At 38.9% G+C, this 57,671-nt stretch carries 54 protein-coding genes (1 of these 54 only partly in view); 43 read left to right on the plus strand and 11 right to left on the minus strand.

Annotation, left to right across the window (positions count from 1 at the left end):
- The first annotated feature begins 97 nt into the window (after nt 1-97).
- Both H4J69_RS03925 and fliD read left to right on the plus strand, forming a co-directional pair.
- Nucleotides 98-517: a flagellar protein FlaG gene (locus tag H4J69_RS03925; RefSeq protein ID WP_182221075.1), complete on the plus strand. Its 420-nt coding sequence runs from the start codon at nt 98-100 to the stop codon at nt 515-517.
- Between the two features lie 128 nt (nt 518-645).
- Nucleotides 646-2,085 (plus strand): flagellar filament capping protein FliD, encoded by a 1,440-nt coding sequence (fliD, locus tag H4J69_RS03930; protein WP_182244594.1) that lies wholly within the window; start codon nt 646-648, stop codon nt 2,083-2,085.
- A 346-nt stretch (nt 2,086-2,431) separates the two neighbouring features.
- Here the strand turns inward: fliD and H4J69_RS03935 are convergent, their stop codons facing one another.
- The 4 genes from H4J69_RS03935 to H4J69_RS03950 form a co-directional block, all read right to left on the minus strand.
- Nucleotides 2,432-2,590 carry a hypothetical protein gene (locus tag H4J69_RS03935; protein ID WP_182244593.1) on the minus strand — a complete coding sequence of 53 codons (159 nt, stop codon included), beginning with the start codon at nt 2,588-2,590 and terminating at the stop codon, nt 2,432-2,434.
- Nucleotides 2,591-2,786: 196 nt separating this feature from the next.
- Nucleotides 2,787-3,176 carry a flagellar protein FliT gene (locus tag H4J69_RS03940; RefSeq protein ID WP_182221073.1) on the minus strand — a complete coding sequence of 130 codons (390 nt, stop codon included), beginning with the start codon at nt 3,174-3,176 and terminating at the stop codon, nt 2,787-2,789.
- The gene (gene fliS, locus H4J69_RS03945) at nt 3,176-3,574 is read right to left on the minus strand and encodes a flagellar export chaperone FliS (RefSeq protein WP_182221072.1); all 399 of its coding nucleotides are present in this window, start codon (nt 3,572-3,574) and stop codon (nt 3,176-3,178) included. The genes H4J69_RS03940 and fliS overlap by 1 nt, the downstream gene beginning before the upstream one ends.
- A gap of 91 nt (nt 3,575-3,665) precedes the next feature.
- Nucleotides 3,666-3,950, minus strand: a complete 285-nt coding sequence (locus H4J69_RS03950; RefSeq protein WP_182221071.1) for a hypothetical protein — start codon at nt 3,948-3,950, stop codon at nt 3,666-3,668.
- A gap of 568 nt (nt 3,951-4,518) precedes the next feature.
- Here H4J69_RS03950 and H4J69_RS03955 point away from each other — a divergent pair.
- From H4J69_RS03955 to H4J69_RS04115, 33 genes are all read left to right on the plus strand, one after another.
- Nucleotides 4,519-5,988, plus strand: a complete 1,470-nt coding sequence (locus H4J69_RS03955) for a sigma-54 dependent transcriptional regulator (protein WP_182213512.1) — start codon at nt 4,519-4,521, stop codon at nt 5,986-5,988.
- 246 nt (nt 5,989-6,234) lie between these two features.
- The gene (locus H4J69_RS03960; RefSeq protein WP_182244592.1) at nt 6,235-7,422 is read left to right on the plus strand and encodes a PAS domain-containing sensor histidine kinase; all 1,188 of its coding nucleotides are present in this window, start codon (nt 6,235-6,237) and stop codon (nt 7,420-7,422) included.
- On the plus strand, nt 7,409-8,749 hold the full coding sequence (locus tag H4J69_RS03965) for a sigma-54 dependent transcriptional regulator (protein ID WP_182221069.1): 1,341 nt from the start codon (nt 7,409-7,411) through the stop codon (nt 8,747-8,749). The genes H4J69_RS03960 and H4J69_RS03965 overlap by 14 nt, the downstream gene beginning before the upstream one ends.
- Before the next feature lie 217 nt (nt 8,750-8,966).
- Complete coding sequence (gene fliE, locus H4J69_RS03970; RefSeq protein WP_070374634.1) at nt 8,967-9,332, plus strand: flagellar hook-basal body complex protein FliE; 366 nt, start codon at nt 8,967-8,969, stop codon at nt 9,330-9,332.
- 63 nt (nt 9,333-9,395) lie between these two features.
- Nucleotides 9,396-11,117, plus strand: a complete 1,722-nt coding sequence (gene fliF / locus H4J69_RS03975; RefSeq protein WP_070374633.1) for a flagellar basal-body MS-ring/collar protein FliF — start codon at nt 9,396-9,398, stop codon at nt 11,115-11,117.
- Nucleotides 11,110-12,159, plus strand: a complete 1,050-nt coding sequence (fliG, locus tag H4J69_RS03980; RefSeq protein ID WP_070374632.1) for a flagellar motor switch protein FliG — start codon at nt 11,110-11,112, stop codon at nt 12,157-12,159. The genes fliF and fliG overlap by 8 nt, the downstream gene beginning before the upstream one ends.
- A gap of 45 nt (nt 12,160-12,204) precedes the next feature.
- Complete coding sequence (gene fliH / locus H4J69_RS03985; protein ID WP_182221067.1) at nt 12,205-12,999, plus strand: flagellar assembly protein FliH; 795 nt, start codon at nt 12,205-12,207, stop codon at nt 12,997-12,999.
- 30 nt (nt 13,000-13,029) lie between these two features.
- Nucleotides 13,030-14,400 (plus strand): flagellar protein export ATPase FliI, encoded by a 1,371-nt coding sequence (fliI, locus tag H4J69_RS03990; RefSeq protein ID WP_070374630.1) that lies wholly within the window; start codon nt 13,030-13,032, stop codon nt 14,398-14,400.
- A 66-nt stretch (nt 14,401-14,466) separates the two neighbouring features.
- Entirely contained in the window at nt 14,467-14,913 is a 447-nt protein-coding gene (gene fliJ / locus H4J69_RS03995; protein ID WP_070374629.1) for a flagellar export protein FliJ, read from the plus strand.
- Between the two features lie 133 nt (nt 14,914-15,046).
- Entirely contained in the window at nt 15,047-17,164 is a 2,118-nt protein-coding gene (locus H4J69_RS04000) for a flagellar hook-length control protein FliK (RefSeq protein ID WP_182221066.1), read from the plus strand.
- Nucleotides 17,165-17,253: 89 nt separating this feature from the next.
- Complete coding sequence (gene fliL, locus H4J69_RS04005) at nt 17,254-17,802, plus strand: flagellar basal body-associated protein FliL (RefSeq protein ID WP_182213519.1); 549 nt, start codon at nt 17,254-17,256, stop codon at nt 17,800-17,802.
- Nucleotides 17,803-17,845: 43 nt separating this feature from the next.
- Complete coding sequence (gene fliM, locus H4J69_RS04010; protein WP_146799119.1) at nt 17,846-18,916, plus strand: flagellar motor switch protein FliM; 1,071 nt, start codon at nt 17,846-17,848, stop codon at nt 18,914-18,916.
- Nucleotides 18,917-18,967: 51 nt separating this feature from the next.
- Nucleotides 18,968-19,357 carry a flagellar motor switch protein FliN gene (gene fliN, locus H4J69_RS04015; protein ID WP_070374625.1) on the plus strand — a complete coding sequence of 130 codons (390 nt, stop codon included), beginning with the start codon at nt 18,968-18,970 and terminating at the stop codon, nt 19,355-19,357.
- A 5-nt stretch (nt 19,358-19,362) separates the two neighbouring features.
- Nucleotides 19,363-19,857 carry a flagellar biosynthetic protein FliO gene (gene fliO, locus H4J69_RS04020; protein WP_070374624.1) on the plus strand — a complete coding sequence of 165 codons (495 nt, stop codon included), beginning with the start codon at nt 19,363-19,365 and terminating at the stop codon, nt 19,855-19,857.
- A gap of 53 nt (nt 19,858-19,910) precedes the next feature.
- Nucleotides 19,911-20,720, plus strand: a complete 810-nt coding sequence (gene fliP, locus H4J69_RS04025) for a flagellar type III secretion system pore protein FliP (protein ID WP_182221239.1) — start codon at nt 19,911-19,913, stop codon at nt 20,718-20,720.
- Nucleotides 20,720-20,989, plus strand: a complete 270-nt coding sequence (fliQ, locus tag H4J69_RS04030; protein ID WP_070374623.1) for a flagellar biosynthesis protein FliQ — start codon at nt 20,720-20,722, stop codon at nt 20,987-20,989. The genes fliP and fliQ overlap by 1 nt, the downstream gene beginning before the upstream one ends.
- Entirely contained in the window at nt 20,989-21,771 is a 783-nt protein-coding gene (fliR, locus tag H4J69_RS04035; RefSeq protein ID WP_182213520.1) for a flagellar biosynthetic protein FliR, read from the plus strand. Before fliQ ends, fliR begins: the two co-directional genes overlap by 1 nt.
- Nucleotides 21,771-22,901: a flagellar biosynthesis protein FlhB gene (gene flhB / locus H4J69_RS04040; protein WP_182213522.1), complete on the plus strand. Its 1,131-nt coding sequence runs from the start codon at nt 21,771-21,773 to the stop codon at nt 22,899-22,901. The genes fliR and flhB overlap by 1 nt, the downstream gene beginning before the upstream one ends.
- Before the next feature lie 128 nt (nt 22,902-23,029).
- Nucleotides 23,030-25,132: a flagellar biosynthesis protein FlhA gene (flhA, locus tag H4J69_RS04045; protein WP_182213523.1), complete on the plus strand. Its 2,103-nt coding sequence runs from the start codon at nt 23,030-23,032 to the stop codon at nt 25,130-25,132.
- Between the two features lie 87 nt (nt 25,133-25,219).
- Nucleotides 25,220-26,794 carry a flagellar biosynthesis protein FlhF gene (gene flhF, locus H4J69_RS04050; RefSeq protein ID WP_182244604.1) on the plus strand — a complete coding sequence of 525 codons (1,575 nt, stop codon included), beginning with the start codon at nt 25,220-25,222 and terminating at the stop codon, nt 26,792-26,794.
- Between the two features lie 113 nt (nt 26,795-26,907).
- Nucleotides 26,908-27,750, plus strand: coding sequence for a MinD/ParA family protein (locus H4J69_RS04055; RefSeq protein ID WP_182213525.1), 843 nt, complete (start codon nt 26,908-26,910; stop codon nt 27,748-27,750).
- Between the two features lie 74 nt (nt 27,751-27,824).
- On the plus strand, nt 27,825-28,544 hold the full coding sequence (locus tag H4J69_RS04060; protein WP_070374618.1) for an RNA polymerase sigma factor FliA: 720 nt from the start codon (nt 27,825-27,827) through the stop codon (nt 28,542-28,544).
- Nucleotides 28,545-28,595: 51 nt separating this feature from the next.
- Nucleotides 28,596-28,979 carry a chemotaxis response regulator CheY gene (cheY, locus tag H4J69_RS04065; RefSeq protein WP_182176128.1) on the plus strand — a complete coding sequence of 128 codons (384 nt, stop codon included), beginning with the start codon at nt 28,596-28,598 and terminating at the stop codon, nt 28,977-28,979.
- 48 nt (nt 28,980-29,027) lie between these two features.
- On the plus strand, nt 29,028-29,771 hold the full coding sequence (locus tag H4J69_RS04070) for a protein phosphatase CheZ (RefSeq protein WP_182213526.1): 744 nt from the start codon (nt 29,028-29,030) through the stop codon (nt 29,769-29,771).
- Between the two features lie 13 nt (nt 29,772-29,784).
- Nucleotides 29,785-31,890, plus strand: coding sequence for a chemotaxis protein CheA (locus H4J69_RS04075; protein ID WP_182244591.1), 2,106 nt, complete (start codon nt 29,785-29,787; stop codon nt 31,888-31,890).
- Nucleotides 31,891-31,956: 66 nt separating this feature from the next.
- Nucleotides 31,957-33,129, plus strand: coding sequence for a chemotaxis response regulator protein-glutamate methylesterase (locus tag H4J69_RS04080; RefSeq protein WP_182213529.1), 1,173 nt, complete (start codon nt 31,957-31,959; stop codon nt 33,127-33,129).
- Nucleotides 33,122-33,868 carry a flagellar motor protein gene (locus H4J69_RS04085; RefSeq protein ID WP_182213531.1) on the plus strand — a complete coding sequence of 249 codons (747 nt, stop codon included), beginning with the start codon at nt 33,122-33,124 and terminating at the stop codon, nt 33,866-33,868. Before H4J69_RS04080 ends, H4J69_RS04085 begins: the two co-directional genes overlap by 8 nt.
- Nucleotides 33,865-34,842 (plus strand): flagellar motor protein MotB, encoded by a 978-nt coding sequence (locus H4J69_RS04090; protein ID WP_182213533.1) that lies wholly within the window; start codon nt 33,865-33,867, stop codon nt 34,840-34,842. The genes H4J69_RS04085 and H4J69_RS04090 overlap by 4 nt, the downstream gene beginning before the upstream one ends.
- 26 nt (nt 34,843-34,868) lie before the next feature.
- Nucleotides 34,869-35,642, plus strand: coding sequence for a ParA family protein (locus tag H4J69_RS04095; protein WP_182176122.1), 774 nt, complete (start codon nt 34,869-34,871; stop codon nt 35,640-35,642).
- 7 nt (nt 35,643-35,649) lie between these two features.
- A complete protein-coding gene (locus H4J69_RS04100) occupies nt 35,650-36,444 on the plus strand; it encodes a chemotaxis protein CheW (RefSeq protein ID WP_220465978.1) in 795 nt (264 codons plus the stop codon).
- Nucleotides 36,445-36,535: 91 nt separating this feature from the next.
- Nucleotides 36,536-37,027 carry a chemotaxis protein CheW gene (locus H4J69_RS04105; RefSeq protein WP_146799106.1) on the plus strand — a complete coding sequence of 164 codons (492 nt, stop codon included), beginning with the start codon at nt 36,536-36,538 and terminating at the stop codon, nt 37,025-37,027.
- Between the two features lie 75 nt (nt 37,028-37,102).
- Nucleotides 37,103-37,573: a DUF2802 domain-containing protein gene (locus H4J69_RS04110; RefSeq protein WP_182230041.1), complete on the plus strand. Its 471-nt coding sequence runs from the start codon at nt 37,103-37,105 to the stop codon at nt 37,571-37,573.
- 114 nt (nt 37,574-37,687) lie between these two features.
- Complete coding sequence (locus tag H4J69_RS04115; RefSeq protein ID WP_310733495.1) at nt 37,688-38,500, plus strand: VacJ family lipoprotein; 813 nt, start codon at nt 37,688-37,690, stop codon at nt 38,498-38,500.
- Nucleotides 38,501-38,623: 123 nt separating this feature from the next.
- Here H4J69_RS04115 and H4J69_RS04120 read toward each other — a convergent pair whose 3' ends face one another.
- Nucleotides 38,624-38,929 (minus strand): DUF6170 family protein, encoded by a 306-nt coding sequence (locus tag H4J69_RS04120; protein WP_182213536.1) that lies wholly within the window; start codon nt 38,927-38,929, stop codon nt 38,624-38,626.
- A gap of 127 nt (nt 38,930-39,056) precedes the next feature.
- Here H4J69_RS04120 and ribE point away from each other — a divergent pair, with 127 nt between their 5' ends.
- The 7 genes from ribE to H4J69_RS04155 all read left to right on the plus strand — a co-directional run bounded on the left by ribE (nt 39,057) and on the right by H4J69_RS04155 (nt 48,456).
- Nucleotides 39,057-39,521, plus strand: coding sequence for a 6,7-dimethyl-8-ribityllumazine synthase (gene ribE / locus H4J69_RS04125; RefSeq protein WP_070374607.1), 465 nt, complete (start codon nt 39,057-39,059; stop codon nt 39,519-39,521).
- 12 nt (nt 39,522-39,533) lie between these two features.
- Nucleotides 39,534-39,950, plus strand: coding sequence for a transcription antitermination factor NusB (gene nusB / locus H4J69_RS04130; protein WP_070374606.1), 417 nt, complete (start codon nt 39,534-39,536; stop codon nt 39,948-39,950).
- A gap of 44 nt (nt 39,951-39,994) precedes the next feature.
- A complete protein-coding gene (gene thiL, locus H4J69_RS04135; RefSeq protein ID WP_182213538.1) occupies nt 39,995-40,972 on the plus strand; it encodes a thiamine-phosphate kinase in 978 nt (325 codons plus the stop codon).
- A gap of 15 nt (nt 40,973-40,987) precedes the next feature.
- The gene (locus H4J69_RS04140; RefSeq protein ID WP_182213539.1) at nt 40,988-41,455 is read left to right on the plus strand and encodes a phosphatidylglycerophosphatase A; all 468 of its coding nucleotides are present in this window, start codon (nt 40,988-40,990) and stop codon (nt 41,453-41,455) included.
- A 146-nt stretch (nt 41,456-41,601) separates the two neighbouring features.
- Nucleotides 41,602-43,446: a nitric oxide reductase activation protein NorD gene (locus H4J69_RS04145; protein ID WP_182213541.1), complete on the plus strand. Its 1,845-nt coding sequence runs from the start codon at nt 41,602-41,604 to the stop codon at nt 43,444-43,446.
- Between the two features lie 427 nt (nt 43,447-43,873).
- On the plus strand, nt 43,874-45,187 hold the full coding sequence (fahA, locus tag H4J69_RS04150) for a fumarylacetoacetase (protein ID WP_182221235.1): 1,314 nt from the start codon (nt 43,874-43,876) through the stop codon (nt 45,185-45,187).
- Nucleotides 45,188-45,861: 674 nt separating this feature from the next.
- Nucleotides 45,862-48,456 (plus strand): TonB-dependent siderophore receptor, encoded by a 2,595-nt coding sequence (locus H4J69_RS04155; RefSeq protein ID WP_182213543.1) that lies wholly within the window; start codon nt 45,862-45,864, stop codon nt 48,454-48,456.
- Nucleotides 48,457-48,685: 229 nt separating this feature from the next.
- Here the strand turns inward: H4J69_RS04155 and H4J69_RS04160 are convergent, their stop codons facing one another.
- A complete protein-coding gene (locus tag H4J69_RS04160; RefSeq protein WP_182251920.1) occupies nt 48,686-49,966 on the minus strand; it encodes a multifunctional CCA addition/repair protein in 1,281 nt (426 codons plus the stop codon).
- A 147-nt stretch (nt 49,967-50,113) separates the two neighbouring features.
- On the opposite strand from H4J69_RS04160, the gene H4J69_RS04165 reads away from it, so the two are divergent.
- The gene (locus H4J69_RS04165; protein WP_182244805.1) at nt 50,114-51,742 is read left to right on the plus strand and encodes an AAA family ATPase; all 1,629 of its coding nucleotides are present in this window, start codon (nt 50,114-50,116) and stop codon (nt 51,740-51,742) included.
- A gap of 50 nt (nt 51,743-51,792) precedes the next feature.
- Here H4J69_RS04165 and H4J69_RS04170 read toward each other — a convergent pair whose 3' ends face one another.
- From H4J69_RS04170 to leuA, 5 genes are all read right to left on the minus strand, one after another.
- Complete coding sequence (locus tag H4J69_RS04170; RefSeq protein ID WP_182244806.1) at nt 51,793-53,025, minus strand: HD-GYP domain-containing protein; 1,233 nt, start codon at nt 53,023-53,025, stop codon at nt 51,793-51,795.
- Nucleotides 53,026-53,205: 180 nt separating this feature from the next.
- Nucleotides 53,206-53,802: a 3-isopropylmalate dehydratase small subunit gene (leuD, locus tag H4J69_RS04175; RefSeq protein WP_182213549.1), complete on the minus strand. Its 597-nt coding sequence runs from the start codon at nt 53,800-53,802 to the stop codon at nt 53,206-53,208.
- 2 nt (nt 53,803-53,804) lie between these two features.
- Entirely contained in the window at nt 53,805-55,238 is a 1,434-nt protein-coding gene (leuC, locus tag H4J69_RS04180; protein WP_070374598.1) for a 3-isopropylmalate dehydratase large subunit, read from the minus strand.
- A gap of 3 nt (nt 55,239-55,241) precedes the next feature.
- On the minus strand, nt 55,242-56,375 hold the full coding sequence (gene leuB / locus H4J69_RS04185; protein ID WP_182213551.1) for a 3-isopropylmalate dehydrogenase: 1,134 nt from the start codon (nt 56,373-56,375) through the stop codon (nt 55,242-55,244).
- Nucleotides 56,376-56,415: 40 nt separating this feature from the next.
- Nucleotides 56,416-57,671, minus strand: partial view of a 2-isopropylmalate synthase gene (leuA, locus tag H4J69_RS04190; protein WP_182213553.1) — the 3' portion only. The gene runs 310 nt beyond the window's last position; only the last 1,256 of its 1,566 coding nucleotides appear in the window; the start codon falls outside the window, past its right edge; the stop codon is at nt 56,416-56,418.

Consider the following 57,671-nt stretch of genomic DNA (forward strand, 5'->3'; position numbering starts at 1 on the left):
CTAATTAGGAAAACATGAGGAAGGCCTATTAGTTAATAGTTCCTTCCTTTTTCTGTATTTACTTGTGATATTTTAGTTTCATGTTTAGGAGTTAGTGATGAGTGCAATAAACACTTCAACGGTTAATAGTATTAATGTTAACTCAAGCAGAGCTGATAATGTTGAAAATGACTTTCAAGCCCACGATAGTTCCGTAGCAAAAAGTCCGATGTCTGATATTGTCACAGGTAACAAAACTATTGAATTAGTGGCTAAGGCGGATAGTTCAGAACAGCAAGGTAAAGTGCTAATATCTTCAGAGCAGCTAGAGAAGGTGGCGCAAAATTTGCAGGATTTTGTTGGTGAAATGAACAAAGGCTTAGAGTTTTCTGTAGATAAAGACTCAGGCCGAGACGTAATTAAAGTAACAGATAAAAAAAGTGGTGATTTAATAAAACAATACCCCACAGAAGAAGTATTAGATTTAGTAGCGAAGCTTTCTGAGGCAACAGGTAATTTTATTAATACTGATGTATAGTTATAAAAGTACCGCAATAGATAAATGGTGTTTATAACATTTAGTCAATATTATTAATAATAGGTTGCTGTAAGTAGATAATATAGCTTGTTAATATAGCTATTATAATAGATGAAACGTGGTGGTTTATGCCTAATATTACATTTAATGGTTTAGGATCTGGCTTACAAGTAGCCGACATTGTCAACGCTATCGTTGGCGCTGAAAAAGTGCCCTTTGAAACGAGACTTAATCGTAAAGAAGCGGCAATGACAACAGATATCTCTGCTGTTGGTGCACTTAAATCAGCACTACAAAAAGTGCAAGATTCTATGTCTAATTTAGCTGATGCTGATCGATATCAATTGCGTGAAGCAAAAGGTAATGATGATTTTATCTCTATGGCGTCAAATAAAGATGCAGAAGTGGGTAACTATTCGGTAAAAGTAGATACTCTTGCTGAAAAACATAAATTGCTTTCTGCAGGTATCGATAGTGAAGAAGTGGTTGGTGAAGGCACGCTCACTATAAATTCAGGTGATAATAGCTTTGAGGTTGTGGCTTCAGATACGGCGACATTAGCGGATATTCGTGATGCCATAAACGATAGTGACGATAATGATTCAGTCATCGCTACGATTATAACTGATGATGATGGTCAGCATTTAGTGCTATCGAGCAAAGAAACAGGGCTAGCAAATGCAATTACTATCGTTGTAGATGATGTCGGTGATGTCGGCGTAGATGGCTTTAATAACACCGATGCGGATGGTCTTTCACGTTTAGCCTATGAACCTAATTCTGAATCACCTAATTATTCCTTAAGCATGGATGAAGCAATACCTGCTGTTGACGCACAGATAACCATTGATGGTTCTTTGGTCGTTACTAATAGTACCAATACGTTTACCAACGTGATTGATGGTGTAGATATTACAGCGAAGAAAAAACACAGTGTGGATGATGACTTAAGTAGCGTAACATTAAGTGAGAATAACGCGAATATTGAAGCAGGGGTTAATGACTTTGTTAAAAACTACAATAGTCTTTTATCGCTAAGTAAAACGTTAGGGCAAGCAGGAGAAGGCAGTACTGGCCCGCTGGTAGGCGACTCTCTATTACGAGGCGTTATGAGTAAACTACGTCAACAAGTCAGCACTCCTTTTGAGACCAGTGGTGGTGAAAGCATATCGTTATCGCAGTTAGGTGTTCGAAGTGATCGTTATGGTGTATTGACGTTAGATAAAAGTGACCTAAATGAATTTGTTGCAAAAAATGTAGATGGTATTCAAAACTTTTTTGTGGGCTCTGAAGATGCCCCTGGCTTCGCCGCATCAGTTGATACATTGATGAAGTTTTATACAGATTCTGATGGGGTGATTCAAAGTCGAATTGATAGTAAGAAAAACCAATTAGAAAATTTAGATGATGATCGTCTTTCTTTTAGTCGAAGAATGGATGATTTGGAAGCACGACTGTATAGCCAATATAATGCAATGGATTTGTTGGTAGCCAATCTAAATGCTACAGGTAGCTATATTACCGCGCAGTTAGATAATATGCCAGGTGTGGTTAAACAAAATAAGTAAATCCTGAATCTTTAAGTGGAAATGCTTATATTTCAAAATCTTATTTCGAAAGCTTTAGTGTTTTTTTTAATTAGTGTCTGTTTACCCCATTGCTTATTAACTTAATAATAAATGCTACTTTGATTCGCAATCCTCTTTTTTGTTAAGTTGTATATATGACTTTCTATAACTAATATAAGTAATAGAAATTAACTTACAATAAACTAGCAATTTTACTATAGAGACTAGTTGCTTGGCTGTTAGTTAAGTTCCAATTGTTCGCGCCCTACTTATTTGTACTAACGCTGATGACGTAATTGGCAATATCTTCTATGTCTCTTGATGCATCTATTTGAGTTTCCTTTTGTTATTGTTGTTCAAGACCAAGTTGTAAAATTTCAACGATGTCCTTTGTAAAAACTCCTAAACCAGGCTTTAACGGCTTTTCTTTCATCGCAGGACTTGCGTTAGACATAATGCTAAGTGAGATATTACTACTTGCAGTTAATGGGTTAGCAACAGACATATTGCACTCCAGTTTTATTGAACTAGATAATGACGGTTGCCAATTATTACCTAGCGCATAGTAAAGTATAGTTGTGTTTATTTGAAAATTAAACGTTTTCGTAATGTAGGAGGATATACTTAGCAGTGAACACCAATAAATAAGGTGTTAACTTGCCCGTGTGACTTTGTAAGTGATTGATATTTATTTGATTTACTTATGGTTGATTAGTGTTTTTGATAAGGTTTTGATAAGATTTTGATACTTTTTTACTCTTTTTTAAGTTTAATACTTGCTCAGCTATTTCTTGTTTACAGCTTGCAGAATTGGTTGTTAACTCACTATCAAGGGTAAGCATCTCTTGTAGAAGAGACATGTGTGAACTTATATCTTCACTAGTGTTCTGTTCAAATAAGTTAGTGATTAATATTTGTCTAGCGGTCACTAGGTCAGTTAACTCTTCATTTGAGGGCTGTTCTTCAGTACTTTCTAAAGAGGATTCATTTTGAGTGGGCTGTAGACTTGTCTGTACTGATAGTATACGCGACAAGAGTTGTCGCGATATATCATTTATTTGTTCAATAAAACGTTTAGTGTTATTTGGCACTAAAAACTAACCTTACCCTGGCTTTCTACAGGAATGGAGTCCCAGCCAGACTTAATAGGCAATAATATTTGGATAACCTCCTCTAGCTTATCGGGGTCATTGTTAGTGCTAGCAACTAATAACTGTTCTGAACAATATTTATAAAGTGAAGCTAAGTTTTCTGAAACTTCACCACCTTGTTTAAAATCAAGAGAGCCCTCTAAAACACCAATAATAGCGATAGCGTTTGATAGTTCAGTGCCTTTTTTTTCAAAATTATTTTGTGAAATTGCGCCTTTAGCGGTAGCGATATTACCTAATAATTTTTGAAATAGCATAGCAACTAATTGATAAGGTGATGCCTGCTGAGCAGTACTTTTATTGGTTTGATGATACTTTTTAAGTGAAGCGTGTGTCATAGACACCTCCTCGTTAGCTATACCTTCAGTATAGAAAACTTGTAGAATTGAAACAATAGCTATAGTTGATAACTTTAAAAACTTAGCTAATTTAAACCAATGGCTGGTTATTTACGGTGACAGCAAAGCCTTCATTTTGTGCTTTTTGATAAGCCTTTAATAACACATCATGAGTTATATCTTCTTTATTATTTAAGACACCGTTGCTTATTACTTCAATATTATCCCAACCGCGAGTGACTAAATACTCTTCTATTTGCGTGATTTGTTGTTCAAAAGGCATTTCTTTTGAAAACATATTAAACTCGTGACGGGTTCCTTTAGTAAACTCTTTATTATCATGCATTAATTCAGCAGTGCCATTTATGATCAACATCTGATTTCCTATTTTTAAGATATGGTTATTGATAAATATGACCATGCTTTTATTATGCCAAACTTGTTGATTTATTAGTTTGTTACTGTTTTTAAAGTTAAGTCATTGAAGTTAAGTTAAAAATAAAAAATATTTTTTACTGCTCTTTCCGCATTAAAATTGAAAAGTGATTATTTATATTGATTACAACTTTTTGACACTAGTATTCGCTTAACAATTTTAAATATTAATTCTGTTGCATTATTTATTTTTTATCTGTAGTTGTTCTTACACAATAAGCTTGCCATATTTGTATTTATAGGAACCATAGCGCTCTGCTATTAACAAATTATCTTAGAGTATTTATCGGTAAATTTTTATTTATCTTTAGACATTTTATATTTATATGAAGATAGCGATATCTATCGTTAAGTTAGAATCTGCTATCTGACTTGATTTATCGAGTAAAAAAATATCTATACTATTCAAGTCAATTTTATGACGTTACAGTGTCAATTTATTGTTGCTTATTTACTATATCTCGCTAGAATAAAATTATAGATAACAAAAATATGGTTTTATTAGATATATGCAGGGTCAAAAACATGTACTTGTCGTTGATAACGACATTGCCAGACGCGATCAAATAGCGACCGTATTATCATTTGTCGGTGAACATTTTTATGTGTGTCCTGAAGATGATATTGAGCAGTATTTTAAAGAAACTGATAATATTCTTACGGTGGTTTTGTGTGGCAAGGTCAGTGACTTACTGGTCGATTTTGTTAAAAAACACCCTGAAACACCTTTTATCCTCCATGATGTACTCGACGCGACTTTATTAAGTGGTGCTGTTAATGTTTTAGGCAGTTTAGCTGTGCCTTTAAATTATGCTCAGCTTACCGAGCAAGTACACCACTGTCATCAATACCATAACCAATTACCCTCAAAGCGAAATCACAACGGTCCTAATTTGTTATTCCGCTCTTTGGTGGGCGCCAGTGAACCTATGTTACAAGTGCGCTTTTTAATTGAACAAGTGGCTAGTACGCAAGCGAGTGTCTTGGTTTTAGGTGAATCAGGTACGGGTAAAGAAGTTGTCGCACGTAATATTCATAATTTATCTGACCGCGCTAAGGGGCCTTTTGTTCCGGTTAACTGTGGCGCTATACCCGGTGAATTATTGGAAAGTGAATTATTTGGTCATGAAAAAGGTGCCTTTACGGGCGCTATTTCTACCCGTAAAGGGCGTTTTGAAATGGCTGAGGGTGGCACGTTATTTCTTGATGAAATAGGTGATATGCCTCAACCCATGCAAGTGAAGCTACTTCGTGTTCTGCAAGAACGTACTTTTGAGCGTGTCGGTGGCGCCAAGAGTATTAAAACCAATGTGCGTATTATTGCTGCAACCCATCAGCACTTAGAAGATATGATCACCGCGGGCACATTCCGCGAAGATTTATTCTATCGTCTTAATGTTTTTCCTATTGAAACACCGGCATTACGTGATAGAAAAGAAGATATTCCATTACTGATTAAAGAACTTATTTCTCGTTTTGAAGCAGAGCAAGGACAAAGTGTTCGTTTTACTGAGCAAGCGATTGAATCTTTAAAATTACATGCTTGGGCAGGTAATGTTCGAGAATTATCTAACTTAATTGAACGTATGATCATTATGTTTGCTGAGCAAGTGGTTAATGTCAGTGAATTACCAGCAAAGTATCGTCATATTGATGTTGAAGAGTATCAACCTGAATACCCTGATGAGTTGCAAGAACGTGATGCGATAAATGAGCTATTTTCTGGCTTTGATTATGATGACGAAGAAGATACCAGCAGTTTTGCTGACCAACCAGAAGAAGCATCTGTGGTTGATGTTTTACCAAACGATGGCTTGAATTTAAAAGAATACTTAGCAGATCTTGAAGTGTCGATGATAAACCAAGCACTTGAGAAAAATGACTGGGTTGTTGCACGCTCGGCAGAATTATTAGGGATGCGTCGAACCACATTAGTTGAAAAAATGCGTAAGTATAACTTACAAAAAAACACTAACTAATATCCTACGTTAACCAAATGTATTGATTGTTATATCCGTTATTACACCAGCCGTTGTACTGGAAAGTATCGCGAGGGTTAGCGCCTTTATCTTTGGTTGAACTGAATATTCTTAGACAGTAAAGCCAAATTTTTGACGGCAAGAATTGTTCTAAAAATAGCTTCTAACATCATGTAAATTAATATAAAACCTCTTTGGCATAGTTAATGCTTTATTCAGTTGGTATTTTTAAATTGAGTAAAGTATATGGCCGTTGCAATTTCACATTCATCAGCATCTTCTAAATTGTCTACACCCATTCATTGTGTGGAAGATAATCTGTTTCATAAAGCTAAGTTTGCTTTTACTCCGCAGTCATTTGCCCATAGCGATACGTTAGAAAGTGAAGCATACCGTGGCGAGCTATCGTTACTTCGTCAAAAGTCTAATCAACTTGAGCAAATTATTGATGTTATGCCGACCGGGATGATAATGCTTGATGGTAACGGTATTGTTATTAAAACCAATAAAATTGCTAGTTTGTTACTCGATGAACCGATTCTTGGTCAAGCTTGGTTTGATGTTATTAAACGCTCCTTTAAACCTCGTGCCGACGATTGGCATGAAGTGTCATTGAAAGACGGCCGCCGAGTTAAATTAGAAATCACTGCTTTAGGTGATCAACCTGGCCAGTTAATTATGATCACCGATTTGACCGAAACGCGTTTATTACAAGATAAACTTAGCCATATGCAGCGTTTATCGTCATTAGGTCATTTGGTTTCAAAGCTTGCTCATCAAATTCGCACACCACTTTCTGCCGCTATGTTATATGGCGCAAATTTAAAAAATAAAAAGCTTTCTTCAGACGATCGAAGTAGCTTTCAAGATAAATTAATGGCGCGCTTGCACGACTTAGAACAACAAGTAAACGATATGTTGTTGTTTTCAAAAAGTGGCAAGCAAAAAGTTGTTGAACCACTTTCAATTAATAAATTGATTACCCATTCAGTTAACGCCGTAGAAGCATTAATTGTTCAGGCCAAAGCGAAAGTAAACATTAAGCTTTGTGATGATGATTGCCAAATCTTAGGTAATAAACGTGCGTTAAGCGGTGCTATTGAAAACTTAATTCACAACAGTTTACAAGTTATTAAGCAGGGTGCGGAGATATCCATTACCACCTACTGCCAAAATGAATACGCTTACATTAGTGTACAAGATAATGGTCAAGGTATTAGTGAAGAGCTTGCCAATAAAATTTTTGAACCTTTTTATACATCAAGGGCACAGGGAACCGGCTTAGGTTTAGCGGTGGTAAAGTCAGTTGCTAAGGCTCATCAAGGCGATGTTCGCTTAGTGAGTAAGCCAGGAGAGGGCGCGCACTTTTGTATTCACTTACCTATTTTAGACACAAACAATGTTAACGGGGAGAACACTAATGAATCAAAGTAAAATATTAGTTGTTGAAGATGATGCAGGATTACGTGAAGCCCTGATGGATACTTTAAAGTTATCAGGTTATCAATGTATTGAAGCTCAATCAGGTGAAGATGCTTTACTCACGCTTAAAGAACAAAGTGTTGATCTCGTCGTTAGTGACGTGCAAATGGATGGTATGTCGGGCTTAACACTACTCAATAGTATTAAAAGAAATTGGCCAAATTTACCTGTGCTGATAATGACGGCATACGGTACGATTCATGATGCTGTTCAAGCGATGCGTGATGGCGCCTGTAATTATATGGCAAAACCTTTCGCGCCAGAAGTGCTACTTAATATGGTTAACCAATATGTGCCATTGAATGTGACTAGTCGGCATGAACCTGTGGTTGCTGACGCACAAAGTATTGAACTATTAGCGTTAGCAAAGAAAGTCGCGACCACAGATGCTTCTGTTATGGTGCTCGGCCCCAGTGGCTCTGGTAAGGAAGTATTAGCACAATACGTTCATTATCATTCGAACCGAAGTGATAAGCCCTTTGTTGCCATAAACTGTGCTGCAATTCCAGAGAATATGCTGGAAGCGACTTTATTTGGTTATGAAAAAGGTGCCTTTACCGGAGCCATTCAAGCGTGCCCAGGTAAATTTGAACAAGCACAGGGCGGTACTATTTTATTAGACGAGATCACTGAAATGGATCTTGGCTTACAAGCAAAAATTTTACGGGTCTTACAAGAGCGAGAAGTTGAACGCTTAGGAGGTCGAAAAACAATTAAGCTTGATGTTCGTGTTATCGCAACCAGCAATCGTGATTTAAGAGTGGCTGTAAAAGATGGCATCTTCCGTGAAGATCTCTACTATCGTTTAAATGTCTTTCCATTAACTTGGTTAGCATTAAATAAACGCAGAGATGATATTGTGCCATTAGCCAAACATTTAATTACTCAAGCATCGTTAGCGAATAACATGGCTATTCCAGAACTAACAGCTTCGGCGAGAAATAAACTGACGAGTTACGATTGGCCAGGCAATGTTCGTGAATTAGATAATGTTATTCAACGAGCCATTATTTTGCATAGCGACCAGATTATTAATGCCGGTGACTTGTTAATTGAAAATTTCGACAGTGAAATTATTACTGACGTGGCGTTAGAAAATAATAGCGAAGACATGCTTGGTAATGAATTAAAAATACAAGAGCATCAAATTATTCTTGATACCCTCACCGCTTGCCAAGGTAGCCGTAAAGATGTTGCTGAACGATTAGGCATTAGCCCAAGAACGCTTCGCTATAAAATAGCAAGAATGCGTGATTCGGGCATTCAAATACCAGCCTAACAATCGCTAAAAGGGGTAATATTCCTATAAAGCCAATATTTTCATTTAAAATATTGGCTTTACTGCTATCTACAGTTTTCACTCATTAAACCTTCCATAACCTCGATAATTCTTTAATTCTCATACTGGCACCATGCTTGCAATATCATCGTTATATCGTTACTTAAACCGTTATTTATAGGCTTAGTAGCAAAAAATTGACACAAGTGAGTAGCTCATGAATATCGATACCAATTCTTTATACGCACAAATGCAAAGTATGTCGCTTGGAAACTCTTCGTTGCAGGGGGCTTCATTTGAAAAAATGGGCAATAACCTTGGCATGGGAGACAGCGCTATTCCAGCGCTGAATAAGTCGACCAGTAATTTTGGCGATATGCTTAAAGATGCGGTGAATAATGTTAACGATATTCAAAAAGAGTCTGGAGCAAAGAAAATAGCTTTTGAAATGGGCGACCGAAGCGTTACGCTCGCTGATACTATGGTTGCTTCCGCTAAAGCTGGTATTGCTTTTGATGCCACCGTACAAGTACGTAATAAGTTTGTTGAAGCATATAAAGAAATAATGAATATGCCAGTTTAACAATACCTTAGTATAAAATAGATAGTATTTCGTAATAAAATCAAGTGGTAGTGGAGAAATTAAGTGGCTGATACTGATAATAATTCAATGGTTGCTGCCGATGGCGGCACCGGGTTAATGGCAAGTGATGGTGCTGATAATATGGCTGATGAGCAAAAATCAGGCTTTGCTTCTGCTATGGGTAATGTCGATTTATTACGCCAAGTCACCTTAATTATGGCATTAGCAATTTGTTTAGCTATTGCTGTTTTTGTTATTATGTGGGCAAATCAAGCCGAATATAGATTTCTTGCCAAACAACCTACCGAACAATTAATCAAAACAATGGACTTTCTAGACGCTAACCAAGTGGATTACCGTCAAGCAAACAACACTATTTCAGTACAAAGTGATCAATATCAAGAAATTAAAATTTTACTTGCTCGTGAAGGTTTATCTGATGAACCAACAGAAGGTAGTGAAATTATTATGCAAGATATGGGTTTTGGTGTCAGCCAGCGCCTTGAAACAGAACGTCTTAAGTTTTCTCGTGAGCAGCAATTGGCTCGCACCATTGAAGAACTGCAAGCTATCTCTAGAGCAAAAGTTTTACTGGCGATACCCCGCGAAAATATTTTTGCTAAACGTACCCGCAGCGCATCTGGCACTGTGGTACTAACTATGCGTAAAGGGCGGATGTTATCTGAAGAAGAAGTTGACTCTGTTGTTGATATTATTGCTTCTGCCGTTCAGGGTATGGAACCTAACCGAGTTACAGTGACAGATCAAAATGGTCGTTTACTTAATTCCGGCTCACAAACCTCTGTTTCTTCTCGCTCACGCAAAGAGTTTGAAATGGAGAAAAAAAGAGAAAATGAATATTTAAACAAAATAGACAGCATACTCATCCCTGTCGTTGGTTTAGGGAACTACACCGCACAAGTTAATGTGACCATGGATTTCACCTCAAGTGAAGAAATGCAGCGTCGTTATAATTCAGATTTACCGGCACTGCGCAGTGAAATGAAAGTTGAAGACAACACGATTGGCGGTTTACTTGGTGGTATTCCTGGAGCGTTAAGCAATCAGCCACCACTTGATTCAAATATTCCAGAAAATGCGAATGGTGGTGCACAACAAAGATCAATGCCTGGTCGTAAACACCTTGAATCAACAAAAAATTATGAATTAGACGAAGCTATCAGCCATACCAAACAACAAGCAGGTGTCGTTCGTCGAGTAAGCGTTTCTGTTGCACTTGATTACTTGGCAACTGCTGATGCTGAAGGCGCGATTACCGATTCACCGAGATCTGTTGAAGAAATGTCAAATATTCGTCGCTTATTACAAGGGAGTATTGGTTTTAATTTACAACGTGGTGATGTATTAGAAGTCGTTACCTTGCCATTCTCTCGTCAAATTATTGAGGATGCTCCTAAAGTTCCTTTCTATGAGAATGCCGACATATTAAAGTTTTTCAAATTAGGCATGGGCGCATTAGTCATTATTGTATTGATACTTGCCGTTGTTAAACCTATGCTTAAACGTCTTATTAACCCTGATCAAACACCTGATGACTACGGTGATAAATCACTCGATAGCCACATTGATTTGGGTGATGAAACCATGGATATGCTAACATCAGACTTTGATGCGGCGGCAGTAGGTTTTGCACCTGATGGTAGTTTACAATTACCTGATTTACATCGCGATGAAGATATACTAAAAGCTGTTCGAGCGCTTGTTGCTAATGAGCCTGAACTTTCCTCTCAAGTGGTTAAAAGTTGGTTGAACGAAGATGAGTGATGAAATGCAAGAGTTAGCCCCTGCACCTAAGGGTTTTGACGTTGACAAACTTGATGGTGCAGAGAAAGCTGCGATATTATTGCTAAGCTTATCTGAAGAAGATGCCGCGCAAATATTAAAACACTTAGAGCCTAAGCAGGTTCAACAAGTGGGCATGGTTATGGCTGCCATGGAAGATTTCACCCAAGAAAAAATTACCGCTGTTCATAAGCTCTTTATCCATGAAATACAAAACTTCAGTACCATTGGCTTCCAAAGTGAAGAATTCGTTCGCAAGGCATTAACTGCAGCATTAGGTGAAGACAAAGCCGGCAATTTAATTGATCAAATTGTCATGGGAGGAGGTGCAAAAGGTTTAGATTCATTAAAATGGATGGACTCAAAACAAGTAGCCAATATTATTCGTAACGAGCATCCTCAAATTCAAACCATTGTACTTTCCTATTTAGACCCTGATCAATCGGCTGAAATTATGAGCCAGTTTGCCGAAAAAGTGCGTTTAGATTTAATGATGCGTATTGCCAACCTTGAAGAAGTTCAACCGGCAGCATTACAAGAACTTAATGAAATTATGGAAAAACAGTTTGCCGGTCAAGCAGGTGCACAAGCCGCTAAAATGGGTGGTTTAAAAGCAGCAGCTGACATTATGAACTATTTGGATACCAATGTTGAAGGTATGCTAATGGATTCAATTCGTGAACATGACGAAGAGATGAGTCAACAAATTCAAGACTTGATGTTTGTTTTCGAAAACCTTGCCGATGTAGACGACCGTGGTATTCAAGCGATATTACGTGAAGTACAACAAGATGCGTTGATGAAAGCAATTAAAGGCGCAGATGATGTGCTGAAAGAAAAAATTATGGCGAATATGTCCAAACGTGCCGCTGAAATGCTGGCAGATGACCTTGAAGCTATGGGACCTGTGCGTATTAGTGAAGTTGAAGCCGCACAAAAAGAAATATTATCTGTTGCTCGACGATTATCTGACGCTGGAGAAATTATGCTTGGTGGCGCTGGTGGCGGTGATGAGTTCTTATAAACCTTATATTTTTAGGTCAGTCAAAACTTACTGTTATAAAATATTATGAAATTATTAAATAAATCGAATGCTGAAGTTATTAAACATAATCCCGAACAAGAAACCGATGTTTGGTCATTGCCGACGGTTAAATCTGAAAATAAAATTAAAGATGAAACAACCAATGCTATGGGAAAGAAAGCCGCTTGGCGTTTCGAGCCCCCTGAAGATTTTGTTGAAGAAGAAATCGCGCCATTAACGGCAGAAGATATTGAAAACATTCGTCAAGCTGCATTTGATGAAGGCCTTAATCAGGGCAAGGAAGAAGGTTTTGCTAAAGGTTATGAAGAAGGTAAAGTCTCTGGCCATGAAGAAGGTATGGTACTTGGTCACCAAGAAGGTCTTGAAACTGGCTTAGCCGAAGCAAAAGAAAGTATCGATGAACAATCAGCTGCATGGGCGTCACTTACTGAACAGCTTCATAAGCCATTACTCGATGTCGAAAAAAATGTTGAACAACAATTACTTCATCTTGTCGTAGAACTCACCGAAGCGATTACCTTAGAAGAAGCTAAAACTAACCCTGATATTATTATTGCTGCGATTTCTGCGGGTATAAAAGCTTTACCCAGCCAAGAAGCGCAAACGCAAATTTTATTACACCCCAACGATATTAAACGTGTTGAAAAGCAATTTGGCGCTAAACATGTGCAAGAACAAGGTTGGCGTTTACTCGCTGCCCCGCAATTAGTTCCGGGTAGCTGTCAAATTGAAAATAGCACCTCTAATATCGACCTGAGTGTTAAATCTCGAATAAAAGAAGTATTGGACTCGTTTTTGCAAGATGCACTACATCAGTAATTTCTTGTACAAAAGAGTCAAAATACCGCTATGGTTGATATTTCTCGCCTTAATGAAAGACTAAAAAACTGCCAAGAGTTTGTGCACCCGCATAAAGTCTCTGTTGCTGGGCGTTTAGTCCGAGTAGTCGGATTAACGCTTGAAGCTGTTGGCGTAAAAGCGGCAGTTGGTAGCCAATGTTTAGTCGAAACGGCACAAGGCGATTTAATCGCTGAAATTGTTGGTTTTTCTAAAGACATAACTTTTCTAATGCCAGAGCAAAGCTTACAAGGTGTTTTACCGGGTGCGCGCGTTGTGCCACTGACAACTAAAGCTCGCTTACCCTTTTCAATGGATTTACTTGGCCGAGTCGTTGACGGTGTTGGTAAACCACTCGACGGCAAAGGGCCAATCAAGAACTCAGGCAACTATCAAATAAACAATAAGCCGATTAATCCGTTATCAAGGCGTGGTATCACTGAACCACTTGATGTTGGTGTGCGCGCTATTAATAGTTTTTTAACGGTTGGTATTGGTCAGCGTATGGGCTTATTTGCCGGTTCAGGTGTCGGTAAAAGTGTCTTGTTAGGCATGATGACACGCGGCACAACTGCTGATGTTATCGTTGTGGGGCTAATTGGCGAACGTGGTCGAGAAGTTAAAGAGTTTATCGAAGAAATTTTAGGCGAAGAAGGGCGAGCACGTTCAGTTGTTGTTGCGGCGCCTGCCGATAATTCGCCATTAATGCGTTTAAAAGGCTGTGAAACTGCCGTACAAATTGCTGAGTACTTTCGTGATCAAGGTCTGAATGTCTTGCTACTGGTTGACTCGCTAACGCGTTATGCCCAAGCGCAACGAGAAATAGCACTGGCTGTCGGCGAACCACCGGCAACCAAAGGTTATCCGCCTTCGGTCTTTTCAAAGTTACCCCAACTTGTTGAACGAGCCGGTAACGGTGGCGATGGTCAGGGATCAATTACCGCATTTTTCACCGTGTTAACCGAAGGTGATGATTTACAAGATCCGATTGCTGATGCGGCGCGTGCTATTTTAGATGGACATATTGTTTTATCTCGTGCCTTAGCCGATTCAGGGCATTACCCCGCTGTTGATATTGAAGGCTCGATTAGCCGTGTTATGCCGATGGTGACCAGTGATGAGCATCAACAACTTGCTCGGCAACTAAAGCAAGTCTACTCACTCTATCAGCAAAATAAAGATTTGATTGCTATTGGCGCTTATAGCCGTGGTAATGATCCTCGCATTGATCAATCCATTGATTTAATGCCGGTGATCAAGTTCTTCCTACAACAAAAAATGTTGGAAATTATTCCTTATGATCAAAGCTTAACGCAACTTCAAGAAATACTTTCTGCAGCGCAAGCACACGCGCAAGCAAAACAAGGCCAGCAAAATGCCTAAACATAATAACGTTAACGCTATTTTCGAAAAATTGATTAGCTGTTTAGTATTATCTAGGAGGACGTTATGCCATTAAAGCAACTAAATACCTTACATCGCTATGAACAGGATAAAGAAAAAAAAGCAGCGCAAGCACTGCAAACTGCTGAATTTGAATACCAACAAAATCTTGAACGTTTACAAAGTGTCAGTGACTATCGTCTTGAATATATGAAACGTTTGAATGCTCGCTCTATGGTGGGTATTGATAGCGCGACGTTTAGTCATTTTCATGCCTTTATTGCCAAGCTCGATTATGCTGCTGGGCAAGTTGATATTGCGATTATGCAGAGTAAGGCGATGGTGGAAAAGAGCAAACAGCTCTGGCTAGCGCAGCGACAAAAAATTCAAGCGGTAGAATTACTGCTTGATAAAAAAACACAAGCGCTCACTCTTATCGCTAACAAGCAAGAACAAAAAATGTTTGATGAAATTGCTACTCAACAATTTGTCCGTCGTAAAATGCGGGGGTAAAGTGAATTAAATAGTAATTTCTAAGTGGAACAATACTTGCTTATTTAACTAATATAAAAAGTATTCGCAATAAACGACGTTGTCATCATTGTAAATATAGCTCAAATTTACCATTGAAATAAAAAGGTTTACTATGCCGCAAGTTACTCCATTAGCCATAGATATCTCGCCAAGTAAGGACTTTAGCCCTGTTCAGTCAGGAGCGATTAGCACATCCAAAAATTCAACTAAAGATTTTGCACAAATGGTTGACCAGCATTATCAAAGTCAACAAAGCGGCAAAAAGCAACAGGCAAGTGGCAATAACATGAAACTTGCTAGCGAAATTAATGCTGAAAAGAAAGTACCCCAAGAAAAATCTTCCACAACGGATGTGCAACCAAAAGAAAAGGAAATGGGTGGAGTTTCTGATGAGAAGGTTAATACAGAAATTAACCAAAGCGAAGCTTCAGAAAGATTGCCTTACGATGATACAGCGACTAGTGAAAAAAATGTTCGAGTAGAAAATAGCCAAGAAGAAACACCGGAACACAAAGCTAGCGGATTAATTAATCTTGATACAAATTCCACCGCACCTGAAAATACAGATAAAAGTACCGAGCAATTAATGTCGTTGTTATCTGCGTCACAACAACTATTAAATGATACGGTGAAAAATGACGGTACGATACCATCACAACTTAATGAAAAACCATCAATAGTTGTGGCTGGTAGTCATCAACAAGAAAAAACACAGTTAGCAGCAATGTTAAGGCAAGTGCTTGGTGGCAATAGCCAAGAAAATGTAGCGACCAGTGATAATACCCTAGCAAAAGATAGCCTTGCGCCAGAGTTAGCTAAATCATTAACCGTTCCAGTAACGGTTAACAGTGAAATGCCAGCAAAGAAAGTTGACCTAGCTAGCGAACCCAAAGTCGTTGCTGATAAAGTTGTGCAAGGGGAGGCTGAATTAGCTTTATCTGCATTATTGGAGAAAAAAACAAACAGTGAAGGACAAGCTCCCTCGCTAAAAACAACGAATGTTAATGGCCAACTTTCCACGCAATCCGTTCCTCCTGCTCAAAGCGAAACGTCGTTAAAAGCAGAGCCGATTGTAGATAAAACCAATAATGTACCGAAACAGGCGATGCCTTTAAGTGATCTTGAAGCGCTATTAGCGGATATGGAAAAAGCGCCCACGGATACTGAACTTGAACAAATTAAAGCTGCACTTATCGCCAATCAAGACAAAGCTATAATTCCTGATAAAAGTAATCAAAGTATCAGCAATAGTAAAACGTCGGTCGATAAAGAGTTGGCTGGAGCGGTATTGCCTGTAACCCTTAAAAATGAAAGCTTGGTTAACGAAATAGCAATTGATGCTGATAAGGTCAATACGGATAATGTTGTTTTTTCAAGTGTAGCTGTTCCAGGTGAAAAACAAGCTCAGGAAAATAACGCAAATAATAGTCGAGGGGTTAATCAGATAAACCAGAAAACCCTTGAAACACAAAATTTAAATGCCGGTGAACAATTTAAAGAGCCAGCTAAAGATCAGTCGGCAGAGCAACAAAACCAAAAGCAGGCACAAAGCTTAACTCAGCTTGATAAAGTGGCTAACAATGATGCTCAAGTCAAAGAAAAAACTATTAATGAAATATTTGATAAGAAACAAGTCAGTACAAGTATTGAGAATACTCTTAATAGAGATATGCATCGAGCCAATAATGAAGTAACCAAATCTACGGCTTCTGCGGAGGAAATGATCACTAAATTAACCAGTGACCATGTGCAATCAACGGCCCAATCAGCAACAAATGCCAAGCAAGTGACAGCGTTACAAAATGAAGCCTTATCGGTATACCGTAAAGACTTTACTGGCGCATTGAATGATAAAGTCATGGTAATGATGAACCAAAAGCTTCAGCAGGTTGAAATTCGTCTTGACCCACAAGAATTAGGTAATGTGAACGTAAAAATAAATCTGCAAAATGAGCAGGCGGTTGTTAATTTTACTGTTCAAAATCAGCAGGCTAAAGAAGCGTTCGATCAAAATTTAGGGCGATTAAAAGAGATGCTTGCTGAAAGTGGCGTCAATGTCGGTGATGCGAATGTCGAACAGCAAAGTAAACAAAATAATAATGAAGAAGAACTCGGTGAAGGTCGCCAAGGTGGTGGTGACGGTAACGAGAATGAATTTTCAGATTTAAGTGATACTCAAACACTACATTTGGTTAAAGGTTCGTCAACTGGTATAGATTACTACGCATAAATGACAAAACTCATTGGCTCGCTGACCATTCAACGATATAGTTGACTGAAAGTAATTTTAACATTTAAATAGATAATAAAGGCTTGATGATGGCTGATGATAAAGGCGAAGGTAAAGAATTAGAATTAGACGGTAAAGGCAAAAGCAAAAAGATGATCATTATCATTGCTGCTGTTGTGATATTGGCTGTTGGCGGTGGAGCGGCTTATTTTTTTCTGGCTGGAGATGATGCTGTTTCTCAAGAGCAACTTGATGCTGAGCTAGACGGTGATAGTGCCAGTGAAGGCGAAGCCGTTGAAAGTGTTAGTGCCAGTACAGGCTCTGCGCTTTATGTACCTATGCCAAGACCTTTTCGCTTTAATGTTCCTGGCGCTGCCCGCGACAGATTTGTAGAAATCAGAGTGCAATTATTAGTACGTGGCTCTGATAATGAAGAAGCGGCAAAGAAGCATGTACCATTAATTGAAAGTACTTTACTAGCGACTTTTTCTCAATCAAATGCCGATGATTTAGCAACCAGTGCCGGAAAAACCTCATTGAAACAGAAATCTTTAATAGAAGTTCATAAAATTATGAAAGAAGTTGAAGGTAGCAATGTGGTTGAAAAAGTATTATTTACCGGTTTTGTAATGCAATAAGGCTATGCGATAAAACAATGCATTTAATTAAAGAGACTATTCAGTGAGTGATTTATTATCTCAAGACGAAATTGATGCGCTATTACACGGTGTTGATGACGTTGAAGAAGAGGAGCTAGTTGAAGACTTTGCCCGTGAAGCTGGCAGCACGTCTGACTATGACTTTTCATCACAAGATCGCATTGTTCGTGGCCGGATGCCAACACTGGAAATGGTTAACGAACGTTTTGCACGCCATATGCGTATCAGTTTATTTAATATGATGCGCCGCACTGCTGAAGTATCAATTAATGGTATTCAGATGATCAAGTTTGGCGAATATGTTCATACCTTATTCGTGCCAACAAGCTTAAATATGGTACGTTTTCGCCCATTAAAAGGCACCGCATTAATTACCATGGAAGCACGGCTGGTCTTTATTTTAGTCGATAATTTTTTTGGTGGCGATGGTCGCTATCATGCAAAAATTGAAGGTCGTGAATTTACGCCAACAGAGCGTCGTATTATTCAAATGCTGTTAAAGTTAATTTTTGAAGATTACAAAGAAGCTTGGTCACCCGTGATGGATGTCTCTTTTGAGTATTTAGATTCTGAAGTTAACCCGTCGATGGCCAATATTGTTAGTCCTACCGAAGTGGTAGTGATCAGCTCTTTTCATATTGAACTTGATGGTGGTGGTGGTGATTTTCACATTGCTTTGCCTTACTCAATGCTCGAACCTATCCGTGAGCTACTTGATGCCGGTGTACAGAGTGATAAAGAAGATACCGACATGCGATGGTCGAAAGCCCTACGCGATGAAATAATGGATGTTCCCGTTGAATTAACCACTAAATTTATCTCTGTAGACCTACCTTTACAAAAGATTATGGACTTAGAGAAGGGCGATATTATTCCTATTGAGATGCCAGAACATATTACGGTATTAATTGAAGGTTTACCGTCGTTTAGAGCAAAACTAGGCCGTAGTCGCGATAATGTTGCGATTAAAATATCTGAAAAAATTAAACGTCCTGAATCAGTGAAAAACGAATTAACGATATTAACTAAAGGAGGTAAGCGCCTAGATAGCGACGCTGAATTACATCTTTTAGAAGACGATTTCGATTATTAATAATTTTATTAAAGCAGCAGTAAACAAAAAAATAAATTTGAGGCCAATGGCATGAGTGATAAAGACGATGATTTAGGCATGTGGGATGAAGCGATGGATGAACAAGCCGAAGCTGCAGCCAAAGCCGAAACTGTTGAGTTAGAAGAGCTTGAAGAAGATGCACCAATAACGGGTGATGAAAAACGTAAACTGGATGCGATTTTAGATATTCCGGTGACTATTTCAATGGAAGTTGGACGTAGTCATATTAGCATTCGTAATTTATTACAGTTAAACCAAGGCTCTGTTGTTGAGCTTGACCGAGTTGCGGGTGAATCCCTCGATGTATTGGTCAATGGTACGTTAATCGCGCATGGTGAAGTTGTTGTGGTAAACGATAAGTTTGGTATTCGATTAACCGATGTTATTAGCCAAATTGAACGTATTAAAAAGTTGAAGTAATACTGATGCGTTTTTTACTTTTTAGCTTGTTAAGCTTACTTACTTTTTTGGGCCATGCTCAAGAAAGTATCGTCGCAACAACCGTCGTTGAAACAGACGACGCTCCCGTGATAGCGCAAACAGCACCGGCGACCGTTGAAGTAGGACGACATGTTATGGGTAATATTGATGCCGGTAGCATGATCGTTTCATTATTGGCGGTACTCGTTGCTATCGTTATTGTTGCTTGGCTATTAAAAAAGCTTCAAGTAGGGGGCACCTCAGTAAATGGTTTGAAAGTGGTGACTAGTTTAAATTTAGGCTCCAAAGAACGATTAGTGGTGGTGCAAGTGGGTAAAAAACAACTGTTACTCGGTGTTACCGGTCAACAAATTAATATACTTGATACGCTAGCCGAACCTATTGAAGTTAAAAGTGGTGTGCCGATAGAACTTAGCCAAACATTAGCACGCTTTAGCCGTAATTCTGCGAATAAAGCCAATAGTGAAAAATACTCATGAAAGACTCGATATTAAACGATGGTGCTAAAACGGCGCAATGTTCTGCTAACGCAATGGCAAAAAGAAATCCACTCGAAAATTTACTGATCCGTTTATTTTCTGTAAAAGGTTTTATTTTTTTATTTTTCCTCCTTGTTGCTTTTTTTGCCAGTCAAACGGTATTAGCCGCTGATGATTTGGGTATGTCGGCATTGAAGCTGACCACTAACCCTGACGGTTCACAAGAATATACGGTAACCCTGCAAATATTAATGTTTATGACCGCATTAGGCTTTATTCCTGCTGCGATTATTATGATGACCTCTTTTACCCGTATTGTCGTGATCATGGCCATTTTAAGACAAGCGATAGGATTACAACAAACACCGTCTAATCAGGTGGTTATAGGTTTAACGCTTTTTATGACCATGTTCATTATGACGCCTGTCTATAATGAAATAAATCAACGAGCGATTGAACCTTATTTAGCCGACCAAATGACATCAGTACAAGCCATAGATAGTGCAAAAATTCCTTTAAGAGCGTTTATGCTTGAACAAACCAGAATTAAAGATCTACAAACCTTAGCCAATATGGCGGGTATTGTTGAAGTTGATCAACCCACTGATTTACCGATGACCGTGATTATTCCTGCCTTTATTATTAGCGAGTTAAAAACGGCTTTTCAAATAGGTTTTATGCTCTTTATTCCTTTTTTGATTATTGATTTAGTCGTTGCTAGTATTTTAATGGCAATGGGTATGATGATGCTATCGCCGATGATCGTTTCTTTGCCCTTTAAGCTAATGTTATTTGTGCTGGTAGATGGTTGGAACTTGGTGATAGGCACTATCGCAACGAGTTATGGCATGGGGAGTATTTAATGAATCCAGAAGTTTTTGTCGACATACTCAGTGATGCACTATTTTTAGTGATTGTTTTGGTGTCTGCGATTATTATTCCGGGTTTGTGTGTCGGCTTAATCGTTGCTGTATTTCAAGCGGCAACATCGATTAATGAACAAACATTAAGCTTTTTACCTCGATTAATCGTGACACTTTTAGCCCTTATCTTTGGAGGGCATTGGTTAGTACAAAAACTCATGGATTTTACTATCCGACTGATTGCAAGTATACCCAGTGTGGTGAGCTAGTGGAATTCACCGAGTCAGTTGTGATGCAATATATTGCTGACTTTATTTTACCTTTCGCGCGCATTTCTGCGCTTATTATGGCAATGATTGGCTTTGGTTCTAAAATCATTCCAGGTAAAGTTAAAATTTTTCTGTGCCTAACATTAACGGTCGCCGTTATGCCGGCAATCCCGCCAACACAAGTTGGCAGCCTGATTTCTTTTGAAACAGCGCTGCTTATGTTTGAACAAATGGTTATTGGTGTTGCGCTTGGCCTAGTTACCGTTATGGTACTTAATACTTTTACCTTAGCGGGTCAAATTATTGCTATGCAAACGGGCTTAGGTTTTGCTTCACTCGTTGACCCGGTTAGTGGCATGAATGTTCCTGCTGTTGGCCAATTTTTCTTGATTCTATCTACCCTGATGTTTTGGGCAATGGACGGACATTTAGCCTATATACAATTTATTGTTGCCAGTTTTGAAACCTTGCCCATCGGGGAGTACAAGTTTACGGCCGATAAATTTAAAGAAGTGGTTGAATGGGGCGAGTGGATGTTTGTTACCGCGTTATCGTTAGCATTAGCGCCGCTAACGGCTATGTTATTGATTAACTTTTCTTTTGGAGTTATGACGCGAGCAGCCCCGCAATTAAATATTTTTGCGATAGGTTTTCCGGTAACTATGTGTGCTGGTTTGTTAATTATGTGGTTAACTATGGGTAACTTTTTTACGCATTATGAATTGCAATGGCAACGTGCACTCGACTTTAGCTGTTACCTCATTAATTGTAAGGCAAACTAATGGCTGATGCAGGTAGCGGTGAAAAAACAGAAGAACCTACGGCTAAGAAAATTGCTGATGCGAGAAAAAAAGGTCAAATAGCACGTTCAAAAGATTTAGGCACTATGTTTGTGTTGGTGGGGAGTGCTGTTGCAATAATGCTGGTTGGCGGTATGTTAACTGAAAGCTTAGCCGGAATTATGAAACGGTCATTTAGCTTGAGCCGTGAAGAAGTCATGGACATTCATGCGTTATACAATGTGCTTAGGGGCTCGGTAGGCACGTTAGTTGCTCCAATGTTGTGGATATTCTCTATTATTATCGTCGCCGCTTTTATTGGCAATACTATGTTGGGAGGGATGAGTTTTTCTTCTGAGGCTATGGCGCCAAAGGCTAGTAAATTGTCACCTTTAGCCGGTTTAAAGCGTATGTTTGGCATAAAAGCTTTAGTCGAGTTATTCAAGTCGTTAATGAAGTTTTTTGTGGTTTTTATTGTCGCGTATCTGTTGTTGAGTAGTTTGTTTCCAGAAATATTAGGTCTTAGTTTGGAGCTGATCCCACTGAGTTTAGAGCACTCGGTAACTTTATTACAATGGATGTTTTTAGCATTAGCCTTATCGGTAGGTATTATTGCTGCGATTGATGCGCCCTATCAAACTTGGGATCACAACCGTCAGTTAAAAATGACTAAGCAAGAAATTAAAGACGAAATGAAAAATTCTGAGGGTAGTCCTGAAATCAAAGGTCGTATTCGTCGTACTCAATATGAAATGTCGCAGCGTAAAATGATGCAAGAAGTGCCAGACTCTGATGTGGTTATCACCAATCCGACGCATTATGCGGTTGCGTTGAAATATGATGTCACCGCCGGTGGTGCGCCAATGTTAGTGGCAAAAGGTATTGATGAAATGGCGATGCATATTCGTACTATCGCTAAAGAAAATAATGTTGAAATTATTGCTTCTCCGGCATTAGCACGGTCTTTATATTATAGCGCAGACGCCAATCAAGAAATCCCAGAAGAGCTCTTCGCTGCGGTTGCTCAAGTGTTAGCTTTTATTTTTCAACTTAACGAACATAAAAAAGGTAAAGCCAAAAGGCCGACACCGATTGCAAAAAACCTTCCTATCCCCGATGAGTTCAAATATTAATACTCTTTATAATCATTGGGTTAAGTGTTTTGTTGTCGATTTATCCATCACTCTAATTATATTTAATCGACGTTGGTCTACTTATTGCTATTTCATGGTATGCGTCAAAAAAATATCATAAGAGTAATATGCAGTTAATTACTTCATTTAAAGAGTTCAAAAAAAGTAAAATAAACCTATTTTCTGGTTTAGGTACGCCAATATTAATTATGGCGGCGCTTGGAATGGTTATTTTACCTATGCCGGCATTTTTACTCGATATACTTTTTTCTTTTAATATTGCCTTATCTTTGGTGGTATTACTGATCACCGTTTATACCTTAAAGCCTCTTGAATTTGGCTCTTTTCCTGCCGTACTGTTAATTGCCACTATTTTACGTTTAGCACTAAATGTCGCGAGTACACGAGTGGTGCTACTTGAAGGCCATGAAGGGCCTGATGCTGCGGGTAAAGTTATTGAAGCCTTTGGCTCTGTGGTTATTGGTGGTAACTATGCGGTTGGTTTAGTGGTTTTTGTTATATTAATCATTATTAACTTTGTGGTTGTTACTAAAGGTGCTGGGCGTATTGCTGAAGTAACCGCGCGTTTTACCCTCGATGCTATGCCTGGTAAGCAAATGGCAATTGATGCTGATTTGAATGCCGGCTTTATTACCGCTGACCAAGCAAGAGAAAGACGTATCGAAGTCACCAGTGAAGCTGATTTTTATGGCTCAATGGATGGTGCCAGTAAGTTTGTTAAAGGTGATGCGGTTGCCGGCATATTAATTTTATTGATTAATATTATCGGTGGACTCGTTATCGGTATGGTACAACACGATTTAAGCTTTGACAGAGCGGTTGAAATATACACCTTATTAACGATTGGAGACGGCCTAGTAGCGCAAATTCCAGGTCTACTTTTATCGGTAGGTACGGCGATTGTTGTTACGCGACAAAATACCTCTCAGGACATGGGCGAGCAAGTCAGCAGCCAATTAGGCCAAGAACGTTCTTTGTATATTGCTGCCGCCGTTATGTTTGTCATGGGTGTTATTCCGGGCATGCCACACTTTGCATTTTTATTCTTTGCTTTTATGATCGCTGGAACCGCCTTTTTAAGTGGAAAGTACAAAATTGCCAAAGAAAAACAATTAGCGGATAAATCAGATGCTGAACAGGTTGAAACCCAGCAACAAGAAGCAGAAGTAAAAGACTTAGGTTGGGACGATGTTAACCATGTTGACATTATCGGCTTAGAAATTGGTTATCGCCTAATACCTCTAGTAGATAAATCTCAAGGTGGGGAACTCCTTAACCGTATTAAAGGTGTTCGTAAAAAACTATCCCAAGAGTTTGGCTTTCTAGTGCCGGCGGTACATATTCGCGATAATCTTGATTTAGACCCTAATGTTTATCAAATATCATTAATGGGCGTGACTATCGGTGAAGCTGAAATTAGACACGATCATGAATTAGCGATAAATCCAGGGCAAGTGTTTGGCAAACTTGACGGCGTGGCAACAATCGATCCTGCTTTTGGACTAGAAGCAGTATGGATAAAACCAGCACAACGCGAACATGCTCAGTCTTTAGGCTATACCGTGGTTGACGCATCGACTGTCCTTGCCACTCATTTAAGTCAAATACTAACAAATAACGCGGCACAGTTACTTGGTCATGAAGAAGTACAAAACCTTCTTGATATGCTAGGCAAAAATTATCCTAAATTAATTGAAGGGTTCATCCCTGATGTTTTATCACTGGGTACTTTGGTTAAAGTACTACAAAACCTAATGAATGAAGGTGTTGCTGTTCGTGATATGCGCAGTATTATTCAAACGTTAGTTGAATATGGTCCTAAGTCCCAAGACCCTGAAATTTTAACGGCAGCTGTTCGTATTACCTTGCGTAAATTCATTGTTCAAGAGTTAGTGGGACCCGTGACTGAGGTACCTGTCATAACTTTGGCGCCAGAGTTGGAACAGATGTTGCACCAGTCTATGCAAATGGCTGGCGACGATGGTGCTGGCATTGAACCAGGTTTAGCAGAACGGTTACAAAAATCATTAGCTGATGGTGCTCAACAACAAGAAATGGCGGGTGATACGCCAATATTGTTAACCTCAGGGATTTTAAGAGCGGTACTGGCTAAATTTGTTAAATATACTATTCCAGGCTTGCGGGTGATTTCATACCAAGAAATTCCTGATGATAAGCAGATAAAAATAGTAAGCGCCATAGGTCAATAATTACGATATCAGTAATGAGCAGCAGAAAATATTTGCGGTTAAATGAATAAGTCATTAACAGCGATTGCAGTTGATAAGGGGTTAGTTTTGAAAATTAAACGTTTTGTAGCAAAAGATATGAGAAGTGCGCTGACACAAATCAAAGACGAGCTAGGTGCTGACGCTGTGATTATGTCAAATAAACGCGTACCTGAGGGCGTTGAACTAATGGCTGCGGTTGACAACAACGTAGAAATTAAAGCAACACAACCCGTAATGCAAAATTCTCCTGAAATCAACTCAACAGCGCAAGCAACAAACAGTTTTGACCGTTCGATTGACAATGATGTGGTCAATATTAGACAAAATAATCCTTTGACCAGTCCTAGTGTTTCGCACAACTCGGCAGCAGAAGATACTCGCTTACCTTCAGACAGTTTAGCGGCTTTATTAAGCCGTCAAGTTCAGCAAGCACCTGCAAATATTGGTCAAGGTATTAATCAAGCTCAGCATGATAAAATCGTCCAGGCAGCCGCTAAGCTAAATAACCCTAGTAACTCAGCGCAAGTTTCAACGCCAACACCGTCAAGCAATATTGAGCAGCAATTTAAAAGCTTCACCGACCGTTTAGAGCAAAATAGCCAAGAACAAGGTGATGAACAATCAAGCGACTCATATCAACAGCCGGTGATGAACCAAGCACAGTCTTTAGTAAGCGATGGCTTACCGCCACAAAATGTAAATAACGCCGACTTAGAGAAAATGAAACACGAAATGTCTTCTATTCGTGAATTACTAGAACATCAAATTTCGGGGTTAATGTGGCAGGATATGGCGCAAAAAGATCCCGCTCGTGCGATGTTGGTTAATCGACTAATGTCTTTGGGTATGAGCGAACAAGTTTCAGATCAAATTGCAGGTTATATTCCAGCACAAAAAAATGACCAAGATACTTGGTTATTAGCGAAGAAATTTATCAGCCAACAAATTAATACCACTAATAATGACATTATTCATCGTGGTGGCGTGGTTTCATTAGTGGGACCTACCGGCGTAGGTAAAACAACTACCGTAGCTAAACTCGCGGCGCGGTTTGCTCAGATTCATGGCGCAGACCAAGTGGTGATGATCTCAACAGATAACTACCGTATTGCTGGATTTGAACAATTAGCCACTTACGGCCGAATTATTGGTTGTGATGTAAAGCTTGCTGGTGATGCAAAAACCTTAGATACATTGTTGCAACAGTTCTCCAAAAAGAAACTGATACTTATTGATACTGCAGGTATGGGGCAACGTGATATGCGTTTAGCTAAACACCTAACTACTTTAGTTTCTAATGCAAGGGTCAGAATTCGCAACTATTTAGTGTTAGCTGCTAATACTCAACAACGAGTTATGCAAGAAAATGTTGATCGCTTTAAAAAAGTACCTTTAGCTGGCTGTATTTATACTAAACTTGATGAAAGCCTTAGCATAGGAGAAATAATTTCCACTTCGATTCAAAACGGTTTAGCGATAGGCTACTTAACGGATGGACAAAGAGTTCCTGAAGATATTAAAGTTGCAAATGCTGAAAAACTCGTTACGCTAGCAGATAAAATGAGCGCGAAAAATCAAATTAATAATCCAATAAATTGGCGAACAGCACCGATGAGTGCTAATACAGCTGTATTTCCATAACTTGTTCTAAATATGTGAATTTTGAAGCTATAAAAATATGCAGATTAAATGATTATAGGGTTATACTAAATTAAATTGATAGCTATTCGTAAGAAAGTAGAGAAATACGATAAATGAATGATCAAGCAAGTGGCTTAAGAAAAATGCAAAATTCAGCTCCGGTAAAAGTCATTGCTGTCTCTGGCGGTAAAGGCGGAGTAGGTAAAACTAACGTTTCGCTTAATACCGCTATTGCACTTGGACAATTAGGACAACGAGTTTTAGTTTTAGATGCCGATTTAGGCTTGGCTAATGTCGATGTTATGCTAGGTTTGCGGGTAAAACGTAACTTATCACATGTGCTTTCTGGCGAGTGTGAATTAGACGATATAATTATTGAAGGTCCCGCTGGTATTAATATCATTCCTGCTACGTCAGGTTCACAATCTATGGTCGATTTAACGCCTGCTGAACATGCGGGTTTAATTCGCGCTTTTAGTGATATGAACACAAAATTTGATGTACTTATTGTTGACACTGCCGCCGGTATTTCCGACATGGTACTAAGCTTTTGCCGTGCCTCACAAGATGTGATGTTAGTGGTCTGTGATGAACCTACATCTATTACTGATTGCTACGCCTTAATGAAATTATTAAGTCGAGATCATGGTGTATTTAAATTTAAAGTTGTTGCCAACATGGTGAGAACGCCAAGAGAAGGACAACAACTCTTTGGTAAGCTTTCTAAAGTTACCGATCGATTTTTAGATGTTGCACTTGAACTCGTTGCTGTCATTCCATTTGACGAAAATATAAGAAATTCCGTTAGAAAACAAAAAGCAATTGTTGAAGCTTATCCACAATCGCCTGCAGCGGTTGCTTTTAAATCTTTAGCAGGTAATTTAATTAAATGGCCGGTGCCTAAACAAGCGTCAGGTCATTTAGAGTTTTTTATTGAACAATTGTTAGAACATTAATAACAATAGTAATCAGATATGAGTACTTTGTTGAAAGTTCTATATCTTTCCTATAATTTAGCGAGTGAGCGATAGTGGTAAAACCAAATGCTTACAGTATTCAAACTGATAAATCTGCTATAATTTCGCAGCATACAGTTTTAGTGAAAAGAATCGCTTATCACCTATTAGCAAGGTTGCCTGCGAGCGTGCAGGTTGATGACCTTATTCAGTCAGGCATGATAGGCCTGCTTGAAGCGTCTAATAATTTTGATCACGGCAAAGGTGCAAGTTTTGAAACCTTTGCTGGTATTCGTATCCGTGGTGCTATGCTTGATGAAATACGCCGTGGTGACTGGACTCCCCGCTCTGTTCATAAAAATAGCCGCATGGTCAGTGAAGCGATAAAATTGCTTGAAGCAAGTTTAGGTCGTGATGTAACTGATATTGAAGTTGCTGAAAAACTTGATATTTCGTTAAATGACTACCATCATATTCTAAGTGAGGTAAGTACCGGTAAAATAATTGGTATTGAAGACTTAAGTACGGGGGCAGATGCTATATCGAATATGGAAGATGTGAATAATAACGATCCCTATGATAATTTTGAAAAAATAGTTTTTAAAAAATCGTTAACAGCATGCATTTCCACTTTACCCGAACGCGAAGCTCTAGTACTGTCACTATATTACGACGAAGAATTAAATCTTCGAGAGATTGGTCAAGTGCTTGATGTAAGTGAGTCGCGTGTTAGCCAAATTCACAGTCAAGCAATGCATAGGTTAAAAGGACGTATGCAATCTTGGCAAAGTTGAGTAGAATATACATATATTCACAATTTTAAAATGTTCTCACCGGAGGGTGCCTTGGATAAAAATATGAAAGTTCTTGTTGTTGATGATTTTTCAACGATGAGACGTATCGTCAAAAACTTGTTACGAGATTTAGGTTTCACTAACATTTCAGAAGCAGATGACGGTAGCACTGCTTTACCGATGTTAAAAGAAGGCTCTTTTGACTTTGTTGTAACTGATTGGAATATGCCAGGTATGCAAGGTATTGATTTGCTCAAAGCCATCCGTGCCGATGCGAAGTTATCACATATCCCAGTATTGCTGATCACTGCTGAAGCAAAGAAAGAACAAATTGTGATGGCGGCTCAAGCGGGTGTTAATGGCTATATTGTAAAACCATTTACCGCAGCGACGTTAAACGCCAAGTTAGATAAAATATTTCAACGCTTAGGTTAATTCCTTAATTAGATAGATAATTAATTAATCTAAACGTGAGGTTTTTGCATGAGTGCGAATACAAATGTGCATGTTTCTTTGGAAGAAGCAAAGCTACTGGTCGAATATTTAGAAAGTGGTCAACAAGACAAGGCAGATGAATTAATTGCTGAAATTCAAAATCCAATTAATTCTGAATTGTTTGCTGAAATAGGCAAGCTGACTCGCCAACTACATGACTCATTAAATAATTTTCAATTAGATTCCAGGTTAAATGATTTAGCGACAGCAGATATCCCCGATGCTCAAGAACGTCTAAACTACGTTATAACGCGAACGGAAGAAGCCGCTAATAAAACCATGGATGCTGTTGAATCTATTTTTCCCGTTGTGGATACGATACAAAAGCAAATAAAGGCTGTTAATCCGTTATGGCAAAAATTAATGCATAACAAATTGGAATTAACCGAATTTAAAAGTTTATGTGTTGATATAGATTTATTATTAAAAACGACAGATAGAGAATCAGTGCGTATGCATGATTTAATGACTGATGTTTTGATGGCGCAAGATTTTCAAGATTTAACCGGACAAGTTATTCGTAAAGTTATTGATCTAGTTCGTGAAGTAGAGGATAGCTTGATTGGTATGCTAACCGCTTTTGGTATTACGACAGATAGTAATGCAGAGCGAAGTAAACCTAAAGTAGGTGATAACTTAGTTGAAGGCCCGATCGTTAATGCAGCACAACGTGATGATGTTGTCGCTGACCAAGATGATGTTGATGACCTTTTATCAAGTTTAGGATTTTAATAGGAGTTGCTGGATGTCATTTGAGCAAGATGAAGAGATTCTTCAGGATTTTTTAATAGAAGCTGGAGAAATACTTGAAACGCTTTCGGAACAACTCGTAGAACTTGAAAACGACCCCGATAATGCCGAATTATTAAATGCTATTTTTAGAGGTTTTCACACCGTTAAAGGTGGGGCCGGATTTTTAGCATTACATAATTTAGTTGACGTATGTCATGGCGCGGAAAATATTTTCGATCTGTTACGTACCAACCAACGTAGTGTTAGTGCAAGCCTAATGGACGTTATTTTACAAGCGCTTGATGTTGTAAATGAAATGTTTGTACAAGTTCAAAACGGCGAGAAACTTGATAAAGCTGATGCTCAATTACTTGCAGAATTGCATCGTTTAAGCCAACCAGAAGGCAAAGAGCAAGCGCCTGCGCCAGTCGTTGTTGAAGCAGTAGCTACTCATGAAAGCGAAAGTTCTTCTAGCGATGAAATGTCAGAAGATGAATTTGAACGACTTCTCGACGAACTCCATGGTGGTGGCTCAGCTTCTACGCCAGCCCCAGCACCTGAAGCAACAGCAACGTCTTCAGACAGCAATGATATTTCAGATGACGAATTTGAATCCTTACTCGATGAACTTCACGGTCAAGGTGCTTTTTCGCCTGAAGTTGCTGCTAATAATTCAAGTAAACCATCTTCATCGAATAACAGTTCATCAGATGAAATAAGTGACGATGACTTTGAAGCTTTATTAGACGAATTACATGGTCAAGGTCAAGCGCCGAAATTATCTGTTACTCCAGCACCTAGCGCACCAACACCAGCACCAACACCTGTTGCTCAAACACCAGCCGCGAAGCCAGCACCTGTAGCTCCTGCAGCTAAACCTGTCGCTAAAGCGCCAGTACCAGAAAAAGCACCCGCTAAAGCAATGCAGGGTGAAACAACTGTTAGGGTTGACACTAAACGTCTTGACCAAATTATGAATATGGTTGGTGAGCTTGTTTTAGTGAGAAATCGCTTAACAAGTTTGGGCTTAACCAAAGAGGATGAAGATTTAACGAAAGCTGTTTCTAACCTTGATGCGGTAACGACTGATTTGCAAGGTGCGGTAATGAAAACCCGTATGCAGCCAATCAAGAAAGTCTTTGGACGATTTCCTCGAGTTGTTCGAGATTTAGCGCGCAGTTTAGACAAAGAAATTAAATTAGTGCTCAAAGGTGAAGAAACCGATCTAGATAAAAACCTTGTTGAGGCACTCGCTGATCCATTAGTGCATTTAGTGAGAAACTCTGTAGATCACGGTATAGAAATGCCTGATAAGCGCGAAGCATTGGGGAAACCAAGAGAAGGTGTCGTGGTGCTTTCTGCTTCTCAAGAGGGTGACCATATATTATTAACCATCAAAGATGATGGTGCAGGCATGAATGCAGAAAAGCTCAAAGAAATTGCGATTACTCGTGGTGTTCTTGACGCTGACTCTGCTGCTAGAATGACAGATAAAGAAGCCTTTAGTTTAATTTTTGCTCCAGGGTTCTCTACCAAGACTGAAATTTCAGAAGTTTCAGGCCGTGGTGTTGGCATGGATGTAGTCAAGACTAAGATCACCCAGTTAAACGGTACGGTAAGTATAGATTCTGAAATGGGCGTAGGTACAATCTTAGAGATTAAAGTACCGTTAACGTTAGCTATTTTACCGACATTAATGGTTATTGTTGGTAAGCAAACATTTGCTTTACCACTTGCTGGCGTGAATGAAATATTTCATCTTGATTTAACCACCACCAACGTTGTTGATGGACAATTAACCATTATTGTTCGTAAAAAGGCGATTCCACTCTTCTACTTAGATAAGTGGTTAGTACGTGATTTTGTTGAGAAGCCAAGAGAAAAAGGTCATGTGGTCATTGTTCAATTGGGCAATCAGCAAATTGGCTTTGTGGTCGACAGTCTAATTGGTCAAGAAGAGGTGGTGATAAAGCCACTCGACCGTCTATTACACGGCACACCAGGTATGGCCGGCGCAACAATTACCAGCGATGGTGGTATAGCGTTAATTATCGATGTGCCTAATATGCTGAAGTTTTACGCAAAAAAATCTGTTGTTAATAAAAAATTACGCTCTTAACGTATAATAAAGCCCTATTAAATTTTATTAGGGCTTTTTCATTCATAATAACAAATGAGATAATAAATGCCCTATAAGGTGTTGGTTGTTGATGACTCGAGTTTCTTTAGACGTCGAGTTACCGATATTTTAAATAAAGATCCGAACCTTACTGTTATTGATGTTGCTGTAAATGGTAAAGATGCTGTTGAAAAGGCTGTGTCATTAAAGCCTGATGTGATCACCATGGATATAGAAATGCCATTGCTTAATGGTATTGAAGCTGTGAAACAAATAATGGCGAAAGCGCCAACATCAATCTTAATGTTTTCATCGCTCACTCATCAAGGTGCTAATGCGACCCTCGAAGCCTTAGAAGCCGGAGCACTTGATTTTCTCCCGAAAAAATTTAGTGAAATAGCCAAAACAACTGATGATGCAGGTAGTTTGCTGCGTCAAAGAGTGGTTCAATTAGCGAAGACTAACGGTTTATTGAAAAGAAAATTGGCAGTAAAAGCTCACGCGTCACGAATTAGCCTATCTTCAACGGCCACTAATCCAGTGAGTAAACCCGTAAATAAATTCGACATTCAATCGAGAACTCCGCTGCGAACAACTAAAACTGAACCGAGTCAAAGTGAAAGTATTCGCAGTCAGGTTGTTAAAAGAAGCTCAGGTAAAAGTTACCAACTACTTGCTATAGGTACATCAACGGGTGGACCAATTGCCTTACAAAAAATATTAACGCAATTGCCGCAAAATTTTCCGTTACCCATTATTTTAATACAGCATATGCCGGCTGCTTTTACTTTTGCTTTTGCCAATCGTTTAAATACCTTGTGCAATATTAATGTTAAGGAAGCAGCAGATGGGGATATTTTAAAACCTGGTTGTGCTTACCTAGCGCCTGGTGGCAGGCAAATGATTATTGACGGTACGCCAAAATTAGCCAAGTTAAAAATTATAGAAGATAAGTCTGAAAAAATTGCTTTTAAACCAAGTGTTGATGTGAGTTTTGGCTCAGCAGCTAAGGTATTTGGTGGCTCAGTATTGGGTGTTGTATTGACCGGTATGGGCTCTGATGGCCGAGAAGGTGCTCGCATGTTAAAAGGTAAAGGGGCGACAATATGGGCACAAGACGAAGCTTCTTGTGTGGTTTATGGTATGCCGCAAGCCGTTACCGTTGCAGGTATTTCTGTTTTATCTTTAGCATTAGAAGATATCAGCCAAAGTATTATCAAGGAAGTGGACCATGGATAAGTTAACCATTGCCGGGCTTTTTGTCGCAATTACGGCCATATATTTAGGTTTTATTCTCGATGGAGGCTCCCTCGCTGCGTTATTTGAGTTACCTGCCTTTATCATTGTCTTTGGCGGTACTTTAGGGGCTGTAATGTTACAGTCATCTTCAGCGCAATTTTTTCATGCGTTGTCTTTATTAAAGTGGATATTTTATCCACCCAAGTATGATATTGACCAAGGCATTGATTCGATAGTTTCTTGGTCTGAAAAAGCACGAGAATCTGGATATTTATCACTGGAAAATATTGCCGAAGAAGAACAAGATTTTTATACCAATAAAGCGCTTAACTTATTAGTTGATGGTATAGAAGTAGACAACTTGCGTATCTCATTAGAATTAGATTTAGATCTTTATCGCGAGCATAATTTGCGCTCTGCTCATGTTTTTGAGTCTATGGGCGGTTACAGTCCTACCATAGGTATTTTAGGAGCGGTACTTGGCCTCATTCATGCGATGAGTAATCTTACCGATCCCACTTTACTTGGACAAGGCATTGCAACGGCTTTTATTGCGACTATTTACGGCGTTGGTTTTGCCAATTTAATTTATCTGCCCGTTGCTAATAAAATAAAGGCTATTATTCACCAGCAAACCATGTACCGAGAAATGATTGCTGAAGGCCTTATTTCTATTGCATTAGCAGAAAATCCACATGCCATTGAAAATAAGTTGTCGGCCTTTCGGTTAGAGCAATGAACCACTTAAGGAAACGTCGACATTCAGTCGAAAATGATAATGTCGACAGATGGTTAGTTTCATACGCCGATTATATGACCTTGCTCTTTGCGTTATTTGTTGTTTTATATGCAATGGCAATGGTTGATGAAGAGCCCTATGAAACCGCGACAGAATCAATAGGTAAAGTTTTTCAAGCCAATAATAAACTACCTAAAAATCGGGGGCATGGTGACGATATCCTCGATGTTAACAGCTCAAAAACTAATAAGCGCTTGTATGGTAATGGCATTTTAGATGTCGCTGGCCCTGAACTTTTTGACGGAGAGAAAACACTTTCTAATGTTTCTGACAGTCAGGTAGGCACAAATCTAACGTCACTAGAAAAAGAATTACATACCGCCTTGTATGAATTAATCGAATCAGGTTATGCGCAACTGCAGATTGATGGCGATTGGTTAGAAATAGAATTAAACAGTGGTATGCTTTTCCCCAGCGGCTCATCATCAGCAACCAACAATGCAACAACAATACTTGCGGTTATTTATGATGTAATTGGTTCATCCAGCAATTTTATTCGCATAAGAGGCTATACTGATAACCAACCGATTAATACTGAGATATTTTCTTCAAATTGGGAATTATCAGTTTTTAGAGCAACGGCTATTTTACGAGTGCTTGAAGACTTATCCCTTGATCCTGCTCGTATGGCTATTGAGGGTTATGGGCAATATTATCCACGAGAAGACAATAAAACAGCACAAGGCCGCGCGCAAAACCGTCGTGTTGTTATCGCTATATCAAAATATGGTTTAGAAAAGTCAAATTTACTTGCGACCCCTACCATCAGCATTAAAGACGTCGAAGCCATAAAGCAGATAGATAATGGTGATGATGAGGATAATGAAATACGTATCATAAGACTTGATAATGGTGGCATTAGAATTACAACACGAGAAGATGATAACCCCTCTTCTGAGCAGAACAATAATTAGCACAACGAAATAAGTAGGTTAGCAACTTGGTAGTATGGACAGTAGCAAATCAAAAAGGTGGCGTTGGTAAAACCACAACAACAATCTCCTTAGGTGGCTTATTAGCTGAGCAGGGCTATAAAGTGTTGTTGGTAGATACTGATCCCCATGCTTCTTTGAGTTATTATTTTGGTATCGAATCTGAAGATCTTGAGTTAAGTGTTTACGATTTATTTGTTCAAGTTTCAACGAAAGAACAAATAATGCAAAGTTTATGTCCAACGAAATACGACAATATAGATATACTCCCGGCAACTATGGGCTTAGCTACTTTAGACCGTTCACTCGGTAATAAAGGTGGTATGGGCTTAGTGTTGAAAAAAGCGATGATAAAAATAGCCGATGAATATGATTATGTCTTAATTGATTGTCCACCGATTTTAGGTGTGCTGATGGTGAATGCTTTGGCGGCATCGCAACGTATTATTGTGCCAGTGCAGACTGAGTTCTTAGCCTTGAAAGGCTTAGACCGCATGATGAAAACAATGGATATTATGCAAGTTGAGCAAGATAAGCCGTTTAAATATACCATAGTGCCGACTATGTTTGATAAACGTACTAAAGCATCATTACTGACCTATAGAAAGTTACAAGAGCTATACGATGATAGTGTTTGGGCCGGTGTTATACCGGTAGATACTAATTTTAGAAATGCCAGTTATGCAATGCAGGTACCTTCAGATTACGCACCGTTAACACGTGGTGTTAGTGCATATAAAAAACTACTAAGCAGTTTATTAGAACTGCAAAAATTAGGTTAATTGTCCAATGGCAAAGTCACTCGCTGCAAGTAAGAAATTAATGCAGAATTATTTATCAGAATTGTTGACTGAAGATCAGCAAGAATCGGACCTGCCAATTATTTCTGTAAAAGCAAAATATCAGCAACCGTTAGAAAAACTTTTACAAAAAGTTGATATTACTGAACGTATTGCCGACCCAATAGATGAACCTGTTTATACTGTAAAAAGCTCAGTAAAAAATGAACGACCTAAAATAGTTGAAGAAAAAATTCAGGACAAAGTCGAAGAAAAAACGCAATTGACTCTTGATGAACCGCTTAAGACAAGAAAAAGTGATCAGCCATTAATTGTTCATCAGAGTAAAAATTATCGAAAGGGTAGTTTTCAAGCGATGTTCTTTAATGTTGCGGGTTTAACGATTGCAGTGCCGTTGATTGAATTGGGTGGCATACATAACGAAGACAAGACAACGAGTCTAATGGGTAAGCCTAAATGGTTTACTGGTGTTATGTTACATCGAGATGAAAAAATTAATGTAGTGAATACCGCTTTATGGGTAATGCCAGAAAAATGTGACGAAGCGTTAATAAATTCGCTAAACTATCAATATATTGTCATGCTAGGTAATAGTCATTGGGGATTATCGGCTGAAACATTAGTCGATACAGTGACGTTAGAGCAAGAAGATGTAAAATGGTTAGACCTACCGAACAAACGACCTTGGTTAGCCGGTTTAGTCAAAGAACGTATGTGTGCACTGCTTGATGTCGAGTCTTTGATTAAGTTACTTGACGCAGGCGCAAATATTAACCAAGATTAATGGCTAGATCTCCAGATAGTATTATACTATGTACACTAGACGAATAATCAAACAGATTGATTTTCAATAAGATATTTAAGAGGCAGGCTGTATGGCTGATGATAGACGTAATGCAAATGAAAACGTAGACAACGATGAAGTGTTGCAATGGGTAACCTTTAAGCTTGATAGTGAAACCTACGGTATTAATGTAATGCAAGTGCAAGAAGTCTTGCGCTATAGTGAAATTGCACCGGTGCCAGGAGCACCTACATATGTATTAGGTATCATTAATCTGCGAGGGAACGTTGTTACTGTCATTGATACCAGACAACGCTTTGGGCTTAAACCTGCGGATATTTCTGATAATACTCGTATTGTTATCATTGAAGCCGAAAAACAAGTTATTGGTATCTTGGTAGATAGTGTCGCTGAAGTTGTTTACTTAAAAAATTCTGAGATAGATGATGCTCCGAATGTTGGTAATGACGATAGTGCACGATTCATTCAAGGTGTTTCAAACAGAGAAGGTGAGTTATTGATTTTAGTCGACCTAAATCAGTTACTTTCTGACGACGAATGGGATGAACTTAAACAGTTCTAGGCTGTTTACTGAGTCTCTTTAAATAAAGCCTGGCTTATCAGGCTTTATCTAGTTGTAATGGTTTAAGAAGCGTTTATGTTTATTATCTCGCCACTTTTGATTTTAGTTAGCAGTTTTGTGCTTTTTATAGTGCTAATGGGTTATATTTATCGCCAAAAAACTTATTTTCATCGAACTAATAAAGTGCTGAAAACACAACTTGAAACGCAAGAGTTGTTTATAAATGAGCTACAATCGTCGCAAAATAGCGTAAATAAACAATTGCTTGAGTTTAATAATAAGCTTGAAAGTCTGCAGTTAGAAAACGAGCAAGTCAGTAAACAACTTGAACATCGTATTAAAATACTGCAACAAGAGAGTGGGCTTCAAAAGCAATTAATAGATCAATTTCAAAATCAGCAACCGCAAGATAAACTCTATTCACGTGCTTTTAAACTCGTTGAGTTAGGCGCAGAGATCGATGAGGTCGTTCGAGAATGTGACATCCCACTTGCTGAAGCTGAGATGTTAATATCTGTCCACAGAAATAAAACATCGCCTTCTTAAAACCAATCATTTTATGGTTTTTCCGCAGATAAATAGTTAAAGCTTTTATGTTGCATTGCATTTTTGCGTGGTAAACTGCGTCATTATTTTTTTACTCAATATCAAGGACGCTAAGTGAAAGTAGCCGCTATATTTTCTTATTTGTTCAATAATCCAACAAAAAAAATTGTTGTCATTCTACTGGCATTAGTTATTTCTGCCTGTTCATCAACACCTGCTGAAAATAGTGCTAGTGTTTCAGATCCTAAAGATCCATTAGAATCAATTAACCGACCGTTTTGGACTTTTACCTGGGATTATGCAGACAAATATGTGCTTAAACCGACAGCCCAAGCGTATGTTGAATATATGCCAACAGACTTTAGGTCCGGGATACATAATGTTGCCTTAAACCTAAACGAACCATCAACGGTTATAAATAACCTGCTGCAAGGAAAGTTTAGTGAAGCGGGTAAAAGTACGGGGCGTTTTATCCTTAACTCTACTATTGGCATATTTGGATTTTTTGACCCAGCAAGTGACTTCGAGTGGATCAGAGCACAAGAAGAGTTTGGTGAAGTCTTAGGCTCATATGGTGTTGGAGATGGACCTTATCTAGTTATACCGGCTCTTGGGCCAAGCTCAGTTCGTGAAGAAGTGGGTGACTATGTTGATAAATACTACTGGCCATTAGCGATTATTGATTTTTGGCCTAACTTACTTCGCCAAGCCGTACTCGGGCTTGAACAACGAGCTGCGCTTGTTGATCAAGAGCAAATTATTAATGAATCTATTGATTCATACGAATTTGTAAAAAATGCTTACTTTCAAAATATGGAATTTAAAGTTTATGATGGTAACCCGCCCATCGTGATTGATGAAGACAGTGAAGACGAAATTAATGCCTTTTTAGAAGAACTCGATAACATGGCAGACGTTGATCAATAAACTTGCTTTGCAGAGTGAAGCTTAAAATACTTCAAGCTTCACTCATTTTTACAAAACTATTAATTAAAAAAAAGGCTGTGGTGTTAATGTAAATCGCGGTTTTTTTGATGTGATAATTAAAGATTAAGCTAATTTATTATACTGCTTGATCGCAACACTGAGATATTTACGGGTAAAAATTAACGATACTGGCCGAAGTAAAATAAAATACACGGCTAGAAAACTAAACAAAGATACCACAAAGAGCAGCCCATCTAATTGTGCCATAAATATAAAAGGTGGCACCAACATGATTAACTTCAAAATATTTAATACGAACTTCTCTGGTGCGGTCAATTTAGCGGCAGCGAGTGTTAAAATCTGCTGTCTTTGCCCAAGCGTATAGCTTTCGAGTTCGGGAAGTTTATTTGTTGAAAATATAAAAGCCATAGGTATCGTATTTTTAGTGAGTAATAGCAGTATTCTACAGTATTTTTACACTTAATTAAGCAAACAAGTACCGAATTGTCTCTGGGTTTGGTAGAATTGCGGCAAATTTTTTGTGAGTGAAATATAAATGAATATCATTGAAGCTAATTTTGACGCAGCAGGTAAAAAGTTTGCCATCGTTGTTTCACGTTTTAACAGTTTTGTAGTTGAAAATTTATTAGAAGGTGCAGTTGATGCACTTAAACGCCATGGCAATGTTGCAGATAACGACATTACTATTGTTCGTGTTCCTGGCGCATATGAATTACCCCTTGCTGCTAAGCGTATTGCAAGTAAAGGCGAGTTCGATGGCATTATAGCTATTGGCGCCGTTATTCGTGGCGGAACTCCACATTTTGATTTTGTTGCGGGCGAATGTAATAAAGGCTTAGCGCAAGTTTCAATGGAATACACTATTCCTGTTGCTTTTGGTGTTATTACAACCGATACCGTTGAGCAAGCAATAGATCGTGCCGGACTTAAAGCAGGTAATAAAGGCGCAGAAGCGGCTTTAAGTGCTTTAGAAATGGTTAATGTTTTAGATAAAATATAAGCGGGAATTTTTGTGAAACCAACTCCTAGAAGGAAAGCTCGTGAGTTAGCTGTTCAAGCTATTTACTCATGGCAGCTTAGCCAAAACTCAGTAACTGATATCGAAGTTAACTTTTTAACTGATAACAGTGCGCGCCGTTTTGATATTCCATATTTTCAACAATTACTCCACGGTGTAACCAAATCAGTTGGTTCTATCGATGAAGCTATTTCTCCACATGTTGACCGTCCTTTAAACGACGTTGACCCAGTAGAAAAAGCTATTTTACGTGTCGCCATTTATGAATTGAAAGATTGTAAAGATGTGCCATACCGAGTTGTTATTAATGAAGCTATCGAATTAGCAAAATCTTTTGCTGCTGACGATAGTCATAAATTTGTTAATGGTGTTCTTGATAAAGCCGTTAAACTGATTCGTCCAGAAGAATAATTTGCGTTCATTTTCTCAAAGCAAAGCAAAGGATTGGTTGTTGTATGAAAGAATTTGAAGTCATTCGACGTTATTTTACTGAACAGGTAGTGAAGCGCAAAGACGTTTATTTAGGTATTGGTGACGATTGTGCACTGGTTACTCCGGGTGAACGCCAACACATTGCAGTAACGACAGATACCTTAGTGGCAGGTGTTCATTTTCCTTTAAATACATCGCCACGTGCTATTGGTCATAAATCGATAGCTGTTAATTTGTCTGATCTTGCCGCTATGGGGGCAGAGCCTAGTTGGGTTTCTTTAGCACTCACGCTTCCTGAGATTGATGAAAATTGGATCAATGAATTTTGCCTTGGTGTTTTTGACCTTTGTGAATTTTATAATGTCCAGCTTATTGGTGGTGATACGACGCAAGGACCATTGAGTATAACCATTACAGCGCAAGGACAAATTCCTTTTGGACAACATATTTCCCGTTCAGGTGCTAAAGCCGGAGAATGGTTATATGTTACCGGTGAGATAGGTGCAGCGAACCTCGCTTTACAACATATCCAAGGTAAAGTGAAAGTAGCAGCTAAATATCAGCAAGAAATACAAAAACGCTTAGACTTTCCAAAAGCAAGGGTTTTGGCTGGACAAGCTTTACGTAAATATGCGACTTCTGCGATAGATTTATCTGATGGTTTAGTCGCAGACCTAGCTCATATCTGTAATGCCTCGGGTGTTGGTGCTAATATTGTTCTTGATGCTTTACCACTTTCTGCCGCATTAAGTGATACTGTTGGTATAGACGCAGCGTACGATATTGCTTTAGAAGGTGGCGATGATTACGAGCTATTATTTAGTGTTACTGAAGATAACCGCGTAGGCATGGAAACAGCCTTAGCTAACTCAGGCAATAAGATCACCTGTATTGGCCAATTGAATGGTTCAGGAAAAATTACCACGACATTAAATAAAAAAGCGGTAAATATTAAGGTTCAGAGCTATGAACATTTCTCTGATACTCCTTCTACTAAATAATGTAAGTTAAATGTAATGAGTAAATCTACCGAGAACTTTCGTATAACTAACCCCATCCATTTTCTTGCTTTAGGGTTTGGTAGTGGTTTATTACCTAAAGCACCAGGTACTTATGGCACGCTTGCGGCCATTCCTTTGTACCTGCTGTTAGCGCCTACTTCAGTCAGTACTTATTTAGCTATTGTTATTATCATGAGCATTGCCGGTATCTATATTTGTGGAAAAGCCGCAGAAGATGCAGGTGTACCTGATCATGGCGCAATTGTCTGGGATGAAATTGTTGGTTTTTTAATCACTATGTTTCTTGTTCCTTTGACATGGCAAAGTATTGTTGTTGGTTTTATCTTATTTAGAATTTTTGATATTTTTAAACCTTGGCCTATTTCCTATGTAGATAAAAATTTACATGGCGGTCTAGGTATTATGGTTGATGATATTCTTGCGGGCTTAGCAGCACTGGCTTGCATGCACCTTATCTTTTAATCCATAGCACAGAACGTCGAGTTTTAGTGTCTGGTCACTTCTTTTTAAAACCTTAATTAAATGACGGGTTACTTGATACATATCAGCCTATTTATTTTTCAACTTGCTACTATAAATTAAAGACATACTTTAATGCGGTAGTGATAATGGAAGAATGGGTTGGTGGGATTTGGCATAAGTATATTACCCGTAAAGCCAGTACCGAATATGAGCAAGCAAGCGTGTGCTTTAGTGAGGTCAGTAAATCTGTTGGTATGGTTTTTCGTGCCTTAGGTGGCGACGTTGTTAAGCGTATAGAGGCGGCGAGTTCAAGAGATTATCTCGTTCGTCGCACCTTTCTGCAAAAAGTATCGGGTGAAAATCAACAAGTCAGTCTTGCGTGGCAAGACCCTGAGAGTTTACGTTTACCTGAACGTTTAGCGGTATTTCCAACGACTGAACTCAATCGTGACCTTTATATTTGGCTAGCTATTTTAGCTGCGCATCATAGTGGACGCTTTCAGCATTGGGCGATAGATAATCAGCAACTCGTTGTTGAAGTCTTAACAAAATTTCCAGCATTAACTCCCCGTTATCAACGATTAGCCCAAGCTTTTTTAGTAAGCAGACCCTCGTTAAAAAAACTACCCGAGCAAGAAAAAATAATGGAGCAGGCGATTGTCCAAGCGATTCTAGAACCGGGCACTGTTAAAATATTTCCTACGGTTAATTACGCGCCGAAAGCGGTATTTCTTTGGTTATATCCTTCAGCTCATGTTGATCCATTACTCTTGCCTGATTATCAAGACATTACTGAAGACGAAAACCAAGCTCAAGAAAGTAAGCAATCAACAAAAAATAAAATTAGCCGTAAAAAAGCAGATCGCGAACAAGCAGATGAAAGTAACGATGGCATGATGATTTTTCGTTTAGAAAGCCTTTTTTCATGGAGCGAATTTTCAAAACTAGATCGAGGCTCTGACGATACCGATGAAGATGAAGAAGATTTATTACGTACAGCAGAAGATCTCGACAATATTACTTTATCGCAACAACAAGACCAAAAAAGTGCCAATATAAAAATTGATTTAGATTTACCTTCCGCGTCCGAAGATGATATTCCGCTTGGGAAAGGCATTTCTTTACCCGAATGGAATTACAGAACGCAGCAGTTAGAAGCCGACCGTTGTTTACTACAACCAATGCTGCCAAAAAATTATACGGCTCAATCTTTGCCTATTAAGCTTCAAAAAACGGCAAAGGCTATTCAAGCTCAATTTGAACAATTAACCAGTGTACGTTACTGGCTAAAAGCCCAACCGCAAGGCGAAGAACTTGATTTGTCTGCTTGGTTAGACTTTTATGTAGAAAGTAAAATAGCGCCGACTCAAGAAAAAGGACTTTACCAAAGTTTTAGAGGTAACAATCGCGACATTTCTAGTTTATTACTGGCTGATTTATCTATGTCTACTGATGCTTATTTAGATGATGATAACCGTGTTATTGACGTGGTTCGCGATAGTATGCTGTTATTTGGTGAGGCGTTAAATAGTGTTGGTGATAACTTTGCTATGTATGGTTTCTCTTCAGTAAGACGTTCAAATGTTCGTCTTACTATGCTAAAAAACTTTAATGAACCATACAATGATGAAATTCGTGGCCGCGTTCAATCTATTCGCCCCGGTTTTTATACACGAATGGGAGCGGCTATTCGCCAAGCAACCAAGGTTTTACAAGAGCAGCGTAGTACGCAAAAATTGCTACTGATTTTAACCGATGGAAAACCTAATGATATAGATCATTATGAAGGGCGTTTTGGTATCGAGGATACTCACCAAGCGATTGCTGAAGCAAATAGGTTAGGCATTAAACCGTTTTGTATTACCATTGACCAAGAAGCAGAAGAGTATTTACCTTATTTATTTGGTCGTGATGGCTTCACTGTTATTTTACGACCAGCACAATTACCGATACGTTTGCCGCAACTTTATCATCAATTAACGAGTCATTAATTATGTCTGCGAAACAGTTACCTTGTCTTTATTGCCAAACAAAAAATGAGATTAATAGGGAAAATTGTCAAAATTGTGGAATGCCGTTAGCAAAAGATCATCCTGACGGTGAAAATGCGCGGCAACGATTTTTTGTCAAAGCCTTCTGGGGTATTGTTATATTTTGTATCGTGATGATGATTTACTTACCGAGATATCTTTTTTAATCAGATTATGGGCTGTAAACTCTTTAGTGCAACTATTTGTTGACAGCTTAACCCTCAGAAAAATAACTCAATGCTATCATTAATACCAATTATTGTTCTCGCTGGTATAATGCCGCTATCTTATATCGTTATCTTCTATACTTACTTGTATTTTAAAACGTATTTTGACGTTTTATCAAAGTAAGCCATAAATTTCAGGAGTTCTTCAAGCAATGTCTACTATGAATTTATTAAACGAAACCCACAATTCAGCCCGAGTTAGTTGGCTTGTCACTGCGAATAAAGCAGATACCGACTTTCCTATTCAGAACTTACCTTTTGCGGTTTTTAAACGTGCAAATAGCGAAGAAGCATTCCGTGGTGGTGTAGCCATTGGTGATCAAGTTATTGACTTAGCTGCCTTGGCTAACGCAAATGTTTTTGACGGTCTAGCCCAAGCAGGCGTAAAAGCCTGTAATGCACCACAGTTAAATGATTATATGGCGATGGGTAAAGCGACATGGAGCGCTTTACGTTTAGCACTCTCTGATGCTTTGAAAGAAGGCTCAGCTTTACAAGATAAAGTGGCCGCTTGTTTAATTGCTCAAGCTGACGTTGAATACGCACTACCTTGTAATATTGGTGATTACACTGATTTTTATACCTCAATTCACCATGCTACGTCAGTGGGTTTGAAGTTCCGTCCAGACAACCCATTATTACCTAACTATAAATGGGTACCTATTGGTTACCACGGTCGTTCATCTTCTATTGATGTTTCTGGTCGAGATTTTAAGCGTCCTTCTGGACAAACTAAAGCGCCGACAGCAACTGAACCATCATTTGGCCCTTGTAAGCGTCTCGATTATGAATTAGAAGTAGGCATATTCATTGGTAAAGGTAATGACTTAGGCGATGCTATCTCTATCGATAACGCCGAAGATCATGTCTTTGGTTTATGTTTATTCAACGATTGGTCTGCGCGTGATATTCAAGGTTGGGAATACCAACCCTTAGGGCCATTTTTGTCGAAGAACTTTGCGTCAACAGTCTCACCTTGGATTGTGACGACAGAAGCATTAGCACCTTATCGCTCGGCTTGGACACGTGTTGAGACAGATCCTCAACCAATGCCATACCTAGAGTCAGAAAATAATCGTGCGATCGGTTCATTTGATATCCAGCTACAAGCCTTGCTTGAAACCCAAAATATGCGTGAAAAAAGTGAAGAAGCGGTTGAAATGTCACAATCTAACTTTAAAGATTCATACTGGACAGTGGCACAAATGGTCGCTCATCATACCGTTAATGGTTGTAACCTTCGCGCGGGTGATATGTTTGGCAGTGGTACGCAATCTGGACCTAAGCCTGAAGAAGCTGGTTCAATGTTAGAGCTTTCAAATGCGGGTGCCGATCCTATTACTTTACCTAATGGTGAAAAACGTACTTTCTTAGAAGATGGTGACAACGTCATAATGAAAGGTTGGTGTCAAAAAGAAGGTGCGGTACGCATTGGTTTTGGTGCTGTATCAGCGACAATTTTACCAGCGAGTTAATGGCTAAATTAGCTAATTGCTCATTGAGTTAATCGCAAAGCGTTGGTTGTTTATGATCAGCGCTTTTTTTATCACTAAATTTCAATAGTAATAATCTATTTTATTCCCCCACTACTTCTCATTAAATTTTGTTTTGATCTAGATTATCTTTTTTATAAATCAGCCCTGCGAATACAAAATTATTCAATAAGTGTGCATAAATAAGCGACGAAATGCTAAAAAAAGACGATGAATTACTTTGTATATTGTATGCACTGTGAAGTTAGTGTTAATTTTTAGTGCTTTGACTGTGACTTCACTAAATAGTGCAATATTTTTATAATTTATTTTTATGTCAATTTGGAATAAGAAAATTCTTTTAGGTCTATTTAGGTCTATTTGATTACGAAAATATTCGGATATTAATTTCTGGTTAATAAGTCCACAGTCACTAGCCTGTATAGTCCTCATAGAGAAAACCTCTTTATCAATAACTAGACTTCTTTTCGTAATTAAACGTTATTTAATGAAGAACATCTATTTTCGCGCTATTTTCAATTAATTTCGCCCTTGTAAACACTTTTAGGCTGTTTTATAAAGTACCTGCAAGTCTAGGTAGTTTCACCTATTGACTACCTAGTCTAAAAAAACATAAAAATATAAAAATATAAACATAAATCTATGAAGGAAGTAACATGTCTACTCAATTATTTCGTACAGCAACGTTAACGTTAGCGGTAAGTATTGCACTAGGTACTGCCCCAGCATATGCAGAAGAAAACAGCTCAAAAGTAAAAGTAAAAGATGTAGAAAGAATAGCGGTTGTTGGCTCACGTTCAGCGCCTCGTTCTGTTGCTGACTCTCCTGTTCCAATTGATATTATTGGTGGTGAAGATTTAGAGAAAATGGGTTCAAGTGACATGCTTGATCAACTTGTCGGCAGTGTTCCTTCATTTAACGTACACGCTAACCCAATTAGTGATGCGGCGACATTAGTTCGTCCGGTAAACTTACGTGGTTTGTCTTCAGATAGCACATTGGTGTTATTAAATGGTAAACGTCGTCATCGCGCTTCAGTTATTGCATTCCAAGGTGGCGGCATTAACGATGGTGCACAAGGTCCAGATATTTCTGTTATTCCAAGCATAGCGTTAAAGCAAGTTGAAGTACTACGTGACGGTGCAGCAGCACAATACGGTTCAGATGCAATCGCTGGTGTAATGAACTTTGTCTTAAAAGATGCTGCAGAAGGCGGTAGTTTCTCTGTTAAGCACGGTGAATATTACGAAGGCGATGGCGCTACAACAACCTACGCAGGTAACGTTGGTATGCCATTAACTAAAGATGGTTTCGTTAACTTAAGTTTTCAATATAAAAATGCTGATGCGACAAGCCGCAGTGTTCAAGTAGCCAATGCTGCGACCATTGCAGCGGCCGGTAACTCATTCATCGCTGAAGAAGCTCAAGTTTGGGGTTCTCCAGAAGTTAATGATGACACCACACTTTTTGGTAATATTGGTCTTGATTTAGGCAATGATAAAAAATTCTACATGTTCGGTAACTATTCAGAACGTGATGTAAAAGGTGGCTTCTACTGGAGAAATCCACATAACCGTTCAAGCATTTATTCAAATGATGGTGGTGACACACTACTTGTTGGCGATTTAGATGGCGTAGATAACGGTATTACTTGTCCTACCATAGCTATTGGCGCTAATGTTTTAGACCAAGCTGATTATCAGTCTATTGCCGACAATAGTACGGCTTTAGGTAAAAACTGTTTTGCGGTTAACGAAACATACCCAGGCGGCTATACGCCAAACTTTGGTGGTAATGTAGTCGATACATCATTAACTATGGGTGTTGAAGGTGAAATTAACGGCGGAATGCTAGACGAAGTTTTCTTTGATATCAGTGGTTCTGTTGGTCGTAATAAATCAAGCTTTAGTATTGTAAATACCATTAACTCTTCAATGGGTCCTGAATCTCCACGTGATTTTGATTTAGGTGATTACACACAATTAGAAAAAACGTTTAACTTAGATTTATCTAAGGGCGTTGAAGTTGGTCTAGATTCACCAATGAATGTTGCGGGTGGTTTAGAATGGCGCGAAGAGACATTTGAAATTGGCGCGGGTGATCAATACTCATTCCTTGCTGGTCCATTAATCGACCAAGGGTTTAACTTAGGCTCACATGGTTTCCCTGGTTTTCAACCATCACAAGCCGGTGTATTCTCTAGACGCAGTGTTGCTGCATACGTAGATGTTGAAGCATACATTACTGACGACTTTTTACTTGGCGCAGCTTTACGTTATGAAGACTTCTCATCATTTGGTGATACGTTAAATTATAAATTAACGGCTCAATATTCTATTAATGATGAGTTATCAATACGTGGTTCTGTAAGTACTGGTTTTAGAGCTCCTACCGTTGGTCAAGCTAATGTAAGTAACGTTTCTACCGCATTAGAAGATGGTGAATTAACTGATTCAGCGTTATTACCACCAACAAGTGAATTTTCAAAATTATTTGGTGGTAAAGAATTAGAGCCAGAGCAGTCAAGCAGCTATGCATTTGGTGCTGTTTATCAAAATGGAGATTTTTTCTTTACGGCTGATTACTATCATATTGAAGTTGATGACCGTATTACACAATCTGACCGTACAAAATTAGAAGAAGCTGACTATGCTAAATTAGAAGCATTAAATGTAGCTAACCCTCGTTCAGTCGGTACAGTAAGTTTCTTTGCTAACGATTTTGATACTACAACACAAGGTGTCGATATTGTTGCAAACTACGGTATGCAGTTGTTTGAAGGTGATACTAAACTTAGCTTAGCTTACAACTGGAATGAAACCGATGTTACGGGTAGTTCTGATATTACAGGTGCTTTTAAAGTTAAACGCTTAGAAGAAGGTTTACCAAAGCATAGAGGTTCATTCACTGTTTCTCAAAGCTGGGATAATATCAGTATGTACGTTCGTGGTAACTACTTCGGTGAATACCATGCGGTACACGTAGATTATGACCTAGCCGCTCAAGATGCTGATGCAGCAATTACTTTTGATGCTGAAGTGAGTTACTTTATTAATGACTCATTTACAATAGCAGCTGGTGCACAGAACATCTTTGATCAACAAGCTGAAGAGTTAGAGTTTGAAGAAGCTTCACGTAATCATCCTGATGGCTTCACACCTAATAACCAATGGGGCGGTAAGTACTACGAAACATCTCCATTTGGCTTTAACGGTGGCTTCTACTACGTAAAAGCAACCTATAGCTTTTAATTGAGTTGTAAATAGCGGTTAGAACACTAATCGTCTTACTTAAAAAAGTCAGCTAATTTAGCTGACTTTTTTATATAAAAATATTGAGGTGTTGAATAGGTTAGTTAACTATGTCGAGAATAATAACTTGGTCGAGAATAATAACCTGCTCACAGTGAAGCTAAATTAGCGTGGGGCTGGGTAAATTTACTTGGTACTTGAATGTTGTTTTTGATTTTTCAGCCAAAGGTTAAAGATTGTTAGCTTGTACATGACCTACTTTAAAGCTCTGAACAAGTTCAATGCGTTTTTTATTTATGGCTTCTTTAATATCTGCACCTTGTATTCCTTGTTCGATAAACTCTTTAGCGGTTACCGTTAAGGCCGCTTCAAAAGCACTACGTAAGTAATCTACTTGCGGATAGGGTTTGTTCTCATTGTACAAACGACCGCGAAAATCAGCCGTACAGGCAGTCAAGAAATCAGTAAACTCTTCAGGCTTGCGCCATACATCTAAACTATTAAACAACTTAACTAGCGTGTTGGCTTTTAATTCAAATGCTTTATGGCAATGTAAATGAAATTCACAGACTTTACGCGCTAAAATTTTGTGATCTTTAGGCACTTTTAATTGCTCACATATTTTGTCAACTAATGCTAAACCTGAGTTTTCATGACCCCGGTGGCTGGGCCAATTTTCTGCTAAGGTCAAAGACTTACCCAAGTCATGACAAAGTGCCGCGAACCGTACAGATGTTTTAGGGGAAAGCTTTACCGCTTGTTGCAGAACCATCATAGTATGAATACCCGAGCAAATTTCTGGGTGCCATTTTTCTGGGTTAGGGATCCCCCATAGCGAGTCAAGTTCAGGCCATATTTTGGCTAATGCGCCACATTCACGTAACACTTGAAAAAATACTTCGGGGTTATTTTCAGTCAAACTGCGCTGCATTTCTTGCCAAATACGTTCACCTGACAGTGTCGCTAATTCTCCACTTTCACTGATTTTAGTCATCAAGTCTACTGTTTCGACAGCAATGGTAAAACCATAATCATGATAACGGGCAGTAAATCGAGCTACCCGTAAAACACGAAGCGGGTCTTCAACAAAAGCTAATGAAACATGTCGCAGTATGCGGTTTTTTAAATCAACTTGGCCATTATAAGGGTCAATAATAGTGGTGCTATCAACGCTATCGTTAAAGGGCATCGCCATTGCATTAATAGTGAGATCGCGGCGAAGTAGATCTTCTTCAAGGGTAACCGCGCTACTCGCATCGCAAACAAAACCGGTATAGCCCTGGCCTTGCTTACGTTCAGTTCTTGCTAAGGCATACTCTTCTTTAGTCTTGGGATGCAGAAATACCGGAAAGTCTTTACCGACTTGCGTAAAGCCTAATGTCAGCATCTGTTCAATCGTTGCGCCTACAACAACATAATCATGATCATAGACCTTGTGTCCTAAAAGTTTGTCGCGAACGGCACCGCCGACTAAATAGCGGTTAAGTACTGAAAGGTCATTGTTGATCATTATTACTCTTTATTTATTAAAGCTGACATATTTTCAGAAAGCTTAGCATATTTATATAAATTATTTACCAGCTAGTTTTGACTTATGATGGACTACAGGGTAGTTTCTATGACAGTTTATTGACTTTAAAAATTACTTAAATCTATTATGTATAAAGGTTATTTTGGTTTAAAAGAAAGCCCTTTTTCAATCGCACCTAATCCTCGCTTTTTATTTATGAGTGAACGCCATAAAGAGGCTTTGGCTCATTTAAGTTATGGCTTGGGTGAAACAGGAGGCTTTGCACTGTTAACGGGTGAAGTTGGCACCGGAAAAACCACGATCAGTCGGCGCTTAATGGAGCAGTTACCCGAAAATACGCAAGCGGCTTTTATTCTTAATCCAACATTATCAAGTCAAGAGCTACTGGCTACTATTTGTGACGAGCTAAAAATTCGTTACCGAAAGACTGGGGCAACGTTAAAAACACTCACCGATAAAATATATGAAAAACTCAATAAAAACCATCAAGCTAATCTTAATACGTTATTAATCATTGATGAAGCGCAGCATTTAGCGCCAGAAGTTTTAGAGCAGTTACGTTTATTAACAAACTTAGAAACAGATACTAAAAAATTACTACAGGTCATTTTAATTGGTCAGCCTGAATTAAAACAATTGTTGCAACGTCGAGACTTGCGACAATTGGCACAACGCATTACTGCTCGCTATCATTTGCTACCGTTAACTAAGGCCGAAGTAGGGCATTATATCCAACACCGCTTGTCAGTAGCACAATGTGAACGTATGTTATTTGAGCGTGCCGCAGTGGCGGAAATTCATCGCATTTCACAAGGTATACCGCGGATAATTAATTTGTTATGTGAGCGTTCACTGACCAACGCCTATTGCAGTAATAATGCTTTGGTGACTAAAAAAATTGTTTTATTATCTGCACAAGAAGCATTAGGCGATGAATACCAAGCGACCTATTGGTGGCAACACAAAGCGGTTAAGGCGCTAGCCGCATGCACAATGTTAGCGGTTATTGTCGGTAGCTCATATTTCCTAGGTCAATTCTTTGGTGAAGATATTAACGAAACGTCGGCGCTCAATATTACTGAGCCTGCGGTTAATAACCCTATAAGTGACACTAGCGCTCCAGCGCTTATTGCTGCGGATAATGAAAGTTTAGCGACTAACAATAAAAAAACACCGGATGAAAATTTAGTTGCAGTAACAACAGACAATGCTTCTAAAGTGTTTGAAATAGAAAGCGATGGTGACAAAAAACGTGCTGTTGAGCAGCGTATCGTAACAGCTAATAGCACAGCAAACGTGGTTATGCCGGACAAGAATTCTTCAGAGCAACTATCTACATTAGCAGAAAGCAAATTAGCTGAAGATAAAGCGACAAGCAAAGTTAAAGAAAAGCTTTCTGTGACGGCGGTTGACGGTGTTTCTGATGATTTGCTGGCGCTTTTTCAAAGCGCAATAGATGATACCGAGCAAGACCCTCAATTCAAAAATAGCGCAAACCAAGCTGTCGAACCTGAGGTTAATGCACCGACATTATCAGATATGCCTGCTTGGGTGCAAAGTGAGTTACCTTCATTAAATTTTCAACAACATATTTATACCAGTGAAGGTGAAAGTTGGGTAAAAGTTAATGGCAGAGATCGCTATGAAGGCGACACTATTTCTGAGGAATTAGTGTTAAATCATATTTATGGTCAGAAAGTTATTTTAACGTTTAAAGGCCAGCAGTTTAGTTTACCGGCGCTTTCTTCTTGGTAATATTATCGTTTTAAGTGGTCTGACTAATGTTTATCTGCAAGCGCTAAACGTTAGTCGATAAAGGCGGTTTTGAAAAAACCTAATAAGTTAAGGTTAAATTCTTCAGGTCGAATACAGCAGTCAATTTGATCTTTGTATTTTGATTCACTCAAGTTAACTTCTTTAATCGGTATCGCTTGATTGAGGCGTATATTATAAAAAACGCGTACGTATGGGTGTAAGGGTTTTTGTTTATTTAAGCGGCTAATTAGCCCTAATTTACCACTGTTAAGTTTGACTAAGGTACCGACGGGATAAACGCCCATACACTGAATGAAGCTTTCAACTAATTCTTCGTCATAACATTCAGGGGACTCAGCAATAAGTCTCTTAAAAGCATTAATAGGGTGAACACTCTTTCTATATGGGCGATCACAGGTCATGGCGTCGTAGCTGTCGATGATAGCAAGCATCTTGCCATATTTTGATATGTCATCTCGCTTAAGGTTATTAGGATAACCCGAACCATCTAAACGTTCATGATGCTCTTGTATCATAGTCATCGCGACATGAGAAATGCTAGGACTGTCTTCTAATATCTTTAAGCCAAGCGCAACGTGACTGCGAATAATACTTTGCTCTTTAGCGGTTAACGTACCTTGTTTATTTAAAATATCGCTAGGTAATAATACTTTACCAATATCATGCAAAAAGGCACCCAGCGCTATTTCTTGGATCAAACGTTTGTCAAAGCCTAAATGTTTAGCAAAAACAGCCATCAAAATTGAAACATTGAGTGAGTGTTCAATAAGATAAGAGTCTTTAGTTTGAAAGCGGGACATGCAGGTTAGGGCATCTTGATTTCGAAAAATAGAGTCAACCATAGCGTTAGCTGATTCTTCAACCTCGGCAATATTAATTGATTTTTTTTGTCTAATTTGCGATAGAATTTTTTCTTGCAGTAATTTTGCGTTTTTATACAAGTCGCTGGCTTTTTTCATTTCGCTGTCAAATGATATAGCTAACTTTTCCAGCGAATTATTTTTTAGTTCAATAAGTTGTCTGGTTTTAATGTCAGTAAAAACCTTTTCAACATTAACGGTTTGCTTCTCTTTATCAGGCACAATAACGAGCTGAACAATATCAGCGTTACGTAATTGAGTAATACTTTCAAGACACGAAATATAACCTTCAGATTTGATCGAAAGATGATTGTTATCGGAAAATGATTTTACATACATGCCAGGTTTGAGCTGATCGATAGAAATAATTTCGGTGATTTCGCTCGTTGTTATTTTGGACATATTGTTGGGCGGCTAGTTACAAAGCTATAATTGATAATAGCTTATTACTAAACAATACTTTAGATTAATTTTAGTCATTAGTGCAATTGATGGGTGAAAGGGGGAAAGGGTGCAAAAATAAAGCTTCATCTACAATTTACTGGTAAAGAGCAGATAAAGCTTTAGGACGTTATACTTAACTTATTGCCAGCTTGGCATTTTTGCTTCAAAAGCTTTTATCGTGTCTAGCTTGTTTAATGTCCAGCCAACACTGTCTATGCCTTGTTCTAAACAATATTGATGAAACTTATCTAAACTAAAGGTGAAACTTAATTCGCCACAAGTGATTGTGTTATTGATTAAGTCGACGGTTAACTCGAGGTTTTCTTGGCTGCTCATTTTAAATAACGTGTCAATTTCTTCATCACTAAGTTTTATTGGCAGTAAACCAATATTAATACAGTTACCATAAAAAATATCGGCAAAACTTGGTGAAATTATAGCTTTGAAACCGTATTCCTCTAATGCCCATGGTGCATGTTCTCGACTTGAACCACAGCCAAAATTTTCACGGGTTAGTAGAATGCTTGCACCTTGGTACTGAGGTTTATTCAAAATGAATTCAGGGTTGTTTACTTTCCCTGATACGTCTAAATAGCGCCAGTCATGAAATAAATGCTGTCCAAAGCCTACTCGCTCTGTTTTTTGTAAAAACTGTTTTGGGATTATCTGATCGGTATCTACGTTTGCTGCATCTAAAGGAACAACTAACCCCGTATGTGTTGTAAATTTTTCCATGATTATATTCCTTGTGAATTCAAGTCAACAAAATGACCGGTAATTGCAGAAGCAGCAGCTAGCTCTGGGCTCACTAAGTGCGTTCGGCTGCCACGGCCCTGTCGGCCTTCAAAGTTACGATTACTGGTTGAAGCACAACGGTCACCTTCTGTTAGCACATCATCGTTCATGCCTAAACACATTGAACAACCAGGTAACCGCCATTCAAAGCCGGCATTACTAAATATTTTGTCTAAACCTTCCGCTTCTGCCTGCGCTTTTACGCGATATGAACCGGGAACAACGATGGCATCAACATTTGCTGATACTGATTTCCCTTGTGCTTGATAGCTTGCAACAACACCTGCGGCTGCGCGTAAATCTTCGATACGTGAATTTGTACATGAACCAATAAAGACTTTGTTAATAGTAATATCTGTAATTTTTGTACCCGCCGTTAAGCCCATGTAGGTTAAGGCCGCCGCACAAGAATCTTTTTCTACTTGCTCGGTAAAGTCATCCGGCGATGGCACTACGCTATCGACTGAAGTAACCTGTCCTGGTGTGGTTCCCCAGGTAATTTGCGCTTTAATCTCTTCGGCTTTAAGGGTTAATATCGTGTCAAACTCAGCGCCTTCGTCAGTTTTGAAGGTTTTCCAATCATTTAACGCTTCAAGCCATACATCGCCCTTTGGCGCATATTCTTTACCTATTAGATAATCGAAGGTGGTTTTATCAGGAGCGATTAAGCCCGCTTTCGCGCCAAATTCAATGCTCATGTTACAAACGGTCATGCGTTCTTCCATGCTCAGTGCTTCGATAGCACTACCGCAATATTCAACGACATAACCGGTCGCCCCCGCACTACCTGTTTTGCCAATAATCGCTAAAATAATATCTTTTGCGCTAATTCCAGCGCCTACTTGACCATTAACTTCAATCTTCATGGTTTTTGCTTTTGTTTGGCGTAAGGTTTGCGTGGCAAAAACGTGTTCAACTTCTGAAGTACCAATACCAAAGGCTAATGCGCCAAATGCGCCATGGGTTGCGGTATGAGAGTCACCACAGACAATTGTTGTACCCGGTAACGTTAAGCCAAGTTCTGGCCCAATAACATGAACAATACCTTGATTTTTATGGCCCATACCAAATAGTTCAATACCAAACTCTTTACAGTTTTTTTCTAATGTTCTTAATTGATTGGCTGCGCCTTCACCCGCAGCATCAATTTCTATTGAGCGGGTTGAAATGTTGTGATCCATCGTGGCAATCGTACGCTCAGGATGACGAACAGGGCGGTTATGAAACTTTAAGTTAGCAAACGCTTGTGGTGAGGTAACTTCGTGGATCAAATGACGGTCAACATAAAGCAAAGGTGTTTCACCCGCTTTTTCTTCAACAACATGCTGTTGCCATAATTTTTCATATAAGGTGGTAGCAGAATTTTTAGGACTCATCGGTTATGCCTCTGTTATTTTTTGATTAGCACTATTTTGTGCACTACTATGTTGCGCAATAATCTGTTGGCAAATATAATCACCCACTTCAGTGGTGTTTTTAGCCTGGTGTCTTTGGTTTGCGGGCAGTAAATCAGCGGTTAGCACGCCATTGTCTAATGCGCTTGCTACGGCATCTTCAATCGCTTGTGCCGCTGCACTTTCATTTAAGCTGTAACGTAGCATTAATGCTGCTGATAAAATTTGCGCGATAGGGTTAGCGATACCTTTTCCGGCAATGTCAGGCGCACTGCCACCGGCAGGTTCATACATACCAAAACCTTCGCTATTTAAACTTGCAGAAGGTAATAACCCCATAGAGCCTGTTATCATTGCGCAGATATCCGAAAGAATATCGCCAAATAAATTAGGGCATAATAAAACGTCAAATTGGTTGGGATCGCGAACAAGTTGCATGGCGGCGTTATCTACATATAAATGCTCTAAGGCAACATCGGGATATTCACTCGCGACTTCTTCAACCACTTGGCGCCATAATTGACTGGTCGCTAAAACATTGGCCTTATCAACAGACGTTACCTTATTGTTACGTTTTTGCGCCGCTTGAAACGCCAAGTGAGCAATACGTTTAACTTCTCGACGAGAATAAAACATCGAGTCAAAGCCGGTTTCTTCTTCACCTTCACCGCGACGTCCTTTTGGCTCACCAAAGTAGATGTCGCCGGTTAACTCGCGAATAACCAGTACGTCGAAGCCTTGCTGTGAAATATCACTGCGCAATGTCGATAATGATGATAAAGCCGGTTGTAAGGTCGCTGGGCGCATATTACAAAATAAATCAAAACGGCTACGCAAGCCCAATAGTGCACAACGTTCAGGTTGCTGTGTAGGAGGTAAGTTAGCCCATTTTGGACCGCCAACCGAGCCAAACAAAATAGCATCGGCTTGTTCACAACCTTTCATGGTCTCATCAGGAAGGGCGTGACCGTGGCTATCAATAGCAGCACCTCCTATAGCGTAATCTTGTGTCGATATTTTTATATCAAATATTGTTGCGATGGTACTTAATACTTTTTTAGCTTCAACCATTACTTCTGGTCCGATGCCATCACCGGCTAATATTGCTATGTTCGACATGTCTTTTATACCTTTAGTCAATCTTATATGTTTGAATTTATTATAATGAAGCTTGAACGTCGTTTTTTAGTTCGCTTTTTATTTCATTAATGGTGATGGCGCGATGAATACTATTCAGTGCGTGTATCAAGGCTTTTGCTGAAGCGTCAATAACATCGGTGGCTAAGCCGTAGCCATGAAATTTTCTATCTTGCCAGGTAACCACTAAATCAGCTTTACCTAAACCGTCTTCACCTTCACCTTTATTTGATATTTTGTAATCAGCGACCTCAAAGTCAATATCAACCGCTTTTTTAATCGCTCTATATAATGAGTCAACCGGGCCATTACCCGTTTCAGAAACAATATGGCTTTCTTTTCCAGCTAATAATTTAATACTTGACGTAGAAAACTCTCCGCCGCCACACTGCACGTTTAATGTTTCTAGATGATAAAATTCTTGCTCTTCACCTTGTTGTTGAATATTAAAGTGCAATGCTTCTAAATCATCATCAAAGACTTGACCTTTTTTATCGGCTAACGCCAAAAAGTCACTGTATAACTCTTCTAAGTCAAACTCAGCTTCGGTATAACCTAAACTTGCCATGCGGTGCTTAATAACGTGACGGCCACTGCGTGAGGTTAAGTTTAATTTTGTTTTACTGATGCCAACACTTTCTGGGGTCATGATCTCATAAGTATTACTGGCTTTTAACATGCCGTCTTGGTGTATACCTGACGAATGACTAAAAGCGTTACCGCCAACAATCGCTTTATTTAATTGCACGGGCATATTACATAATTGGCTAACTAACTTTGAAGTGCGGGCAATTTCTTGATGATTAATATTAGTGTGTACATTTAAGAAGTCATGGCGGGTTTTCATGATCATCGCGACTTCTTCTAATGAACAATTACCGGCGCGTTCACCAATACCATTAATGGTACATTCAATTTGTCTAGCGCCTGCTTGTACCGCAGTCATTGAGTTGGCAACAGCTAAGCCTAAATCGTTATGGCAATGCACCGAAATTACCGCTTGGTCAATATTAGGCACACGATTAAATAATTGGGTAATAATGCCGCCAAATTCATTGGGTAGGGTATAGCCAACCGTATCAGGAATATTAATGGTGGTGGCACCGGCTTTTATGGCGTTTTCAACCATGCGACATAAATTGTCGATAGGGGTACGGCCAGCATCTTCACAAGAAAACTCGACATCATCAGTAAATTTTCGGGCAAATTTAATTGCATGGATTGCCATTGCTTCAACATCGGCAAAATCTTTCTTCAATTTTTGTTGAACATGAACAT

The sequence above is a fragment of the Colwellia sp. BRX10-9 genome (assembly GCF_014077405.1).
Taxonomy (GTDB): domain Bacteria; phylum Pseudomonadota; class Gammaproteobacteria; order Enterobacterales; family Alteromonadaceae; genus Colwellia_A.

Coding starts and splice junctions, on each gene's coding strand:
- H4J69_RS03925 (WP_182221075.1), top strand. CDS start 98: ATGAGTGCAATAAACACTTCAACGGTTAATAGTATTAATGTTAACTCA.
- fliD (WP_182244594.1), top strand. CDS start 646: ATGCCTAATATTACATTTAATGGTTTAGGATCTGGCTTACAAGTAGCC.
- H4J69_RS03935 (WP_182244593.1), bottom strand. CDS start 2,590: ATGTCTGTTGCTAACCCATTAACTGCAAGTAGTAATATCTCACTTAGC.
- fliS (WP_182221072.1), bottom strand. CDS start 3,574: ATGACACACGCTTCACTTAAAAAGTATCATCAAACCAATAAAAGTACT.
- H4J69_RS03950 (WP_182221071.1), bottom strand. CDS start 3,950: ATGTTGATCATAAATGGCACTGCTGAATTAATGCATGATAATAAAGAG.
- H4J69_RS03955 (WP_182213512.1), top strand. CDS start 4,519: ATGCAGGGTCAAAAACATGTACTTGTCGTTGATAACGACATTGCCAGA.
- H4J69_RS03960 (WP_182244592.1), top strand. CDS start 6,235: ATGGCCGTTGCAATTTCACATTCATCAGCATCTTCTAAATTGTCTACA.
- H4J69_RS03965 (WP_182221069.1), top strand. CDS start 7,409: ATGAATCAAAGTAAAATATTAGTTGTTGAAGATGATGCAGGATTACGT.
- fliE (WP_070374634.1), top strand. CDS start 8,967: ATGAATATCGATACCAATTCTTTATACGCACAAATGCAAAGTATGTCG.
- fliG (WP_070374632.1), top strand. CDS start 11,110: ATGAGTGATGAAATGCAAGAGTTAGCCCCTGCACCTAAGGGTTTTGAC.
- fliH (WP_182221067.1), top strand. CDS start 12,205: ATGAAATTATTAAATAAATCGAATGCTGAAGTTATTAAACATAATCCC.
- fliI (WP_070374630.1), top strand. CDS start 13,030: ATGGTTGATATTTCTCGCCTTAATGAAAGACTAAAAAACTGCCAAGAG.
- fliJ (WP_070374629.1), top strand. CDS start 14,467: ATGCCATTAAAGCAACTAAATACCTTACATCGCTATGAACAGGATAAA.
- H4J69_RS04000 (WP_182221066.1), top strand. CDS start 15,047: ATGCCGCAAGTTACTCCATTAGCCATAGATATCTCGCCAAGTAAGGAC.
- fliL (WP_182213519.1), top strand. CDS start 17,254: ATGGCTGATGATAAAGGCGAAGGTAAAGAATTAGAATTAGACGGTAAA.
- fliN (WP_070374625.1), top strand. CDS start 18,968: ATGAGTGATAAAGACGATGATTTAGGCATGTGGGATGAAGCGATGGAT.
- fliO (WP_070374624.1), top strand. CDS start 19,363: ATGCGTTTTTTACTTTTTAGCTTGTTAAGCTTACTTACTTTTTTGGGC.
- fliP (WP_182221239.1), top strand. CDS start 19,911: ATGGCAAAAAGAAATCCACTCGAAAATTTACTGATCCGTTTATTTTCT.
- fliQ (WP_070374623.1), top strand. CDS start 20,720: ATGAATCCAGAAGTTTTTGTCGACATACTCAGTGATGCACTATTTTTA.
- flhB (WP_182213522.1), top strand. CDS start 21,771: ATGGCTGATGCAGGTAGCGGTGAAAAAACAGAAGAACCTACGGCTAAG.
- flhA (WP_182213523.1), top strand. CDS start 23,030: ATGCAGTTAATTACTTCATTTAAAGAGTTCAAAAAAAGTAAAATAAAC.
- H4J69_RS04055 (WP_182213525.1), top strand. CDS start 26,908: ATGAATGATCAAGCAAGTGGCTTAAGAAAAATGCAAAATTCAGCTCCG.
- H4J69_RS04070 (WP_182213526.1), top strand. CDS start 29,028: ATGAGTGCGAATACAAATGTGCATGTTTCTTTGGAAGAAGCAAAGCTA.
- H4J69_RS04075 (WP_182244591.1), top strand. CDS start 29,785: ATGTCATTTGAGCAAGATGAAGAGATTCTTCAGGATTTTTTAATAGAA.
- H4J69_RS04080 (WP_182213529.1), top strand. CDS start 31,957: ATGCCCTATAAGGTGTTGGTTGTTGATGACTCGAGTTTCTTTAGACGT.
- H4J69_RS04085 (WP_182213531.1), top strand. CDS start 33,122: ATGGATAAGTTAACCATTGCCGGGCTTTTTGTCGCAATTACGGCCATA.
- H4J69_RS04090 (WP_182213533.1), top strand. CDS start 33,865: ATGAACCACTTAAGGAAACGTCGACATTCAGTCGAAAATGATAATGTC.
- H4J69_RS04100 (WP_220465978.1), top strand. CDS start 35,650: ATGGCAAAGTCACTCGCTGCAAGTAAGAAATTAATGCAGAATTATTTA.
- H4J69_RS04105 (WP_146799106.1), top strand. CDS start 36,536: ATGGCTGATGATAGACGTAATGCAAATGAAAACGTAGACAACGATGAA.
- H4J69_RS04110 (WP_182230041.1), top strand. CDS start 37,103: ATGTTTATTATCTCGCCACTTTTGATTTTAGTTAGCAGTTTTGTGCTT.
- H4J69_RS04120 (WP_182213536.1), bottom strand. CDS start 38,929: ATGGCTTTTATATTTTCAACAAATAAACTTCCCGAACTCGAAAGCTAT.
- ribE (WP_070374607.1), top strand. CDS start 39,057: ATGAATATCATTGAAGCTAATTTTGACGCAGCAGGTAAAAAGTTTGCC.
- thiL (WP_182213538.1), top strand. CDS start 39,995: ATGAAAGAATTTGAAGTCATTCGACGTTATTTTACTGAACAGGTAGTG.
- H4J69_RS04140 (WP_182213539.1), top strand. CDS start 40,988: ATGAGTAAATCTACCGAGAACTTTCGTATAACTAACCCCATCCATTTT.
- H4J69_RS04145 (WP_182213541.1), top strand. CDS start 41,602: ATGGAAGAATGGGTTGGTGGGATTTGGCATAAGTATATTACCCGTAAA.
- fahA (WP_182221235.1), top strand. CDS start 43,874: ATGAATTTATTAAACGAAACCCACAATTCAGCCCGAGTTAGTTGGCTT.
- H4J69_RS04155 (WP_182213543.1), top strand. CDS start 45,862: ATGTCTACTCAATTATTTCGTACAGCAACGTTAACGTTAGCGGTAAGT.
- H4J69_RS04160 (WP_182251920.1), bottom strand. CDS start 49,966: ATGATCAACAATGACCTTTCAGTACTTAACCGCTATTTAGTCGGCGGT.
- H4J69_RS04165 (WP_182244805.1), top strand. CDS start 50,114: ATGTATAAAGGTTATTTTGGTTTAAAAGAAAGCCCTTTTTCAATCGCA.
- H4J69_RS04170 (WP_182244806.1), bottom strand. CDS start 53,025: ATGTCCAAAATAACAACGAGCGAAATCACCGAAATTATTTCTATCGAT.
- leuD (WP_182213549.1), bottom strand. CDS start 53,802: ATGGAAAAATTTACAACACATACGGGGTTAGTTGTTCCTTTAGATGCA.
- leuC (WP_070374598.1), bottom strand. CDS start 55,238: ATGAGTCCTAAAAATTCTGCTACCACCTTATATGAAAAATTATGGCAA.
- leuB (WP_182213551.1), bottom strand. CDS start 56,375: ATGTCGAACATAGCAATATTAGCCGGTGATGGCATCGGACCAGAAGTA.